Origin of the sequence: Bacteroides muris (ex Afrizal et al. 2022), from assembly GCF_004793475.1 — a bacterium.
In the GTDB taxonomy this organism is placed as follows: Bacteria; Bacteroidota; Bacteroidia; order Bacteroidales; family Bacteroidaceae; genus Bacteroides; species Bacteroides muris.
In genome coordinates this window covers 1-57,671 of the sequence record NZ_SRYZ01000006.1, presented here as the reverse complement: position 1 = coordinate 57,671, position 57,671 = coordinate 1, and the positions used below count along the sequence as shown (strand labels likewise).

At 43.4% G+C, this 57,671-nt stretch carries 48 protein-coding genes and 1 pseudogene (1 of these 49 running past the window's edge); 13 read left to right on the top strand and 36 right to left on the bottom strand.

Annotation, left to right across the window (positions count from 1 at the left end):
* The 3 genes in view from pgl to gnd are tightly spaced (at most 16 nt apart) and all read right to left on the bottom strand, a layout consistent with a single transcriptional unit that may run on beyond the window.
* Nucleotides 1-575 carry the 5' portion of a 6-phosphogluconolactonase gene (gene pgl / locus E5355_RS04530; RefSeq protein ID WP_136009356.1) on the bottom strand. The gene continues 172 nt to the left of window position 1, outside the view, so the window shows 575 of its 747 coding nt (coding positions 1-575); the start codon lies at nucleotides 573-575; the stop codon falls past the left edge of the window.
* A complete protein-coding gene (gene zwf, locus E5355_RS04525; protein ID WP_136009409.1) occupies nucleotides 572-2,068 on the bottom strand; it encodes a glucose-6-phosphate dehydrogenase in 1,497 nt (498 codons plus the stop codon). Before zwf ends, pgl begins: the two co-directional genes overlap by 4 nt.
* Before the next feature lie 16 nt (nucleotides 2,069-2,084).
* Nucleotides 2,085-3,560, bottom strand: a complete 1,476-nt coding sequence (gnd, locus tag E5355_RS04520; protein WP_136009355.1) for a decarboxylating NADP(+)-dependent phosphogluconate dehydrogenase — start codon at nucleotides 3,558-3,560, stop codon at nucleotides 2,085-2,087.
* Between the two features lie 128 nt (nucleotides 3,561-3,688).
* Here gnd and E5355_RS04515 point away from each other — a divergent pair, with 128 nt between their 5' ends.
* From E5355_RS04515 to E5355_RS04490, 6 genes are all read left to right on the top strand, one after another.
* Nucleotides 3,689-4,849: a dicarboxylate/amino acid:cation symporter gene (locus E5355_RS04515; protein WP_136009354.1), complete on the top strand. Its 1,161-nt coding sequence runs from the start codon at nucleotides 3,689-3,691 to the stop codon at nucleotides 4,847-4,849.
* A 75-nt stretch (nucleotides 4,850-4,924) separates the two neighbouring features.
* Nucleotides 4,925-6,001, top strand: coding sequence for a GDP-mannose 4,6-dehydratase (gene gmd / locus E5355_RS04510; protein ID WP_136009353.1), 1,077 nt, complete (start codon nucleotides 4,925-4,927; stop codon nucleotides 5,999-6,001).
* Nucleotides 6,002-6,027: 26 nt separating this feature from the next.
* Complete coding sequence (locus E5355_RS04505; protein ID WP_136009352.1) at nucleotides 6,028-7,104, top strand: GDP-L-fucose synthase family protein; 1,077 nt, start codon at nucleotides 6,028-6,030, stop codon at nucleotides 7,102-7,104.
* A 354-nt stretch (nucleotides 7,105-7,458) separates the two neighbouring features.
* Nucleotides 7,459-9,117: a long-chain fatty acid--CoA ligase gene (locus tag E5355_RS04500; RefSeq protein WP_136009351.1), complete on the top strand. Its 1,659-nt coding sequence runs from the start codon at nucleotides 7,459-7,461 to the stop codon at nucleotides 9,115-9,117.
* A 54-nt stretch (nucleotides 9,118-9,171) separates the two neighbouring features.
* Nucleotides 9,172-10,719, top strand: coding sequence for a sulfatase (locus E5355_RS04495; protein ID WP_136009350.1), 1,548 nt, complete (start codon nucleotides 9,172-9,174; stop codon nucleotides 10,717-10,719).
* A gap of 6 nt (nucleotides 10,720-10,725) precedes the next feature.
* A complete protein-coding gene (locus E5355_RS04490) occupies nucleotides 10,726-12,012 on the top strand; it encodes an LA_2272 family surface repeat-containing protein (protein WP_136009349.1) in 1,287 nt (428 codons plus the stop codon).
* Between the two features lie 70 nt (nucleotides 12,013-12,082).
* On the opposite strand, the gene E5355_RS04485 is transcribed toward E5355_RS04490, so the two are convergent.
* The 4 genes and pseudogenes from E5355_RS04485 to E5355_RS19335 all read right to left on the bottom strand — a co-directional run bounded on the left by E5355_RS04485 (nucleotide 12,083) and on the right by E5355_RS19335 (nucleotide 16,275).
* Nucleotides 12,083-14,071 carry a fructose-1,6-bisphosphatase gene (locus E5355_RS04485; protein ID WP_136009348.1) on the bottom strand — a complete coding sequence of 663 codons (1,989 nt, stop codon included), beginning with the start codon at nucleotides 14,069-14,071 and terminating at the stop codon, nucleotides 12,083-12,085.
* Nucleotides 14,072-14,125: 54 nt separating this feature from the next.
* Nucleotides 14,126-15,796 carry a putative transporter gene (locus E5355_RS04480; RefSeq protein ID WP_136009347.1) on the bottom strand — a complete coding sequence of 557 codons (1,671 nt, stop codon included), beginning with the start codon at nucleotides 15,794-15,796 and terminating at the stop codon, nucleotides 14,126-14,128.
* 106 nt (nucleotides 15,797-15,902) lie between these two features.
* A pseudogene (locus E5355_RS20300) lies at nucleotides 15,903-16,025 on the bottom strand (transposase); the annotation flags it as partial.
* 70 nt (nucleotides 16,026-16,095) lie between these two features.
* Nucleotides 16,096-16,275: a hypothetical protein gene (locus E5355_RS19335; protein WP_168354273.1), complete on the bottom strand. Its 180-nt coding sequence runs from the start codon at nucleotides 16,273-16,275 to the stop codon at nucleotides 16,096-16,098.
* 193 nt (nucleotides 16,276-16,468) lie between these two features.
* Here E5355_RS19335 and E5355_RS04470 point away from each other — a divergent pair, with 193 nt between their 5' ends.
* On the top strand, nucleotides 16,469-18,163 hold the full coding sequence (locus E5355_RS04470) for a B12-binding domain-containing radical SAM protein (RefSeq protein WP_136009346.1): 1,695 nt from the start codon (nucleotides 16,469-16,471) through the stop codon (nucleotides 18,161-18,163).
* 548 nt (nucleotides 18,164-18,711) lie between these two features.
* On the opposite strand, the gene tpx is transcribed toward E5355_RS04470, so the two are convergent.
* The 19 genes from tpx to E5355_RS04375 form a co-directional block, all read right to left on the bottom strand.
* A complete protein-coding gene (gene tpx / locus E5355_RS04465; RefSeq protein ID WP_136009345.1) occupies nucleotides 18,712-19,212 on the bottom strand; it encodes a thiol peroxidase in 501 nt (166 codons plus the stop codon).
* A gap of 107 nt (nucleotides 19,213-19,319) precedes the next feature.
* Nucleotides 19,320-19,913, bottom strand: coding sequence for a master DNA invertase Mpi family serine-type recombinase (locus tag E5355_RS04460; protein WP_136009344.1), 594 nt, complete (start codon nucleotides 19,911-19,913; stop codon nucleotides 19,320-19,322).
* Between the two features lie 229 nt (nucleotides 19,914-20,142).
* Nucleotides 20,143-21,384: a DegT/DnrJ/EryC1/StrS family aminotransferase gene (locus E5355_RS04455; RefSeq protein ID WP_136009343.1), complete on the bottom strand. Its 1,242-nt coding sequence runs from the start codon at nucleotides 21,382-21,384 to the stop codon at nucleotides 20,143-20,145.
* Between the two features lie 13 nt (nucleotides 21,385-21,397).
* Nucleotides 21,398-21,988: an acetyltransferase gene (locus E5355_RS04450; protein WP_136009342.1), complete on the bottom strand. Its 591-nt coding sequence runs from the start codon at nucleotides 21,986-21,988 to the stop codon at nucleotides 21,398-21,400.
* 9 nt (nucleotides 21,989-21,997) lie between these two features.
* Nucleotides 21,998-22,606: a sugar transferase gene (locus E5355_RS04445; protein WP_136009341.1), complete on the bottom strand. Its 609-nt coding sequence runs from the start codon at nucleotides 22,604-22,606 to the stop codon at nucleotides 21,998-22,000.
* A gap of 30 nt (nucleotides 22,607-22,636) precedes the next feature.
* A complete protein-coding gene (locus E5355_RS04440; RefSeq protein ID WP_136009340.1) occupies nucleotides 22,637-23,047 on the bottom strand; it encodes a hypothetical protein in 411 nt (136 codons plus the stop codon).
* Between the two features lie 5 nt (nucleotides 23,048-23,052).
* Nucleotides 23,053-23,427, bottom strand: a complete 375-nt coding sequence (locus E5355_RS04435) for a hypothetical protein (RefSeq protein ID WP_136009339.1) — start codon at nucleotides 23,425-23,427, stop codon at nucleotides 23,053-23,055.
* Between the two features lie 206 nt (nucleotides 23,428-23,633).
* Nucleotides 23,634-24,851, bottom strand: coding sequence for a glycosyltransferase family 4 protein (locus E5355_RS04430; RefSeq protein ID WP_136009338.1), 1,218 nt, complete (start codon nucleotides 24,849-24,851; stop codon nucleotides 23,634-23,636).
* A gap of 1 nt (nucleotide 24,852) precedes the next feature.
* The gene (locus tag E5355_RS04425; RefSeq protein ID WP_136009337.1) at nucleotides 24,853-26,724 is read right to left on the bottom strand and encodes an alginate lyase family protein; all 1,872 of its coding nucleotides are present in this window, start codon (nucleotides 26,722-26,724) and stop codon (nucleotides 24,853-24,855) included.
* Between the two features lie 13 nt (nucleotides 26,725-26,737).
* The gene (locus E5355_RS04420; protein ID WP_136009336.1) at nucleotides 26,738-28,861 is read right to left on the bottom strand and encodes a bi-domain-containing oxidoreductase; all 2,124 of its coding nucleotides are present in this window, start codon (nucleotides 28,859-28,861) and stop codon (nucleotides 26,738-26,740) included.
* A 69-nt stretch (nucleotides 28,862-28,930) separates the two neighbouring features.
* Nucleotides 28,931-29,968 (bottom strand): glycosyltransferase family 4 protein, encoded by a 1,038-nt coding sequence (locus E5355_RS04415; RefSeq protein ID WP_136009408.1) that lies wholly within the window; start codon nucleotides 29,966-29,968, stop codon nucleotides 28,931-28,933.
* Complete coding sequence (locus E5355_RS04410; protein WP_117588525.1) at nucleotides 29,958-31,100, bottom strand: glycosyltransferase; 1,143 nt, start codon at nucleotides 31,098-31,100, stop codon at nucleotides 29,958-29,960. Before E5355_RS04410 ends, E5355_RS04415 begins: the two co-directional genes overlap by 11 nt.
* A gap of 22 nt (nucleotides 31,101-31,122) precedes the next feature.
* The gene (gene wzx / locus E5355_RS04405; protein WP_136009335.1) at nucleotides 31,123-32,475 is read right to left on the bottom strand and encodes an O-unit flippase-like protein; all 1,353 of its coding nucleotides are present in this window, start codon (nucleotides 32,473-32,475) and stop codon (nucleotides 31,123-31,125) included.
* A gap of 16 nt (nucleotides 32,476-32,491) precedes the next feature.
* Complete coding sequence (locus E5355_RS04400) at nucleotides 32,492-33,934, bottom strand: hypothetical protein (protein ID WP_117588523.1); 1,443 nt, start codon at nucleotides 33,932-33,934, stop codon at nucleotides 32,492-32,494.
* The gene (locus E5355_RS04395) at nucleotides 33,918-34,562 is read right to left on the bottom strand and encodes a hypothetical protein (RefSeq protein WP_136009334.1); all 645 of its coding nucleotides are present in this window, start codon (nucleotides 34,560-34,562) and stop codon (nucleotides 33,918-33,920) included. The genes E5355_RS04400 and E5355_RS04395 overlap by 17 nt, the downstream gene beginning before the upstream one ends.
* Nucleotides 34,563-34,971: 409 nt before the next feature.
* Nucleotides 34,972-36,120, bottom strand: a complete 1,149-nt coding sequence (wecB, locus tag E5355_RS04390; protein WP_136009333.1) for a non-hydrolyzing UDP-N-acetylglucosamine 2-epimerase — start codon at nucleotides 36,118-36,120, stop codon at nucleotides 34,972-34,974.
* Between the two features lie 15 nt (nucleotides 36,121-36,135).
* Nucleotides 36,136-37,341, bottom strand: a complete 1,206-nt coding sequence (gene wecC / locus E5355_RS04385) for a UDP-N-acetyl-D-mannosamine dehydrogenase (RefSeq protein WP_117588520.1) — start codon at nucleotides 37,339-37,341, stop codon at nucleotides 36,136-36,138.
* Between the two features lie 50 nt (nucleotides 37,342-37,391).
* Entirely contained in the window at nucleotides 37,392-37,874 is a 483-nt protein-coding gene (locus tag E5355_RS04380) for a UpxZ family transcription anti-terminator antagonist (RefSeq protein WP_136009332.1), read from the bottom strand.
* Nucleotides 37,875-38,143: 269 nt separating this feature from the next.
* Nucleotides 38,144-38,680, bottom strand: coding sequence for a UpxY family transcription antiterminator (locus tag E5355_RS04375; protein ID WP_136009331.1), 537 nt, complete (start codon nucleotides 38,678-38,680; stop codon nucleotides 38,144-38,146).
* 734 nt (nucleotides 38,681-39,414) lie between these two features.
* Here E5355_RS04375 and E5355_RS19330 point away from each other — a divergent pair.
* The 4 genes from E5355_RS19330 (at nucleotide 39,415) to E5355_RS04360 (ending at nucleotide 42,256) form a co-directional block, all read left to right on the top strand.
* A complete protein-coding gene (locus tag E5355_RS19330; protein ID WP_168354272.1) occupies nucleotides 39,415-39,582 on the top strand; it encodes a hypothetical protein in 168 nt (55 codons plus the stop codon).
* 485 nt (nucleotides 39,583-40,067) lie between these two features.
* The gene (locus E5355_RS04370) at nucleotides 40,068-40,532 is read left to right on the top strand and encodes a DUF4494 domain-containing protein (RefSeq protein WP_136009330.1); all 465 of its coding nucleotides are present in this window, start codon (nucleotides 40,068-40,070) and stop codon (nucleotides 40,530-40,532) included.
* 62 nt (nucleotides 40,533-40,594) lie between these two features.
* Nucleotides 40,595-41,260, top strand: a complete 666-nt coding sequence (locus E5355_RS04365) for a YggS family pyridoxal phosphate-dependent enzyme (protein ID WP_136009329.1) — start codon at nucleotides 40,595-40,597, stop codon at nucleotides 41,258-41,260.
* Between the two features lie 18 nt (nucleotides 41,261-41,278).
* Nucleotides 41,279-42,256, top strand: coding sequence for a dihydroorotate dehydrogenase-like protein (locus tag E5355_RS04360; protein ID WP_136009328.1), 978 nt, complete (start codon nucleotides 41,279-41,281; stop codon nucleotides 42,254-42,256).
* A 93-nt stretch (nucleotides 42,257-42,349) separates the two neighbouring features.
* On the opposite strand, the gene E5355_RS04355 is transcribed toward E5355_RS04360, so the two are convergent.
* A complete protein-coding gene (locus tag E5355_RS04355) occupies nucleotides 42,350-44,254 on the bottom strand; it encodes a polysaccharide biosynthesis protein (RefSeq protein WP_136009327.1) in 1,905 nt (634 codons plus the stop codon).
* Between the two features lie 183 nt (nucleotides 44,255-44,437).
* Nucleotides 44,438-45,763 (bottom strand): PhoH family protein, encoded by a 1,326-nt coding sequence (locus E5355_RS04350; RefSeq protein ID WP_136009326.1) that lies wholly within the window; start codon nucleotides 45,761-45,763, stop codon nucleotides 44,438-44,440.
* 168 nt (nucleotides 45,764-45,931) lie between these two features.
* On the opposite strand from E5355_RS04350, the gene E5355_RS04345 reads away from it, so the two are divergent.
* The gene (locus tag E5355_RS04345) at nucleotides 45,932-47,185 is read left to right on the top strand and encodes a bifunctional folylpolyglutamate synthase/dihydrofolate synthase (protein WP_136009325.1); all 1,254 of its coding nucleotides are present in this window, start codon (nucleotides 45,932-45,934) and stop codon (nucleotides 47,183-47,185) included.
* On the opposite strand, the gene E5355_RS04340 is transcribed toward E5355_RS04345, so the two are convergent.
* The 7 genes from E5355_RS04340 to dnaN all read right to left on the bottom strand — a co-directional run bounded on the left by E5355_RS04340 (nucleotide 47,153) and on the right by dnaN (nucleotide 55,188).
* Nucleotides 47,153-47,527 (bottom strand): RidA family protein, encoded by a 375-nt coding sequence (locus E5355_RS04340; RefSeq protein WP_005831379.1) that lies wholly within the window; start codon nucleotides 47,525-47,527, stop codon nucleotides 47,153-47,155. The two genes, E5355_RS04345 and E5355_RS04340, sit on opposite strands and share 33 nt — an antisense overlap.
* A gap of 220 nt (nucleotides 47,528-47,747) precedes the next feature.
* Nucleotides 47,748-49,451, bottom strand: a complete 1,704-nt coding sequence (locus E5355_RS04335; protein ID WP_136009324.1) for a serine protease — start codon at nucleotides 49,449-49,451, stop codon at nucleotides 47,748-47,750.
* A 3-nt stretch (nucleotides 49,452-49,454) separates the two neighbouring features.
* Entirely contained in the window at nucleotides 49,455-50,195 is a 741-nt protein-coding gene (gene rlmB, locus E5355_RS04330) for a 23S rRNA (guanosine(2251)-2'-O)-methyltransferase RlmB (protein WP_136009323.1), read from the bottom strand.
* 26 nt (nucleotides 50,196-50,221) lie between these two features.
* Nucleotides 50,222-51,892, bottom strand: coding sequence for a DNA repair protein RecN (gene recN, locus E5355_RS04325; protein ID WP_136009322.1), 1,671 nt, complete (start codon nucleotides 51,890-51,892; stop codon nucleotides 50,222-50,224).
* A gap of 33 nt (nucleotides 51,893-51,925) precedes the next feature.
* Nucleotides 51,926-53,155 carry a bifunctional phosphopantothenoylcysteine decarboxylase/phosphopantothenate--cysteine ligase CoaBC gene (coaBC, locus tag E5355_RS04320; protein WP_136009321.1) on the bottom strand — a complete coding sequence of 410 codons (1,230 nt, stop codon included), beginning with the start codon at nucleotides 53,153-53,155 and terminating at the stop codon, nucleotides 51,926-51,928.
* Nucleotides 53,156-53,926: a 3'-5' exonuclease gene (locus E5355_RS04315; protein ID WP_136009320.1), complete on the bottom strand. Its 771-nt coding sequence runs from the start codon at nucleotides 53,924-53,926 to the stop codon at nucleotides 53,156-53,158.
* A gap of 137 nt (nucleotides 53,927-54,063) precedes the next feature.
* On the bottom strand, nucleotides 54,064-55,188 hold the full coding sequence (gene dnaN, locus E5355_RS04310; RefSeq protein WP_136009319.1) for a DNA polymerase III subunit beta: 1,125 nt from the start codon (nucleotides 55,186-55,188) through the stop codon (nucleotides 54,064-54,066).
* A gap of 165 nt (nucleotides 55,189-55,353) precedes the next feature.
* Between dnaN and E5355_RS04305 the strand changes: the two genes are divergently transcribed.
* Nucleotides 55,354-55,722, top strand: coding sequence for a DUF3127 domain-containing protein (locus tag E5355_RS04305; protein WP_136009318.1), 369 nt, complete (start codon nucleotides 55,354-55,356; stop codon nucleotides 55,720-55,722).
* A gap of 156 nt (nucleotides 55,723-55,878) precedes the next feature.
* Here the strand turns inward: E5355_RS04305 and E5355_RS04300 are convergent, their stop codons facing one another.
* Nucleotides 55,879-57,513, bottom strand: a complete 1,635-nt coding sequence (locus tag E5355_RS04300) for a DUF3352 domain-containing protein (RefSeq protein WP_136009317.1) — start codon at nucleotides 57,511-57,513, stop codon at nucleotides 55,879-55,881.
* Between the last annotated feature and the right edge of the window lie 158 nt (nucleotides 57,514-57,671).

Sequence of the window (57,671 nt, the reverse complement as noted above, 5' to 3'; positions counted from 1 at the left end):
ATAAAGAAAATAAGATGCTTCGCAGCAAACAAAAGGCAGCCGGTCATGGCTATGCGTTTCTGCCCATTATAAGGATTGACACTCACCTCATAAGGATGAAAGGAAGAAAGCAGATATTCCTGGCCCGGAAAGATAGAGGAAGTATGCCCGTCATCTCCTGCACCGAGCAAAACGACATCGAAGGCAGGGAATCCGCCCAAAAGCGGAACCGTACGGCAAACCAGTGTCGAATAGTTCTTTGCCTCAATCTCCGGGCAGTTCACTCCATAAATAGGGTGAACGTATTCATCGGGCATGCCCACTTCCTCCAACAGCAAACGGCGCATGGTACCATAATTGCTCTCATAATCCTCTGCCTGTACACACCGTTCATCCACCCAGTAAATCCGCATCCGCATCCAAGGAGTCGCCTCCTTGTACTCGTTAGCCCAAATGCTGAACATCAGCGAAGGAGTAGTTCCCCCGCTGAATGCAAAATAAAAGGTCTTTTCCGGCTCACGCTCCATCATCGCAATCAAATGTTCAATCAACGCATGTGCCGTAGCTGTAGCCGAATGGTAAACATAACTTTTCATAACTCGCAATACTCATCAGTATTAGTCAAATTCTTACACGGATTAGTCCACTCAGCACCATGTTCGCGCATCATCTCTTCACTCTCCAAAGGTCCCCAAGTACCTGCGGGATACCCATATAAAGGAGCATCCGTATGCTCTTTCCAATAACGCAACACGGAATCGAAAAAGCGCCATGAAGCCTCTACCGCGTCGCTGCGGGTAAAGAGTGTAGGGTCACCTTGTATGCAGTCCTCTATCAGACGGGCATAGGCATCACCAGTAGGCAGCCCGCCCAACTGGTCATAACTGAAGTCCATCATCACCTGCTTCACGTCAAATCCGGGTCCGGGAGTCTTCATGCCGAATTTCAATACAATGCCTTCATTGGGTTGCAGGCGCAGAATCAGCTTATTCGCACGAGGACAGTGTCCACCCTCGCAATGGAACATCTGATGAGGCGTTTCACGAAAATGTACAACAATTTCAGTCACCTTTGTCGGCATCTGTTTGCCGGTACGGATATAGAAAGGAACCCCCTTCCACCGCCAATTGTCGATACCGATTTTCATGGCAATATACGTTTCGGTACGCGAATCGGGTGTCACGTTCTTCTCTTCTCTATACCCGGCTTTCGAGCCCGAAGCCGTATATTGTCCACGGACAATGTGTTCCTCCAAATCCTCCTCTGTCAAGGGAGCCAATGACTCATAGACCTTCACCACCTCGTTGCGGAAATTATCTGCATTGAAAATGGCAGGCGGCTCCAATGCAGTAAGTGCCACAAGCTGTATGAGATGGTTTTGCACCATATCACGCAAGGCTCCGGCACCTTCATAAAATCCGCCCCGTCCTTCGATACCCAGATTCTCTACGGCTGTAATCTCCACATAGTCTATATAATTACGGTTCCATAACGGTTCGAAGATTCCGTTGGCAAAACGGAAGGCGAGAATGTTCTGCGCCGTTTCCTTACCCAGAAAATGGTCGATACGATAAATCTGATGTTCCTTGAAAACCGAAGCATAAATACGATTCAGCTTTCCGGCCGACTCCAAATCGTAACCGAACGGCTTTTCAACAATGATACGTGTATCAGGACGGTTTAGACCGGCAGCCTTCAAATGCAAGGGAATGACACCGTACAAGGAAGGTGGAGTAGCCAGATAAAACAGCAGGTTATCCGGCTTCTTCTCACCGGTAAACTCCTGTAAGCGTCCATCCAGCAGATGATAGCCTTCGACCTGGGCAGGATCTAATGCCAAGTAATGCAGATGACTGCAAAAATCCTTCATTCTATCTTCCACCTGCTCTTTGGAAGCTACGAACTTACCCAATTCACTCATTATATATTCTTGGTAGCGGGCATCCGTATACTCGGTACGCCCTATCCCCAAAATGGTGAATCCTTCCGGCAACCGCCCGCCATTATATAAAGTATAGAGTGCCGGCATCAGTTTGCGCTTCGTCAAGTCGCCCGAAGCGCCGAATATAACAATCACTAGTTTCTTCATCATCCGCTTCCCTTTCTCACACATTGTACGTACCCGATTTCGTGTCTCCTCCGTGTCCCGTCCAATTTTCATGGAAAAACTGTCCACGCAACTCGTCTGTCCTTTCAAAGGCATGTGCACCAAAATAGTCACGTTGCGCCTGAATCATATTGGCAGGCAACTTGACAGACACCAGGGAATAGAAATAATTCAAGGCAGACGAAAATGCAGGCACCGGAAGTTCCTCTTTCATGGATTGTGCCACCAGATGTTTCCAGCCGGAAAGCAACAGCTGCATTTCATTTTTGAAATAAGGAGCCAACAGCAGATGTTTGGGCTTGTCTTTTGCCTCGAAAGCCGTGGCTATGTCGTTCAGGAAAATACTACGGATGATGCAGCCGCCCCGCCACATGCGTGCGATGGATGCCAAATCGAGGTTCCAGGCAAAAGCGTCGGATGCACGCTGCAACACGGCGAATCCTTGGGCGTATGACACTAATTTGGAAGCATAGAGTGCGGAATAGATATCCTTCACCATCTCCGACTTGTTGTACACCGCCTGCGAGCGTCGGCATACAAATTGCTTGGAAGCCGTTTCGCGCAGACCTTTCTGTACCGATAAACTACGTTCGAACACAGCCGTAGCAATCAGCCCCAACGGCATGCCCAGCTCCATTGCATTAATGACAGACCACTTACCCGTACCTTTCTGTCCGGCGGTATCCAATATCTTGTCTATCAAGTAACCTCCCGATCTGTCCTTATGACGCAGTATATTGGCAGTAATTTCAATGAGATAGCTACGCAACTTACCCTCATTCCAATCAGCAAAGATTTCCGCCATCTGTCCATTGTCCAACCCCAGCAGATTCTTCATCACCCAATAAGCTTCGGCAATGAGCTGCATATCTCCATATTCGATACCGTTATGTATCATCTTGACAAAATGACCCGAACCGGCAGGACCAATCCACTGGCAACACGGAGTACCGTCAGATGCTTTTGCCGCAATACTCTGCAGGATAGGTTTCACCTCAGGCCAGGCACTTTCAGAGCCTCCAGGCATGATAGAAGCACCGTTCAGCGCTCCTTCCTCTCCACCGGAAACTCCGGTTCCCACAAAACGGAAGCCTTTCTTTTCGGCCAATGCCACACGCCGATTAGTGTCCTCATAATTGGAATTACCACCGTCAATCAGGATATCCCCTTCGGACAAATGGGGAAACAGCTGTTCCATCAGCTCATCCACTGCACTGCCGGCACGAACCATCATCATTATTTTGCGAGGTGTGGCAATGGAAGTTACGAATTCGGCTATGTCTGTATAGCCTTCAATGCTTTTCCCTTTGGCGCGGCCGTTCACAAAGCGTACCACTACTCCTTCTTCCACTCCCGGAACCGTACGATTATATACCGAAACATTCCATCCCCTATCTGCCATATTGAGAGCCAAATTCTCTCCCATCACGGCTAGACCGACAAGTCCAATGTCTGTTTTATTTAGATTTTCCATATTGATGCAAATTCTATTTTTCCATGGAAACAAAATGCTAATAGCATTTGTTCGTATGAATTACGAAAATAAAATAGTACTTTTGCCAGCGAAAGCCTATTTTTCAACCAGACAGAAAACCAATGCCTATGAAGAACTTCCACATCGGACTATTGCCACGCATCATCATTGCCATTATTTCAGGTATACTTTTTGGAAATTTCCTACCCGCTTCGCTGGTGCGGTTGTTCGTAACATTCAATGCTATTTTCAGTGAATTCCTGAACTTCTGCATTCCCCTCATCATTGTGGGACTGGTCACGATTGCCATTGCCGACATCGGCAAAGGGGCCGGGCGGATGCTGGTGATTACGGCGCTCATCGCTTACGGAGCCACCTTGTTCTCCGGTTTTCTCTCCTACTTCACCGGCATGACAGTATTCCCTTCCCTGATAGCCCCCGGAGTGCCGTTGGAAAAAATCAGCGAGTCGCAAGGTATCCTTCCCTATTTTTCAGTGGGCATCCCACCGTTGATGAATGTAATGACCGCACTCGTACTTGCCTTCACGCTGGGACTGGGCTTGGCACAACTGAAAAGTGAGGTGCTGAAAAATGCGGCGCGCGATTTTCGAGAAATTATCATCCGCACAATCAGTGCAGTGATATTACCACTGCTTCCCATCTATATTTTCGGTATTTTCCTCAACATGACACACAACGGGCAAGTATTCGGTATCCTGATGGTATTTATTAAGATAATCGGTGTAATCTTCCTGCTTCACATCTTCCTCCTGATATTCCAATATAGCATTGCGGCACTGTTTGTCCACAAAAACCCTCTCAAGCTATTGGGACGGATGATGCCTGCCTACTTCATGGCGCTGGGCACTCAATCCAGTGCCGCCACTATCCCCGTAACGCTGGAGCAGACCCGGAAAAACGGTGCCTCTGCCGACATCGCCGGATTCGTCATCCCACTTTGCGCCACAATCCATTTGTCGGGTAGTACATTGAAGATTGTGGCATGTGCCCTGGCACTGATGATAATGCAAGGCATGCCCCATGATTTCTCTCTATTTGCAGGCTTCATCTTCATGCTGGGCATCACTATGGTGGCCGCTCCGGGAGTACCGGGAGGTGCCATCATGGCATCACTGGGCATTCTGCAATCCATGCTGGGCTTTGACGAGTCGGCACAAGCACTGATGATTGCGCTATACATAGCGATGGACAGCTTCGGCACAGCCTGCAATGTTACAGGCGACGGAGCAATTGCATTGATTATCGACAAAGTGATGGGAAAGAAATAGTTTATATTTTGCCATCTCGTGAAAAATAGCGAATATTGCAGTCTGAAAAAGACATAATAACAAAAAGCATACATTATGAAGAAAGCTCTTATCTCCGGCATTACCGGGCAAGACGGTTCGTTCCTTGCCGAATTCCTCCTACAGAAAGGATATGAAGTGCACGGTATCCTGCGTCGCTCTTCCTCCTTCAACACCGGCCGCATTGAGCACCTCTACTTCGATGAATGGGTACGCGACATGAAACAGAAACGTACCATCAATCTGCACTATGGAGACATGACGGACTCCAGTTCTCTGATTCGCATCATCCAGAGTGTGCAACCGGACGAAATATATAATCTTGCCGCCCAAAGCCATGTCAAAGTATCCTTCGACGTGCCCGAATATACCGCCGAAACCGATGCTGTAGGTACCTTGCGCATGCTCGAAGCCGTACGCATCCTCGGTATGGAGAAGAAGACACGCATCTACCAGGCCTCCACTTCCGAGCTCTTTGGGAAAGTGCAGGAAGTGCCGCAAAGCGAAACGACCCCGTTCTATCCCCGCAGCCCCTATGGCGTAGCCAAACAGTATGGCTTTTGGATTACAAAAAACTATCGCGAAAGCTATGGCATGTTTGCCGTAAACGGCATACTCTTCAACCACGAGAGCGAACGTCGCGGTGAAACCTTTGTGACAAGAAAAATCACACTGGCGGCCGCCCGCATCGCTCAAGGTCTTCAAGACAAGCTGTATTTAGGCAATCTGGATGCCCGGCGCGACTGGGGGTATGCCAAAGACTACATAGAGTGCATGTGGCTCATCCTACAGCACGACACTCCCGAAGACTTCGTCATTGCCACCGGAGAGATGCACACCGTACGCGAATTTGCGACGCTTGCATTCCGGGAGGCAGGCATCACTCTACGCTGGGAAGAGCAGGGAGTGAACGAGAAAGGTATCGACACACAGACCGGCAAAGTCCTCGTGGAAGTCGACCCAAAATATTTCCGGCCTGCCGAAGTGGAACAGTTACTGGGAGACCCCACCAAAGCAAGAACATTGCTAGGATGGAACCCGAAGCGGACCAGTTTTGAAGAGTTGGTACGCATCATGGTAGAGCACGACATGAAATTCGTGAAAAAGTTGTATTTAAGAAGCAAAGAGCTTTGAATGGCCAAACAAATTTTCAGATAACAATGTTAGACAAAAATGCCAAAATATATGTAGCAGGCCACCGGGGGTTGGTAGGTTCTGCCATCTGGAAGAATCTTCAGGAGAAAGGATATACCAACCTCGTCGGCAAGACCCACAAAGAGCTCGATTTGCTCGACGGAGTTGCCGTACGCCGCTTCTTCGACGAGGAGCAGCCTGAATATGTATTCCTTGCCGCCGCCTTTGTGGGCGGCATCATGGCCAATAATATCTATCGTGCCGATTTTATCTACAAGAACCTGCAGATACAGCAGAATGTCATCGGCGAAAGTTTCCGTCACGGAGTGAAAAAGCTCCTCTTTCTGGGTAGTACCTGCATCTATCCCCGTGACACCGAACAGCCGATGAAGGAAGACGCACTCCTCACCTCTCCGCTGGAATACACCAACGAGCCCTATGCCATTGCCAAAATAGCCGGACTGAAAATGTGCGAAAGCTTCAATCTTCAGTACAGTACGAACTACATTGCCGTGATGCCCACCAACCTTTATGGCCCCAACGACAATTTCGACTTGGAACGCAGCCACGTACTCCCCGCCATGATACGCAAGATACACCTTGCCCACCACCTGAAACAAGGTGACTGGGATGCCGTACGCCACGACATGAACTTGCGTCCGGTGGAAGGCATCAACGGCGACAGCAGCAAAGAGGACATTCTGAATATTCTCCAGAAATACGGCATCAGCGAAGAAGAAGTGAAATTATGGGGTACTGGCACCCCCTTGCGCGAATTCCTCTGGAGCGAGGAGATGGCAGATGCCAGCGTCTTCGTCATGGAGCACGTCAACTTCAAGGATACCTTCAATCCGGACGACAAGGAAATCCGCAACTGCCACATCAATATTGGTACGGGAAAAGAAATCACCATCCGCCAATTGGCAGAGCTGATTGTAAACACCGTAGGCTATCAAGGCCGTTTGGCTTTCGATACCTCCAAACCAGATGGAACCATGCGCAAACTGACTGATCCCGGCAAACTACATGCATTGGGCTGGCATCATAAGATTGACATTGAAGAAGGCGTACAACGTATGTACAACTGGTATTTGAAGGGATGATTATCCCTTCGCCTTTTTTCTAAGAAAACTCATAAATCCCCTTTTTAAACGCATGGAGATTCTTTTACAAAAATTCAGACAATTCAACGGACTTGCCATATCACGGCCTTCTGAACCTAAATAACTCGGTAGGAAGGCCGTTTATCTCATTCCATAGCAGATACAAACAAAAAATCCGGTGTGTTTGTCCCAGTCCAGTCCTTTAACTACTAACAGAGCGAAGTAACAACTCTCTCTAACTTCTGCAAATGAAAAAGCCGTGTGCATAAAGAGCTATTTTCCTTATAAAAATTTGCTTTCTATATATAAACTCTTATATTTGCACAATCTTCAACTAAATGTGCAATTAATATCATGGAACAAAGTTTTATCACTTATATAGAGAATAGTATAAAGAATAATTGGGATTTAGATGCTCTGACCGATTACAAGGGAGCAACCCTGCAATATAAGGACGTAGCCCGGAAAATAGAAAAGTTGCATATTATTTTTGAGGCAAGCGGCATCAAGAAAGGCGATAAGATTGCCGTTTGTGGCCGCAACAGTTCCCACTGGGGGGTAACGTTCCTCGCAACATTGACCTACGGCGCGGTAATCGTCCCCATCCTTCACGAATTCAAGGCAGACAATATACACAACATCGTGAACCATTCCGAAGCCAAACTGCTTTTTGTAGGCGATCAGGTTTGGGAGAACCTCAATGAAAGTGCCATGCCGCTACTGGAGGGTATCATGATGATGACAGACTTCTACATCCTTGTCTCCCGTAGCGAAAAGTTGGACTATGCCCGAGAACATCTCAACGAGATGTTCGGCAGGAAATACCCCAAGAACTTCCGCAAGGAACATGTCGGTTACCACAAGGACCAGCCCGACGAACTGGCAGTCATCAACTATACATCCGGCACCACTAGTTATTCCAAAGGAGTGATGCTACCCTACCGCAGCTTGTGGTCAAATACCACTTTCGCTTTCGAAGTATTGCCGCTAAAATCCGGTGACAAGATTGTCTCCATGTTGCCAATGGCGCACATGTACGGACTTGCATTCGAGTTTCTGTATGAATTCGCCGTAGGTTGCCACATCTTCTTCCTCACCCGCATGCCCAGCCCAAAAATTATTTTCCAAGCTTTCACCGAAGTGAGGCCTAACCTGATTGTGGCTGTCCCGCTCATTATCGAAAAGATTATAAAGAAGAGTGTACTGCCCAAGCTGGAAACTCCTGCCATGAAACTGTTACTGAAAGTACCCATCATTAACGACAAGATAAAAGCGACCGTACGTGAACAAATGATACAGGCCTTTGGCGGTAACTTTGCAGAAATAATTGTAGGAGGAGCTGCCTTCAATCAGGAAGTGGAGCAGTTCCTAAAGATGATAGATTTCCCCTATACGGTAGGCTATGGAATGACGGAATGTGGTCCCATCATCTGTTACGAGGATTGGACTCGCTTCAAATCCGGTTCCTGCGGAAAGGCCGCACCGCGCATGGAAGTGAAAATTCTCTCACCCGACCCCGAAAATATTCCGGGAGAAATCGTCTGCCGTGGCCACAATGTAATGTTGGGTTACTACAAGAACGAAGAAGCCACCATGCAGGTACTTGACAAAGACGGCTGGCTGCACACCGGAGACCTTGCCCTAATGGATGCTGAAGGCAACATAACCATCAAGGGACGCAGCAAGAACATGCTCCTCGGCCCAAGCGGTCAGAATATCTACCCGGAAGAAATAGAAGACAAGCTGAACAATATGCCGTATGTGGCCGAAAGCATCATCGTGCAGCAAAATGAGAAACTTGTAGGTCTGGTGTACCCCGACTTCGATGATGCCTTTGCCCATGGTCTGAGCAATGACGACATCGAACGCGTCATGGAAGAAAATCGTGTGGCGCTGAATGCAGAACTGCCCACATACAGCCAAATATTCAAGATGAAAATCTATCCTGAAGAATTTGAAAAAACGCCGAAAAAATCTATCAAGCGCTTCTTATATCAGGAGGCCAAAGAATAACGTAAAAAGGCATTGAACAACAAGCTATCCAACCCTTTCTAAATTATTATCCAAATGGGAAACGAATTATTATTATCCGCCATGCTTCCAATATGCGGAATGGCGGGAGAAGCGTATGGCATGCCGTCTGGGGATGTTGTACCTGCTCCAGAAGAGCAACCGAACATCATTCTGTTCCTAGTGGACGACATGGGATGGCAAGACACCTCCCTCTCCTTTTGGACGCAGCGTACCAAGTACAACGATACGTACCATACTCCTAATATGGAACGAATGGCCACACAAGGCAAAATGTTTACGCAGGCCTATGCATGCAGCATCAGTTCACCTACGCGTGTCAGCCTTTTTACGGGAATGAATGCCGCTAGGCACCGAGTTACCAGTTGGACTCTCCGTAAGAACACTACCCATGAACAACCGGACTCGGTCATGATTTATCCGGAATGGAACGTTAACGGCATTTGTCAAGAGCCGGGCGTGGAACGGACTACACAAGTCACCTCCCTGGCCGAAGTGCTCAAAGCCCACGGCTATCATACCATTCATTGCGGAAAAGCCCACTTCGGTGCTGAAGGCACTCCCGGAGCTGACCCGTTGAAAATGGGGTTTGAGGTGAACATAGCCGGACATGCCGCCGGTTCACCTGCCAGTTACTATGGCCAGGAGAATTTCGGCAATAGAACAGACGGTAGAAGCCCCCTAGCTGCCGTACCCGGTCTGGAGAAATATTATGGCACCGACACTTTCCTAAGTGAAGCCCTTACCATAGAGGCCATGAAGGCACTGGATAATGCACAGCAGACTGACAAGCCGTTCTTTCTATACATGGCACACTATGCCATCCATACCCCTATACAACCTGACATGCGTTTTTACCAGAAATATCTGGACAAAGGCCTTTCTCCAGTAGAAGCTGCCTACGCCACTCTCATTGAGGGCATGGACAAAAGCCTGGGAGACATCATGGACTATCTGGACAAAAACAACCTGACGGAAAACACTATCCTCATCTTCATGTCCGACAATGGCGGCTTGGCGGCCCACACCCGTACCGGACAACTACATGTCCAGAACTATCCGCTCAACAGCGGCAAAGGCTCTGCCTACGAAGGAGGCATACGTGAACCGATGATTGTCCGCTGGCCGGGCATCGTGGCTCCCCAAACCCAATGCGACCATTATCTGATGATAGAGGACTTTTTCCCCACCATCCTTGAGATGGCAGGCGTCGACAACTATACAACTGTACAACAACGCGACGGTATCAGTTTTATGCCGCTGCTCACCGGAAAAGGTGAAATGAAAAAGCGTGATATCTACTGGCATTATCCCAATAGTTGGGGGCCTTCCGGTCCGGGCATTGGAGCCACTTGCTCCATCCGTTCGGGCGAGTGGAAACTGGTGTACTATTTCGGTGACGGTAGACGAGAACTTTTCAACATCCCCGCTGACATCAGTGAAAAGCATGATATGGCCCAAGAAAAGCCTGAAGTTGTCAAAGAGTTATCACGAAAACTAAGTAATTACCTCCGGTCTGTGAATGCGCAGCGCCCTCTGTTGCGTGCCACCCGCCAACCAGTTCCCTGGCCGGACGAAATATAAAAAAGTATGAAACGAAACCTTTCACTCCTCCTTATGTCCCTGCTTTTTGCAGGGACAACTCTTGCCCAAGAACATAATCCGGGCAGCGTACAGCCGGACACAATTCAAAAATCCTCTGAAAATACTTTCCGAAAACAACACTCTTCACGAACAGACCATAGTCCGGTAGGTATCAATATCTCCCTATGGAAAAACATCTCTACACAGCGGACTGATACCGTAGGAAGCACCTGCTTCAATCTTGGTGTGTTTTCCTCCATGAACCGTCTGAATGGCCTCGGCATGAATATTCTTGGCAGTGTAACCGGCAGAAATGTAAACGGTATGCAGATGGCAGGTCTGTCAAATATGGTGGGGGGAAGCATGCGAGGCATGCAGATAGCGGGAATTACCAACATCAATGGCAACAACCTTATCGGAGTATCCGTCTCGGGACTGGTAGGTATCACCGGAAATCATGCGCAAGGCGTCATCATTTCCGGTCTGGCAAACATCAGTGGGGACTATAATCGCGGTGCCTCCATAGGCGGCTTGTTGAATATCAGCGGAGAAGGTGCTTCCGGTATACACTTTGCCGGACTCGCCAGTATTTCCGGCGGAAATTTCAAAGGTTTTTCAGGAGCCGGCCTGCTAAGTGTAGTCGGTGAAGACTTGAATGGCATGCAAATGTCCGCCTTTGCCAACATCACTGCCGGAGATATGACCGGTGTTCAGGTTTCCGGCCTGGGCAATGTGGTGGGAGGTACAGCCCAAGGATTGCAAATAGGTGCTGCCAATATGGCTATACGTGCCCAAGGGCTTCAAATAGGGCTATTCAACTACTACAAAGAAAAATTAGACGGTTTCCAATTGGGATTAGTCAATGCCAATCCCCAAACGAAAGTTCAACTGATGTTGTTTGGTGGTAATGCCACCAAGCTGAATGTGGGTACCCGTTTCAAGAACCGGCTCTTCTATACCATCCTCGGTGGCGGTACCCATTATCTGGATTTTGGCGACAAGTTTTCCGCTGCCCTCTTCTACCGTGCCGGTCTTGAATTACCGCTCTACAAACAGCTGTTCATCAGCGGAGATTTGGGATACCAACATATAGAAACCTTCAAAAACAAAAACTACGGCATTCCGGCACGTCTCTATGCCCTCCAAGCACGTGTCAATCTAGAATACCACCTGACCGACCGCTTTGGCTTATTCCTCACTGGCGGTTATGGCGGCAGCCGCTACTACACCCAAGGGAAAACCTATGACAAAGGCATCATTGTGGAGGGCGGAGCAACGATACTGAAATTATAAGAGATAGGGATAAAGGGATAAGGATTAGGGGTAAACGATGAACAGCAAGCCCTCATCCTTAATCCCCCAATTATTGTTTCTCCTTAATCAGCCCCGTCCTATATGCCACCAGCAACTTCATCAAATCCTGAATCTGCGTAACAAGTTCACTCCCCTTGTCCGTATCCTTTACCATCATACGCTGCGAATTGAATTCGACAACCAGTGTTGTAGACTTTATGTCCTGCCCTTCTTCAATAGCTTTCTGACGACTTTGAAACGGTTCATGCTGTACCAGCTGTAAGCCGTGGGAATGATATACCAGCGTATATCCCGCAATTCCCGTTTCCGGCTGATAGGCTTTTGAGAAACCACCGTCAATCACCAGCAGCTTACCATCCGCTTTGATAGGTTTTTCGCCCTTAATGGTCTTTACCGGCACATGCCCGTTGATGATATGCGAGTGTGGTCCCGGCCTCACACCGAACTCTTCAAGAATGCGGTCACACACCGCTGCCTCATTGCGTAGGGTATAGTAATGTCCTTTCGTCTCTTTATGCAATGTTGTGTCGGCCACAAAATAGCGTTCAAAAGTAGCCATCTTATCTTTATCGAAGGAAGGGGCATCCGGTCCGCACCACATGTACCATACATAATCCAGTGCAAACTGTTTCTCTTCCGAACCATCCTCGTCAAAATAAGCGGTACGTATCAGCTGGTCGGTCTTTTGCAGCAACTTGTGTCCCCAATATTCCTTTTTGCCGATGTGAACATGCTTGAAACTTCCATCTGCATTCAGAGGCACGGAAGCGTGATAAAGTAGATTACTGTTACACACCAGATACATGCCGCCATACGTAAACAAGCAACGCATGTGCTTCTTCATTTTCTCACTGTTCATGAAAGAAGAATGAATCCGGTGCACCAATTCGCGCTCTTCGTCCGACAGCCGATACGGATCCGCCGGGTCTATGGTAGGAAAATTCACATCGCGCAACGGATACTCCTTGCCTTCGTATACAAACACGCCACGCTCGAAGTCCACCAGATGCAGCAGTTTCCGGTTCTCCATACCGAATTCAGGACGACGGCTGATGATTTCCGCTTCCAATTTCAACTGGATAACCGTAATCGCCTTGTGCATCTGTGTAATCAGCCGTAAGGTCTTCTCATTGTATTCCGCATCGGCAAAGTTCATTTTCGGTGCGAAAATGGTACAAGGGTCATCCGCATAGGTATCCATGGCAAACGTCGCAAGCGGCAACAGATTGATGCCATAACCATCCTCCAGCGTAGCCAAATTGGCATAACGCATCGACATACGGATTACGTTGGCAATACAGGCATCATTACCCGATGCGGCACCCATCCACAGAATATCGTGGTTACCCCATTGAATATCGAAATTATGATAATCGCAGAGAGTATCCATGATAATATGCGCACCCGGTCCGCGGTCGTATATATCGCCCACTATATGCAGCGAGTCGATGGTCAGACGCTGGATAAGGTTGCACATCGCCACAATAAAGTCATCCGCACGCTTCGTAGAGATAATGGTACTGATTATGACATTGATATAGGCATGTTTGTTGGGTTCAATGCTCGATTCGTGCAACAACTCTTGAATGATATATGAGAACTCTGCCGGAAGTGCCTTGCGTACTTTCGAACGGGTATATTTGGACGAAACGTTCTGGCATACTTTTACCAACTGGTTCAGAGTTATCAAATACCAGTCATCCAAGTCTTTTTCCTGCTCCTTGATAAGTTGCAACTTCTCTTCCGGATAATAAATTAACGTACAGATTTCCTTCTTCTCACTTTCGCGCAGTGTATGCCCGAATATTTCGTTCACCTTACGTTTCACTGCCCCCGATGCATTCTTCAGCACATGTTGAAAAGCCTCATACTCGCCATGAATATCCGTCAGAAAATGCTCTGTACCTTTCGGCAGATTCAGAATAGCCTCCAGATTGATGATTTCCGTACTGGCATCAGCAATGGTAGGAAAACTACGTGATAATAATTGCAAATAACGCAAGTCATTAACAATACTTTCCGGAGTTATATTTCCCATAGTTATTTAATTGATAGTTGATAATTGATAATGTCCTTCATTCCCCAGTATCCGTTATCCATTAATGAAAAACATGAGAAGCACTTGGGCTATGATTACCCGTAGAAACATGCACATCGGATAAACCGTAGCGTATGCCACTGACGGATTGTCTCCCGGAATGGTGTCGTTGGCGTAGTTTAGCGCCATGGGGTTTGCCATGCTTCCGCACAACATACCTGCCATTGTTCCGAAATCTATCTTCAGCCACTTGAAAGTGACGATACCCATAATCAATACCGGAACCACAGTCAATGCAAAGCCTGTGCCAATCCATAACAGTCCTTCCGGCCGGAATACCGTATCGAAGAAATGGGCACCCGCATCCAGTCCCAGGCAAGCCAGATAAAGAGACAATCCCAATGCACGGAGCATCAGGTTCGCACTGCGCGTAGTATAGGTCACCATGTGCATCCTCGGACCGAATGTCCCGATAAGAATACCTACGATGATAGGACCTCCTGCCAGTCCAAGCCGCACGGGAGCACTGATACCGGGAATGGAAATAGGAATTGCCCCCAAAGCCAAACCTATGACAATGCCGATAAATACCGCCACCAAGTTCGGTTCCTTCAAGCTTCTCACAGCATTTCCCAGCACCTTCTCCACATTTTGTATGGCAGCAGCTTCGCCCACTACGGTCAGGCGATCACCCAATTGCAAGGTCAACTCCGCCGTAGCCAGCAACTGCACGCCGCTACGATAAACCCGGCTAATATTGATACCGTAATGATTACGCAGATGAAGAGAGCCCAGCTTCTTGCCGTTCAGTTCCGGACGCGTCACCACGATACGTTGCGAAATCAACTGGCTATCTATAGCATTCCAGTCTATATCTTCCTTGTTCCAATCGGTATTCTCCTGCTCGCCGAAAAGCACGGTCAGGGCTGGCGTATTTTTCTCCGAGGTAATCACCAGCAGACGGTCACCTTCCTTTATAATCTTTTCCGAAATAGGTATACTCACATTCCCATCCCGCCACAAGCGGGAAATCACGAACTTCGGATAACTGTTCAGCCCGCCTATTTCCTTGATACTCTTGTTAAAGATGGCAGGATTGTGCACCTGGAACGCAACAATGTAAGGCTTGTTCACGTCATCCTTCTCTTTCAATTCCAAATCTTCCTTATGTGCCAGCGTCTTACGGATGAACAGTAGGGCTAGAATGACTCCTACCACCCCCAACGGATATGCTACCGCACACCCCAAAGCAGGCGTACTGGTCTCCAATCCCATCTGTTTCAATGTCTGCTGTGCCGCACCGAGTGCCGGTGTGTTTGTCGTGGCACCACAAAGTATGCCCACCATGTCCGGCAAGGATACTCCAAATCCATAGCTGCCCAATACAGTCAGCAGTGTGCCGATGAATACTACCCCTGCAGCAAGCATATTCAATTGTAGCCCTCCTTTACGGAAAGAGCTAAAAAAGCCCGGTCCCACCTGCAAACCCAAGGCATATACAAATATCACCAGCCCGAAGCTTTCCGCATAATTCAGCATCTGCGGGTCTATGGACAACCCGAAATGCCCGGCAATGATGCCGGCAAAGAATACAAACGTCACTCCCAATGAAATGCCACAAACATGTATCTTCCCCAATCCCAATCCGATAGCGGAAATCAGCGAGAGTACCACAACCGCCTGCAAGGCGGAGTGCTCAACAAATAAACTATATAGCCAATCCAATGTGCATTCTATTTTACTGTTTCAGGCTGCAAAGATAGTGCAAACGAAATGCAAAATAAAATGAACTCATTCATTTTTTATACGAAAGTACAGAGTCAGTAGCAAATCAGTGGGGATAATCATATAGATTTGCGATACGGAACAGAAAGAACTTCTTGTCGGCTACACCTCTTAAATTAGCGTAGAATAGTTTGATTTTAACATTGAATGACTCAGCCATGGCATCGGATAATCAATCAATGACGCGACTGGCTTTAGAGAAAGCCGTACGGACAATCTTACGCATTGAATCAGAAAGGTCAAGTGTGGATTTTGCATCCTCTGACCGGATAATCACGCACGAAGCTTTTCTCGTGGAAACCGTTCGGACAAAGCTGTCCGGGCTTGTAGCCGTCAACTCCGTCATCATGCTCTTCCAGCGTAACATCTAACGTCTCTTTGGTTTTGTCAAAGTAGACAAGACCAAAGTATTCAACCATTTCTTTGGGCAGCAAACATTCAGCCAACTCTCTATATGGGGTCTTATTGTTTACACCCTCTATTTACTAATAATTGTACATAAAGCACGGTATCAATGACAGATAATTTGTGGCAGGCTTAACCTTTTTATTCTGCTCAGTATAGAAATCTAGCAATTTATATGTAAATTTGCTCAACGAAATTCAATCAGACATGAAAATTCTTTGGATAGACCTCAACAGTTCATATGCACACTCTTCATTGGCACTCCCAGCACTGCATGCGCAAGTAGCCAAGAACAATTCTATTAAATGGGAGATTGTATCTGCCACCATCAATGAAAACATAGGAATGATTGTTGACGAAATATATCGACACCACCCCGACATCATTTCAGCAACAGCATGGTTGTTCAACCATGAACAGCTGCTGCACATCACAGCAAGATTAAAAGCATTGCTCCCCAATAGCTGTTTCGTTTTGGGTGGACCTGAATTCTTGGGAGACAATGAAGATTTTCTGCGTAAAAATCCTTTCGTCAACTGCGTGTTCAGAGGAGAAGGAGAAGAAGTATTCCCCCAATGGCTGGCTTGCTGGAACCAACCGGAAAAATGGGACGATATTCCGGGGCTTTGCTATATGAATCCTCAAAAGCAATATATAGACAACGGCATAGCCCGTGTCCTTGACTTTGCCCGGCTCGTGCCACCGGAAAAAAGCTGTTTCTTCAACTGGAGCAAACCATTCATACAACTGGAGACTACCCGGGGCTGTTTCAATACATGCGCATTCTGCGTCAGCGGCGGAGAAAAACCGGTGCGCACACTGTCCATTGAAAGTATCCGTGAACGTCTTCTGATTATCCGCAGCCATGGAATAAAAAACGTGCGTGTCCTCGACCGTACTTTTAATTATAATCCGCACCGTGCTAAAGAATTGCTCCAGCTTTTCCTGGAATTCTACCCGGATATATGCTTTCATTTGGAAATGCATCCTGCGCTATTGTCCGAAGAACTGAAAAGTGAATTGGAAAAGCTGCCTGAAGGATTGCTCCATCTCGAAGCCGGTATTCAAAGCTTGCGCGAACCGGTCCTCCAGAAAAGCCGTCGGATGGGAAGCCTGGAAGATTCACTGCAAGGTCTTCGTTTCCTATGTTCTCTACCCAATATGGAGACGCATGCCGACCTCATTGCCGGATTGCCTCTATACCGCCTATCCGAAATATTTGAGGATGTGCGTACACTTGCCGGATACAATGCCGGCGAAATACAGCTTGAATCCCTGAAGTTACTTCCCGGCACAGAAATGAGAAGAAGAGCTGAAGAACTAGGCATCCGATATTCCCCTCTTCCCCCTTATGAAGTTCTTCAAACAAATGAAATCAGTGTCAACGAGCTTCAGACAGCCCGGCAACTGTCACGTCTTCTGGACGGATTCTATAACACAACTGCTTGGCAAGCCATCACCCGTAAGCTGATTCTAGATGAGAACGACTTCCTACACCGTTTCCTGAAATTTTTAATCGATAAAAATCTTATAGACCAGCCCATGAGCTTGGAAAAACGAGGCCTTGTACTCTATGAATTCTGCAGTATACATTATCCGGCCCATCAAATCATGGTCACCATTGCTTGGATAGAAGCAGGCATGTCATTAAAGAAAAAACCAGCAGAGAAAATCAAGACCAAACGCCAGATACCGCCAAAATATTGGGAAGTCATTTATGGGAACTACAAAGAAAGCCTCCGCTTATGTTTTCTACCCATTGATGACAATACCCAAAATGGCTATTGGTTCGGTTTCGAGTCGGAAATACAAAAAGCAGAACCTGTATTCAAAGCCAAAGGAATAATGGAGAGGCATCAAAATACACAATCAATGCAGATTAACACAGATAAGAATTCTTGATATAAATATAAAAGATACAAGAAGCATTCTTTTTTTATTTTGATGACAGCCATTTTAGCATACATTTTAATATTTCCTTGTTACAATAGTTCGTTAGGTTTTGAATTAACAGATAGAATTAGGTCAAGCCCTCCCAATCCATTATATTAAGGGCTCCTACATCCTGAAAAAAATGAATCAGAACGAACTTGACCAATATTTAGATTTAATACAACGGTATCGTTAGCAGTTTGGTCGCAGGTTCGACTGGCTATCCTTTAATGCCAACTTAGCAACATCCCAGATAGGCAGTCGTAAGTGCTATGCCACAATATTTTCCTCATGCAATGATTTATTTCAATGTTAGGCATTGAACCGAATCCAGAAATAAATCGAAAACTATGGGAAGAGGAAATTAAATCTGCGGCAATCGTTGCATAAGTGTTAAGGAAATGTTTAACGAACTATTGATGATATATACACTTCAATTGATGCTTATAAAAAAGCGGTGGAGAGCATAAAAAATTCCGTCCACCGCTTTTTCATTGTTTATCCTAAATCCAATCTTTCTACTTTACAGCTGCAATAGCTTTATCATAGTCTGGTTCTTGTGTAATTTCAGGTACCAATTCCGTATAAGCAATCTTTCCATCCTTGCCGATAACCACTACCGAACGCGCCAACAGACCGGCAAGCGGTCCGTCCGCCATGCGTACCCCGTAATTTTCATCAAAATCGGAAAAACGGAAATCAGACAAAGGAATCACATTCTCAATACCTTCCGTTGTACAGAAACGCGCATGTGCGAAAGGCAAATCCTTGGAGATTGCCAGCACCACGGTATCAGACAGGCCGGCAGCCAGTTTATTGAACTTACGTACAGAAGTAGCGCACACACCAGTGTCAAGGCTGGGGAAAATATTCAAGATAACATTCTTCCCGTTCAGTTCCTTCAAAGAGAATGAAGACAAATCTGTTTTTACCAATTCGAAATCGGGGGCAACAGAGCCCACCTTTATAAATTCACCGATAACCTTTACCGGTTGTCCTTTAAATTTTGTTGTAGCCATAGTTTTATCAAATTATATGTATACACAACAAATTACATACAGAAAAAGTTCATCCGAAGCATGTCAAAAGGAATCCCGCCTATGACATTTTCGTCTAGCCGAATTGCTCAATATCGTCTCAGAAAACGAAACATCGTAGTCCGTGACACTCCCATCTGCCGGGCAAGTTCGGCACACGACTCTCCTCTTTGGTGCTCCCTCACAAGTTTCCTCTTGTTCGCATAGAGTATCTTCATTTTGGGCGTGTCTCCTTTCTTCCTGCCCAGATGCTTTCCCTCCTTCCTCCGTCGTTCCAGCGCTTCTTTGGTACGCATGGAAATCAGATTACGCTCTATCTCGGCCATCAGTCCAAAAGCAAAGCCCAGCACTTTGCTATTGATGTCATTCTGAAATACATACCCCTCTTTGGTACTGTACAACACCACTCCCCTTTTGATGCAAGAGTTAAGAATGGTCATTATCTCCAGCAGTGTCCGACTAAGCCGTGAGATCTCCGTTATAATCAAGGAGTCTCCCGGTTTCATCCGGTCCAACAAGCCCGCCAGTTTACGCTCTTTGCTACTCACTTTTCCGCTGACCGTCTCCGTGTACCATCTGTCGATGCTCAACCCTTTCTTTTCCGCGAAGCGTATAATTTCCTCGCGTTGATTCTCTAGAAACTGTTTTTCTGTACTTACTCTTAAATAAGCTACTACTGCCATAATTGATAAACGTTTATTGGTTATTATTCACCACCAAAGAACGGTTATTCAAGCAAGAGTGGCAACACACAACTATGACTCTATATCACAGAGAATCATATTATGAACATCCCCCGAAGTCAAGGAAGACTCTCGGTAAGCATCTCAAATATGCCTATAAACAAAGAAAACAGCCCCACTGAAGCTGTTTTCTAAAATTAGTTCATAAAAAATTGATACTATGTAGATTTCATCGTATACTCTTCTTCATTTCATCCACAATGTATCTCACATCCTCCTCCGTCACGTAAGGACCACTCGGCAAGCAAAGACCACACTTAAACAAACTCTCACTGACACCATTTACATAAGAAGGACTCTGAGCATAAACCGGTTGAAGATGCATAGGCTTCCATAAGGGACGGCTCTCGATACCGGCTCTGTCCAAGCAAATACGCATGGCTTCCACATTACGATTGGGTTCACAAGAAGTATGGGCGCTAACCGACTCATGCGTAACACCCGCAGCACCACCTACGGCACCTTTCACAGTCTCACGGTAGGCATCCTCCTCATCCCTCACATGCAGATTCTCGTCAAGCAGTACCGTGTTCAACCAATAATTGCTGTCATAACACTCCGAAGGATTCTCATGAAGCGTGATTCCCTCCACATCAGCCAACAGCTCACGATACAGACCGCACAGATGCTTATGGTGTGCTATGTGCTCATCCACCACCGTCATCTGGCCGCGACCGATACCGGCACAAATGTTACTCATCCGATAGTTATAGCCTATACGCTCGTGCTGGTAGTAGGGATAGGACTCACGGGCCTGGGTGGCATAGAACATAATCTCTTTCTTGACATCCTCATCTGGGCAAATCAAAGCACCGCCACCGCTGGTCGTTATCATCTTGTTGCCATTGAAGGAAAGCACGCCATATCTGCCAAAAGTTCCGAGGACTTGCCCGTCAAACTTGCTGCCAAAGCCTTCGGCGGCATCCTCTATAACCGGAATATCATATTTATCTGCCACCGACATGATTTGATCTATCTTGTAAGGCATTCCATATAAAGCCACCGGAACAATCGCTTTGGGTTTCCGACCCGTCTTATTGATACGGTCTTGAATCGCTGCCTCCAAAAGTACAGGATCCATATTCCAGGTATCCTCCTCGCTGTCCACAAATACGGGTGTAGCACCGAGATACGTCACTGGATGACTTGAGGCACAAAATGTAAAACTCTGTACTATCACTTCATCACCCTGCCCCACTCCACAGGCCAGCAGAGCCAGGTGCACCGCTGCCGTACCGGCACTCAATGCGACCACTTTCTTGTTCTGACCAACAAAATGTTCCAGTTCCTGCTCAAAGGCATTCACGTTCGGACCGAGTGGAACCACCCAATTTGTGTCAAAGGCTTCCTGTATGAAGCCCATCTCCTTGCCGCTCATATGAGCAAGGCAAAGATAAATTCTCTTATCCATAAAATTACGTGATTTACAAAACTATATTCTTGATAATCTTACACCTATTCCCTACAGCCAACACACCATCCGGAATATCCTTTGTAACAACGGAACCGGCACCTATAATACTCCACTTCCCTATCTTAACACCCGGAATAACAACACTGCCGGCACCAATCCATGTCCCCTCGCCAACTTGAACATTGCCACAAAGCGTACAATGGGGAGAAATATGCACATAATCAGCAATCAGACATTCATGATCCACCGAAGCACCGGTATTGATAATACAATGGCTGCCAATACAAGCATCCGACTGCACAATTGCTCCCTGCATAACTACCGAGCCTTCTCTTATCTCAGCTTCTTCAGATATAATTGCAGAAGAATGAAAAGCCTTGCCATATTCCACCTTCAACTCCTTGGCAATCTTCCTGCGAATGCCATTATTCCCGATACTGATTATCAATGGTCCGCAGACCTTCGACGGGCGTAATACGGGATAGTCAAAAAGATGATGGACTTTCTCATTATCATCAAATAATGCTTCAATCGGTTCATGATTAGCACGTAATATATCAATGATCACTTTGGCATGACCACTGGCACCATATAAATACATTTTCTGATATTAGTTATTTCCAGTAAAAACTTCCATCGTAGCCGAAGTATCAGAGCTGATACCTTCCCTTATAAATACCTTTCTTATCGTCATAAAAACAATTTTCAAATCAAGTAGAAAAGAACAATGATCTACATACCACACATCCAATTCAAATTTCTTAGACCAAGAAATGGTGTTGCGCCCATTTACCTGAGCCCAGCCCGTAATCCCCGGACGGACTTCATGACGACGGGCTTGCTCTTTACTATAAAGCGGTAAGTATTGAGGCAATAAAGGACGGGGACCTATCAAAGCCATATTTCCTTTCAAGACATTAAGTAATTGTGGAAGCTCATCAATCGAAGTAGAACGTACAAAACTTCCAACTTTTGTCAAACGTACGGCATCTGGCAACAAATTACCCTCCGCATCCCGTTCATCCGTCATGGTTTTAAACTTTATAACCCGAAAGATTTTTCCATCCTTTCCCGGACGCTCCTGAGTAAAGAATACTCCGGCACCCTTATTGGCAAAATACAACCAAAGGGCAACGAGAAACAGTATCGGCCAAATCAAAGCCAACACACAAAACACGAGGATGAAGTCAATCACCCTCTTAAAAAAATGAGAATACATGGTCAAAAAAATAAGATTGTGTGCGAAAGATTACCCCAAATTATCTGCTATATCATGAGATACTAAATCTTGTTTTTCGTCAACATAATCCTTCAATAAGGAGATTATATCATTGTCTTTGAGGGTAATCAAACCTTGTGGTCCTCGTTTGGGATAGATATATAAGAAAGTAATCTCTTCTCTTTGTTTATGAACTAAATAAATAAGTCTGAAACCATCTTTTTTACTTAGCTTCTGTCCGCTATTGGGCACTCTAAATTTGATAATAGTAAAATTATCTTCATTAAGCACCATGTCCCGATTTATGCGAATTTCCTCTATAGATTTATCCTTAAATGAGTTACATATATCTTTCACAACACTGCCATAACCTTCTTTGGGCTTAGAACAAAGCTTTGTTAGGGCATTTCGAAATGCCTGAATGGAATAAAAAACAAGCACAACAATTATAAGCTATTGATTAAACCAACCAAATCCCTATAATCATTATTTTGAGGAAGTGAAACAATAAATATTCTAATATCCTTCCCTATCTCCTGCAAATCATCAATGCCATTTTTAAAATTCTTCAAATCGGTTTTTATACCGGAATAAAAATGGGATGTTCGATAAGTTGTATATAATCCAATCAGATTCCGAATTAGCTTTTTATACATATCAGCTATCTGAGAATAGTCTTCTTTTGTTAATTGAGAGAAATTATCATGAATCAAATCATAAAGTTCAGCTATAGATTTATTCAAACTACGTATGTTTTTCTGAATATCTAAAATTATATCCAAATAAGTATCAATAGCCTTATCCATAGCCTTTTTATTCATTGCCGATTCCGTTTGAATAGCAACAATATTATCTTTAATGACTTCAACACAACACATTATATATCTTCCCTTTCTAATACCAATTAGATTTTGTTAAATAATTGATTTTGCAAATATAACAATAGACTATAAATAGTCAATATAAATACCGGCAAAACATTGATTATTTAACCTTTTGCTATATTATTGGTTATCAACAATGATTTTTATACAAAAGAAATCACTTCCTCTAAAAAAGAAACAAATTTATCCGCCAACAATTTCCTTGAGAAATTAGCTTCTGCAAATGCCCGAGCTCTTTGCCCACACTCTGCTCTGTATGTATCATCGTCCAATAAAGAAATCAAGCCTTCGGCAAAAGCATTTGCATCCTTGGGAGGAACAACAATCCCTAACTTATTTTCTTGAATCATATCAGCAAGCCAACCTGGATAATTGTTTAAGACAGCCAATCCTGAAGATATATAATCAAAAAACTTATTAGGTGAAGTTCCATAGTAAAAAGCCGGAACATCAGCTAATACCATCAAACCCAAATCTGCTGATGCAACAACTTTATTTAGTTCCTTCTTAGGCATCGGATTATAAAAACGACAATTATCCAATTGCTCTTTTCGAGCTCGTTCCATCAAATGCGGTTTCATTTTACCGTCTCCTATAAATGCCAACACAATATCCGTCCGTTGCTTTGCCTTCAGCACTGCAGCAGCATCCAACACTGCGTCCAAACCATTAGCAATTCCATGTGCACCAGTAAAAACCGCCACTTTATCTGTTTCGAAAATGCCCTCCAACGAAAGATTATCACGTGAAGATGGCTTGAATATCTCCAAATCACACCCGTTCGGAATCATCGAAATACGCTTGCCCGACTGGCTCCTTCTTTTAATTCCTTCACAAATTCCAGGAGAAAGACCAACACAAGCATCCGCGCAATGATAACTCAACCACTCCAAAATATTCATCCCCCACAATAAAAAAGGATTCTTCATACCTAAGGCCTTAGGTAATTCAGGCCACAAGTCACGAACTTCAAAAATAAATTTTTTCTTCCGGAACAACTTCATTACTATGCCTGGAATACCGGCTGTCAAAGGAGTAGAAGTTGCAAACAACAAATCATAATCTTCTTTCAATGCTATTTGAATACCCTTCCATCCAAACTTCACGAAAGTCCATGCCCTTTTGGCGATGCCATCCTTATTAGAGTAAGGCAAAGCTATCTGAATCACATCTATACCATCGACCATTCCTCTATGAACATTTTTCATCGTTGTGTTCGGCAAATCCAGCTTGGCCGTTTCACCACAAACCATGCAAACAGAATGGCCTCTGGAAATCAGATGTTTTGCCAATTCATAAGAACGTGTCCCCCCCGCTTGGGTGGGAATGGTAAAATGTTGATGGAAATAAAGCACTTTCATTTTATATAAATTGAAGGATTGTTTTTATCGAGCTATTTTTAGTCTGAAATTCGATTTGCCTACATTTAGTCGTTTGGCCATAATAATTAGAGCATAATTGTTCTGTATCAACAGTTTCACCGTTTGATTCCAAGCTAAGATTATCCTTATTTGTATGCCATAACTGACACATATTCATATTTTGAGGTTTACCATCTATACAATCTTCTATCTCCCACTTACATGTGTTTTTCCATTTTACAATCTTTCTATAATGTTTCATTCCCTTATTCAAATAAGTAAAACAAGAGACTTTTCCTTCGAATATATAGGCATCCTCTGTTTCTTTCAACGAACTCCACTCTGCTTGCGACCAATTATACCAAATAAATCGAGATCCTTTCAACATTTGATCATGTCCTTCAAGCATTATTGTATTATGAGATTCCGTACCCATAAAATATCGAAGTAACTTCTCTGTTGTATTGTATTTATAACTCCCCCCATCAAACAAATAATTTTCTCCCTGATACCAAATATCCAAATGCAGATTATCCGCATGCGCAGGTCGGTCCTTATATCTTCCACATCTGATAAAAGAAAAAGTATCCTTTTCACGAATACAATAATATCCTCCCTTATCAAAAGAAATGCAACCAAACTGTTTTTTTATTGGTGGATACATCTGTCGGTTTGCTTTCCACTCGCACAAATACCATTCTCTATCCTCATATTGCCGATCATACAAATGTTCGGAAGTAAGCAAATAATGTAACGCATCGAGTTGAGGGTGATAATCACGATAATCGCAATCATTAAGTTTAAAAAACAAAGCTCCATCATTTGAGCCATAATTAGGTAGCCAGCCAGTCAAATCATCCTGGCACTGATACAAAAAATTCACAGACTGATAAGCACGTTTATATACTTCATCACAAAACCGCTCCCCATTTCTGTCTGCCAGAGTAATGGCCCATGTCAAAAGCTGAACCACTACCCGATGATAATTCATACTGAATTGCAGATAAGTACCATCTTCTGCCACCTGGTATTTTATCTCCTGCTCAAACCATTTTTTCCCTTTCTTTTTCCACTCTCCAGATTCTGGAAATTGAGGAAATAACAGACCTATCAGATACAACGCCAACGTTTCCGTTATTGCATGATTATTACGCACTGCAATCCGGGAAAAATTTATATTTGCACGTACATGCTTCATTTGCCAATAAACAGACTGGATGATTAACCTAAAAACATCTTCCGTCAATTCAACCGAATCTTTATAATAATAAAGTGCGAATAACCAATTCAATACACGCAAAGATATTTCCTGACTACATTTATAATTAGGTCCACAATTAAGCGGGTTTTTATGAATCCAGTCCTCTATTTGAGAAAATACAAAAGACGCATGATTTTCACCAGACTTTTGATCATAGCGGATAATGTCATAGAGAAAAGAAAAACGGGACTTTTCCCATACATACTTTATATCCCCTGCTTCAGGCACAATATCCTCTACTGTCGTCCAGTGTACATTCGCGTTATATTTATAGTTCGTATCAGGGTTTGTCAGCCAGTCATAATCCGTTCCAAGGTTGTACCAAACGGCAGAAAAGAAGCAATATTCACCGCGCTTCATTCTATTGACTTTCTCTGAAAGTACCCTACTATCAGTATGGGTCAATTTCACGCTCTTTCTACTTGAAAAGAAAAAGGGTTTTGCGTGCTTTCTCCAATCCGCCAATGACAAATATTCTTTATCCTCCCAAGAAATAGGGTATGCTCTTTTCAACATTCCCCCTTTACGGCGTATTTCATACTGGATACGAAACAAAAAGTACTTTATTCCCATGTTATGAAATAACTGAAAATAAAGAAGAAATTTATTCATAAGGAACACAGAATTATTCAATCTCAATCCACTTGTTCTGCTTCAAGCTATCGATACAAGCAAACGATGCCTTGGCTGTATTTACAATAGAGTCAAATGGAATTAAAGCTTCTCCTCCGTTTTGTATTCTATCATTCAATAAAGCAAATTGGGTAGTATGTCCTTTATCCATGCCTTTTTTCATTTTAGAGAATCCTTTGCAACCATACCCTTTCAGTTCTCTCCAATTGTCAAGAACCAGCGTCTTTTCTTGTGTATAGATTTCTATTCTCTCTTTCGAATAAGACTTGCTACCATTAGCAAAATAGTTTATCACGGCATTCGCCCCATTCTCATATCTTAGCAAAATACTCGCATTATCCGTATTCTCTTCAGGATTTTCCCCCATTGCATTCATACATACGGCTACAACCTTACTGTCTGCGAAAAATGAGCACAAATCAATAAAATGGCAAGCCTCACCAATAATACGTCCTCCTCCTACTTTCAAATCATGCACCCATACTTCAGACGGTATAAATCCGGCATTCATAGTTGCCACAATATTTTTCACTCCGCTTCCGGCAAGCTGTTTCATTTTTACTGCGAAAGGAGAAAAACGTCGGTTGTATCCCACAGTCAATGTTACTCCATTCTTTTGTGCTTCCCGATAAGTTTCAGTAATCTCATTCAATTCCGTTTGATTCAAGCACAACGGCTTCTCTACAAATACATGTTTCTTTGCTCGTAATGCATCCAGCACCATTGAAGCATGAAGATTATGACGGGTTGTAATCATTACCAAATCCACAGCCTCATCTTTCAAGATTTCCTTGTAATCAGAAGTTGCTTTCATGGCACCGGCCTTTTGAGCCAGAACTTTAGCAGACAAACCTTGCGCACTCGCAATATACCGAATATGCGCTCCTGCTTTCGTCAAAGCAGGCAGCATCGTTGCCGATGTAAAGTTTCCGGCGCCAATAATGCCTATTTGTCCTTTTGTTGCTGAAAAGTCAGCAGAAGCAACCTCAACTATCGTATTTCGTTTTGCATCAACGGGATATTTCAAGATAGAAGCGATAGAACCATGTTTACGCATGTCCCCATATATCTTTTCATAATCCTTCAAATCCACTTCTTCAGTAATCAATGATTTCACATCAATATTTCCCATGGATATTGCCTGCAAAACAGTCTCGAAATTTCTTTTTTCTGTCCAGCGTACAAAAGGTAACGGATAATCTATTCCTTTATTTTCGTAATCTTCATCATAACGTCCCGGACCATAGGAACAAGAAACCTGGAATGACAACTCCTTTTTATAAAAATCATCCCTACGAATATCCAATCCTATCACACCCACAAGTACAATACGTCCTCTTTTCCTTGACATTTCAGCCGCTTGATGAATCACTTCATCTGTTTTGGCAGAAGCGGTAATCAATACAGCATCAGCCCCATGTGAAGCCGTTTCTTCAAGTACATATTTCACAGGGTTTGTTCCTTTTGCCGGATTTATGCCTATTACTCCTTTCGTGCGGGCCAACTCCACTTTTTCTTCATCAAAGTCAACTCCTATAACTTTACATCCGTTCGCCTTCAATAGCTGCGCCGTTATCAGTCCAATCAACCCTAACCCGATTACAACAACGGTTTCTCCCAGTTGCGGATTCAACAAACGAATACCCTGCAAACCTATAGACCCAATTACAGTAAAAGCAGCTTCTTCATCCGAAACATTTTCCGGTATTTTAGCTACCAAGTTTTTAGGTACACAAACATACTCGGCATGTTGTCCATTAGAGGCTACACGATCGCCCACCTTAAATTCTGTAACTCCATTTCCTACAGCAACCACTACACCGGAATTACAGTACCCTAAAGGCAACGGTTGTCCCAGTTTATTAAAAACCGCCTCCAATGTAGGTTGCAAACCATCTGTCTTTATCTTATCAAGTACTTGTTTTACTTTATCAGGCTGTTGACGAGCCTTGTCTATCAAATTTGCCTTTCCAAACTCGACAAGCATACGTTCTGTCCCTAAAGACACTAAAGAACAAGATGTTTTAACCAAGACATAACCTGATTTTACCTGAGGAACCGGAACTTCTTCAAGTACAGTCCTCCCTGATTTCATATCTTGAATTATTTGCTTCATGATTAATTTCCTTTATAACACCTTCTAATACTCAACAGAATCTATTTTAATGCAAAATCAATAATATTATTATACAGATTTGTATATATCCCATAATTGTGAAACCGTACTATCCACAAAAGAGACATTTCTAATTTGAGATTGATTATGATTCTTATAGAAAGCTAAAACTTTTTCCTCCAAATCTTCGTAATTCCTATTTTTAAATAAAATAGCTTCACTAGGCCTTTTGCAAACATCACTTGCTATAGCAGGAGTACCACAATACAGAGCTTCCTTTACAGAAATGCCTTCTATATCAGTATATGTAGGTCTGATAAACAAATCAGATAATTTCCAAACCTCAAATCCATTAGGCATTTCTTTTTGTACAACTAAAATATTATCGTCAATATTCATTTCTTTTATCAAAGAAAGGCATCTCTGATAATATTCCATATCTCCAATCATCGGTAAACAAAAAACAAGCCCTACATTAATACCTTTCTCTTTCAAAGATCTCACTAACTGTATCAATAAATCAAAACCATATATATCAATGCCATTTTCATAACGTAGCTTATAAGCATTTGCTGAAAATAAAAAAGAATGTTGCTTCCTAAAAAGTAGTATTTCATTACTTAATCCTAAATATTCGGATTGGGTCGGAGGCAAAAAAGCAGGAAGTATATGGAATTTATCATTTGAACATCGAAAGTACGAACATAACTTTACTGAATAATTATCATCATTTAAAATAACAAAAGCCGCATTTTGAAGAAAAAGCTGAATAATTTTTCTTTTAATATAAGAGGTTTCCCTTATCAGATTCTGATTATGTAATGTAACGCCAACCTTATGTCTTCCTCCTAACAGAAGAAATAAAGCAAATGCAGAAAGATTATTGGAATGTAAATGAATCACTTTCTTCTTTCTAAAAGGTAAAAGAAGAAACTCCATCCAAGGATAAGACACGCGTTTTACATAGGAAATATCAGGTACATGTTTCCCAAAATTACGCAATATTATAGAAGAATCCAATTTATGCAAATTATGAATCAATCTATATATATGAATGGAAACTCCACCAATTGGAGGAGGATATGTTCCCCAAAGTTCAACCTTCATCACTTACGATACTATTTACAAGATCAACCATATCAATACTATTATATAATTGATAAGATGATTGAGAATATCCCTCATAATCAGAATCAATTTTAAGTATTGCTTCACTAATTTCTTTTGCAGATAATGACCGCAAACAAACCCCTGCTTTGTTTTGATAAAAAGCCATATTCAATGCTGGTAAATCATTGGCAACCATTGGAATTCCAAATTTAGAATATTCATAAAGCTTATTCGGAGCACAATACAATACATTAATTGCATGATTAATAGGAACTCCATTTACTATATACACAAGTATTCCTATATGTGCCAATTTGGTTATTTCTAAATGCAAAGGAGGGGCTAAAAATGGCAAAAAAACTATTCTATCACTTTGATATTTATTTTTTAACTCATCATATAAAGAAGTTCCTCCCCCCATAAGAAACAAGACATAATCATTTGGCAATAAATTTACAGCCTCTATAAAATCATCAACTTTTCTTTCAGCAATAAAAATACCTTGATACAATATAATTTTCTTGTTCTTGTATTTTGCTACTATTTCCTGTATAGAAAGAGGCAATACTACCGATTCCTCCGATTGTTTATTATAAGGCTTATTGGGCAATATATAAGGTAATTTTTCTAAGTTATAAATAGCCTTAGTGATATGAGCCCTATTATACTCACAGCAAATAATTTTCTTCGACTTCTTTAAATTATCCTCAAAAGAAGAAAAAGGATTTAATAGTTTGTATGCCCATTTTTGTGATGGATTCTTAAATTCAAACAAATGAGATATCGTATTATAACGTTCTAATACACCAGAAAATAGACTGACTGTTTCAGAATGTAACAACCACAAAAATGTATTTTTGGAGCTATACTCAGTTTTCAATACTTTCAATACTTGCTTTCGATATTTCCACTGTTGAATTATTCGTTGCATTCCATTTCCACCATACAATGGTGTCTTATAGAATTTTACATGATTTTTTTCTATCAATGCCCTTTCAATGGCCACATTCGAACAACCACCGATATATACTATTTCATAATTTAATTCCGACAATATGTTACATATAGATATCACTGGTGGAAATAACTTGATATCATATATCATTGTTAATATTACTTTACTTTTCATCTCTTAAAACTATTTAAAACAATCAATATAACAATTCACAAGCATTTGAAATCTTTATGTTAGATTCTTTTATTGCATAACAAGGCCATTTCCAATTATTATAACATAACTGCACTACAAAATGAGCAATAAGAATTCCCCATATTCCCCAATCTGTATATTCCAATAGTACTATAGCTAATCCTACCCCACTTATTGCAGAAATCAAGTAAGGAAAAACATATGGAAGTTTATTAGAAGTAGAAATATATGAAACAAACAAAGATTGATTAGATTCCAAAAATACATATAAAGAAACAAACAACAACAATGAATTTCCCAACATTACATTAGGCTTTATATACTCAATTATAGGGATTCCTATAATAAAAAGTAATAATAACATCATTATATAACTGACAACATATATAAACCATGTTTTAAACAAGAGTCTATTTCTCAATTTTACATCTCTCGTAACTTGCGCTGCATTCAATTTTGGTAAATTAGTAGTAAAATAAATCAATGAAACTGATGAAATTATAGTCAAAATTTGTATTGCTAGTGCATAAGCAGCCGTTTCAGATAAATCAATATATAAAGAACATAAAATTGTATTAGACTGGATAATAAGATAACGTGAGATCATTACAATACCCTCTCTCCAAGAATTATGCCAGATAACATCCAAAATTCCAATGTCAAATACATTTTTTTGCTGCGTTCCAAAACTTTCCTTTTCAAATTTACTTAATGCAATTCCTAAATATATACGTAAGCATACGCCTGAAAGAAAAAAAGAAAAAGCTACTGCAAAAAGTCCATATCCCAAATACAAACCTATATAAGCAAAAATAATTTGCGTACATTTAGAAAGCAGCATTGCTTTATTAATACTAATAAAATCACCTATCCCTCGAAAAAAAGCGTGATAATAACCATACAATATATTTATGAATGACGCTATAGAAAAAATAATCCAAGAACATAACACCTGCCTATAAGGCAAAGTCTTACTAATTACAGTAACATAATAAGAGCCTACAGTTATTAATAAAATAAAAACAAATAAAGATAGAAATAAATACAACCTACGAGATGCTATCAATAATTTCAATAATAGTTCAGCATTCATTTCGGTATGGACTGCTGATACAATTCCGCTTTTCTTAAGAGAATCAGCGCCTGCATATGCATAAGTAACAAAACGAGCAATTTGAGGAGAGAAACCAAAATCAACCATTGTTACAAAAGTTCCAACACTCATAAAAACATACCATAATCCAAGCTCTTCCCCACTTAAATACTGCAAGATAATAGGTAATAAAAATATATTTATAGACAAAGAGCTTCCATAACCGATATAATTCCATAAAAGATTCTTATTGCAGTTCATAAAATACTCTTTTTAGCTATTTATCTCTAACATCTTCTATCCCTATAAACAACGATGATAATCCTATAGACATCAATGAAGAAGAATACCCCCAGAAAAAGACAAACCATAAACAGCCAAGAACAAGCCACGGTGATTTATTACAAACAAGGCAATGCCGGAATAATAAGGTTCCACTCAAGACTAGCCCCAACAAACCAAATTTTAGAAAAATAGTATTCACTGATTCATGCATTCTAATAAAATATTCATTATTGTATTCTTCTAAAGAAAAAGCCGCAGGATTATAACCACCATATGCATAACGATAGTCTTGATGCCCTCCTCCAAATCCTTTTCCAAATAATGCAAACGAAGGATGCTTCACAAATTCTAAATTAGTATTCAGCAATTCCTCAATACGTATTTTAGGCGAAAGGGGCAAATTGGTATACCAATCAACATCAACAACAGAAACTAAAGACAAAGCCTGAACCAATTTAGATGAAGATAAAGAGTCTCCATCAGTTTTCTTCTCAACAATATTCAATAAAAAAGGAAACAATAAAAATACAACTATACTTCCTAATATCAATTTTAACTTGGCTCTTTTATACCAAAATATTAAGCAAGTCATTAATATCAGAAAAAAAACTAACCAAGATTTACCACCTAAAGCATTAGAGTAAGCAAATTGCATAAAAAAAGTAATACATGACAAAAATATTAGCAATACAAAATGATTATTACTATATTTCTTATAAAAAAGAAAAAAGACTATAGTAGTAGAAAAGAAAAAAGACAAAGGCATTAACATTATTTCATTTGTACCATAAAATCCCTTAGCTCCAACTAATGAAACAAATAAAGCTGCCAATACCATAGCCACTAATACTGAAAATATTATTAATTCCAGTTTCTGCTTAAATTGAGGATAAATCAAAGATGAATACATGAAATATAATGCATACACATTAAATACCCCAAGAATCATTAAATCTTTTACAAAAAAGGAAAAATGAAATGTTTTTGATGTACTATCTGTAAACAAGGACAATACTCCCATTACAATTCCTAAAACCAGCGTTATAGATACAAAACTAAATAAAAAAGGAAATTTTTTAGAAATAGTTTTCCAAATAGAACCATTACCTAACATTTTAGGCAAAGGCCATAGAGATAATAATAAGAAAAAATAACCACTTATTAAAGGAAGCATTATTATTGATGGAACGAACTTCAATGATTCATCTACAAACATTGGAAACTCAAACGTGGTTGCCAATATGATAACTAATGTATAAAGATATAAATCAAGTCTGCGTTTCAATGCTAAAAATAATAATATACCGCTTTCACAAATAGCTATAATAGAAGCAACAACTAATATTTTTACCGTTAGTGCATGTAGCAAGTATAGCAAAAACACTAATACTACAATACGCCAATCCAATATTCCATTTTTATAACAAAATTTCATTCAATTGAGATGTTATTACTTGATCTGAATGTGCACTCAAAAAAGAAGTATAGACTTCTTCATTTACATTTAGAGCTATATTATCTAAAAGTATTTTCTTCATTAAATCATCAACCCCTTCAAAAAAGGAACAACAAGAAGGATATCTTTGTGCATAATACCTTACAATAGGAATATTTCTCCCTATAACTTTTTTCTTCGCAACCAAAGCATCCAACAAAACACCAGAAAATCGATATTTAAAATAATCTGGATAAAGGATTAAAACCCCTTTCGCCTTTCTATAATAATCTATATAATGCTCTTCTGCCAAAAAACCTGTCACTATATTTATAGATAATGGTAACTCATTAAATGAGTTCTGCGTTCTCAAAACAAGATGAATATTGTTTCTTTCTAAACAATGTTTTTGCTTCTCATACTCTATCAAATCATGAATGATATTTTCATCATTTGCATGTCCTAATGCTATATACATATTTGGTCCATTAGTATTTTGCATTTTTGATGTAAAAGAAAGATCTGGCAATGGATGTGATATTACAAAAATCCGGTTTGCGCTTACACCAATACTTACTAAATAGTCTTTTATAAAATCCGCAAATACTACATGGTTTACTTTATTCATATACGTTTTGAAAATCTTGCGCTTATATTTATTCAGTAAATGATCTGTATTATTATGATGGAACAAATATATGGGTTTACAAATAACTAAACGTAAGAAAGTAAAAGACAGTGTATCAAACGTAAAAAAAAACACCTTATCATAGCGTATTCTTAAACACAGAAATACTATTAATATCGAGTTTAAGAATTGACAAATATAATTTAGATAGGCATTTTTACTTTTAAAAAGGAAAGAGACATTATAACTTGTCACTTTATTGGAATGGTTCGCATAATAATCTTGATAATCTATGAGTTTTACTTCTGCTATTTTCTCATTTCGAAGTAATATTTCCAATAAATGTTTATTCAAGCAACAATGTCCCTTTGGGAATATCGTATCAGCGATTAAAAGCCTCATACAAAAATTATAAAAAAGAAGTTATTCTTCCGCAAGCCTTTCCGTCCCCATAAGGATTCACCGCCTTACTCATTCTTTCATAACGCGCTTCATCATCCAACAAAGCGGAAACTTCACCTACAATCTTATCATAATTTGTTCCCACCAACTTCACCGTACCAGCTTCCAATGCCTCCGGACGTTCCGTCGTATCACGCATCACAAGTACCGGCTTGCCAATCCCGGGAGCTTCTTCCTGAATACCACCACTGTCTGTCAGAACAATAGTAGATTTCTCCATCAGATAAACAAAAGAGAGATACTCCAAAGGCTCTATAAAAAACATATTTCCTAAATTGGATAAATCCTCACCAAATACTTCATGAATGGGTTTGCGAACATTGGGATTCAAATGCATCGGATAAACAAAGTCAACATCGGGATATCGTTTTGTAAGAGCCTGAATAGCCTTACACATAGACATGAATCCGTCACCGAAATTTTCACGACGATGACCTGTTATCAAAACTAATCTCTTTCCATCCTGCAAACGGTTAATGTCATAACCGGAAGTTCTCAAAACACCTTCCAATTCTTCATCAAGTTTCTTATCGCTCTTTATCTTATCTACAACCATGTAGAGTGCATCTATTACCGTATTTCCGGTCACAATAATAGAAGATTCCTTTACCCCTTCATCCAACAGATTCTGTCGGCTTAACGGTGTGGGAGAAAAATGATAAGTAGCAATGCGTCCTGTTATCAGCCGATTCATCTCCTCTGGCCAAGGACTATAAATATTATGAGTACGAAGTCCCGCCTCTACATGCCCCACCGGAATCTGCTGATAAAAAGCAGCCAATGCCGAAGCCGTAGAAGTGGTTGTATCACCATGAACCAAAACAACATCCGGCTGTGCCTCTTTCAAGACATCCCGCATCCCCGTCAAAACACGGGCTGTCACATCATATAAATCCTGCCCTTGTTTCATAATATTCAAATCATAGTCAGGAGTAATATCAAATATATGTAACACTTGATCAAGCATTTCGCGATGTTGACCGGTAACGCATACGATTGTCTTGAACTCCTCCGGATATTTCTGAAATTCTTTCACCAGGGGAGCCATCTTTATGGCTTCGGGACGAGTCCCGAAAACCAACATAATTTTCTTCATGCTATAGGGGATTAATTATTTCTTATAGATTCCGCAAAAATCAAGAATTACTTTCCGGTCATTATGTGGCAAAGATTTAAATACAGAATGAGCAACCAGAAAAACGACTATATCAGCCTTCTCATAGGCTTCTTTATAGTCCGTAAGTTTAAACACGTTGTGCTCCTGCACATTAGGTTCCACGACTAATATATCCGCATTATTACAGCTTTGCATCACTTTGGTAGTAATATACTTGGCAGGAGCTTCACGCAAATCATCAATATCGGGTTTAAAGGCCAGTCCCATCATGGCAATGATAGGTTTACGATGATATTCCAATTCAAACTTCAACATGGCATTCTGCACTTTCTCTGCACACCAGAATGCTTTATAGTTATTGATTTCGCGAGCGGTAGATATGATTTTAGATTCCATAGGAAATTCTGCCGTAATGAAATAAGGATCAACCGCTATACAATGTCCTCCAACACCACAACCTGGTTGAAGGATATTCACACGAGGATGTTTGTTCGCCAAGTTTATCAATTCCCAGACATTGATTCCTGCTTTGTCACAAATCAGAGAGAGTTCATTGGCAAAAGCTATCTGTACATCACGGGAGGAGTTTTCTGTCAGTTTACACATTTCTGCCGTTTTACAATTAGTGCGATGGAGTGTTCCTTGTACAAACCTACTATAAAACTCAATGGCCTTATCTGTAGAAGCTTCATTCAGACCGCCAATAACTCGATCATTATGAACTAACTCATAAATGACGTTCCCTGGAAGAACACGCTCCGGACAATAAGCAATATAAATTTTATCTCTCAATTCCGGACGTAATCCAAATATCAAATCACACATTTTATCAGTAGTACCTACCGGTGATGTAGATTCTATGACATACAAATCTCCCTCTTTCAACAAAGGTATTACGGCACGGGTAGCAGCTTCCACGTAAGAAATATCAGGCTCATGATTTCCCTTAAAAGGAGTAGGCACCACCATAAAATAGGCATCACTCACTTCCGGAGTTGTAGAAGCCTTCAACTGACCGGTAGTAACGACTTCTTGAAGAAGCTCCTGCATACCTGGCTCAATGATATGCAACTTACCCTGATTAGTCATTTCTACAACTTTGGGATTAATATCAACCCCGATAATCTGAATTCCGTGTTTAGCAGCAATAATCGCAGTAGGCAGGCCAATATAGCCCAACCCCATAAAACATGCTTTCATATCAATAAAAGTTATCTATTTTTTTATGATTTCCTTATCACACCCAAATCCTATTCCACTTCCTCAAACGGATACGGATTCTCCTCAATATTCCTCAACTCCTTCACTAACTCCACTTGCTCTGCTGTCATGACTTCCTTACCCCAACCATCTATAATAGCATGAGCTTCCTGAAGCAAAGATTCCTCATAAACCTCACCATACATATAAGCTAGCAAACGGACTTTGAGCAAAGAAGCCGGAAGCCGACTCAAAACCTGACAAGCACGATTCAAGGCAACCTGTTTCTTTTGCTCTTTATCTCCATCATCATAGATAGTGGCATTATACCCCATCAAAAGAGCCAGGCACAAATTCGCCTCCTCTTCAACATCGGAACCTTGAACGGGAAAAAGGGAATCGGACTGAACAAGCACCTCCTTGTTCAATCGACAAAACGTATCGGAATAGACGGGAGTACCGTCCATGCCAAGATACATCAACTCATGAGCAACACGTTGAAGCTCAAGAGCACGGGAAAGTAAAGAATTCATCTTTATATTAAGTTTTCTATTATTTGTGTGAATCAGGAATTGTTCATCACTTGCCTGTTGCTGCAATGTGGTAACAGCAATGCTCTGAAAGACAGAATCTTTCTGCTTTATACTTTTTTATCGATACTAAAGTGCCGCTTTATACGCGTTAAAGTACTGCTTTATTAGCATTAAAGTACTGCTTTATCGCAGATAAAGTAACGCTTTATTGCTGATGAAGAGTTTGCAAAGCTGCTATAAATTGATAATAAGCAAGTTGAATGTGATTATTAATCTTTTATGATTTTCAGATAGGATTTGGGAACCTTGACACTTGCCGTCAAAAGGTCTTTGATGCGGATTACAACATATGTTTTATTGGCTTCGACGGCAACCTCACCTTCAATGCCGCTAAGTTCTCCTTTGATAACCTTTACTTTATGCCCGACAGTAAGCATTTCGCTATCAAGGCTGACACCGTCAGGATTCAAATCCATCACGAACATAAAGTCCTCCATCTGCTTATCCGGCACCACCAGCATGGAATGCGTGGAAAGGTCCTTCATATAAAAAAGAGGGACATTATAAATGTTGGAAATATCGCAGGCCGTCTGTTTGGTGGAATGAACAAATACCAGATTACGAATTACCGGAACTTCACTACGTTTACGACGATACTTCAATTGAGAAACCACAAAGCGCGTAGGAAGGTAATAGTCAAGGTCCAAATGCTCTTCCGATTTAAGTCGGTCTAAAGATTTCCGGACTGTGAATTCTTGCTTATCACGGGTGCGAGCCGCAAACCAATACTTCTGTTGTTCAGCCACTTAGGATTTTTCTTTCGAATGAATTAGCTCAGTTGCGGGTGCGCTTCGCGGTTTGAACGAGACATTTTCCCACCCAAACCGTATTGTACACTTTTGCAATGATAATAGGCTATTAAAGAAGATATTAGACTCATAGAAGTGTCCAATAAACGTTCGTTTAATGAACGCCTGTTTTCAAGAAAAGAAGCAAAGACTTAAAAATTGAAAAGGAACAGAACTTTAATATTTAAAATATTAGGTGTATGCTATTGTAATTCAATATATTGAAATAAGATAAAAGCTGTTTTGAAAATATTTTTATTAAACATTTTGTTAGTTCAAAAAATACAGCTTATCTTTGCGTTCATTAAACGAACGTTTAAAAAACACCTCGCCATTCCCAATATATAATCTTACTCAAGCTTCACAAGTTCAATTTGCTGATTTCAGCCCATCGTCTGGAATATATTTTCCACGCCTTGAAGAAATCCATTTTGGTGTCAGTTATAAGCAATCTGTTCCATTTGCCATGCTGAGTCCTTCGCACACGAAAAATTCTTACCGGTACACCTTCGAACGTGGGTCAAACATGATGCAGTTGCATTTGAGCTTTCTGCTATACTTCTGCAACCTGAGCTTCTTGCCGAATTTTATAAGCACATGGGACGTAAGGTCGCCGTGTTCGGCATCGTGTTTTGTCTTGCCGTTCTTGCCTACCTTATCATGCCGAGCCAACGACATCTGACGTGGCGGCTATGGATAAACCGGACAATCTCCTTATTCGTAAACCAACTGTCTGCCAATACATAGCTGAACTTTATACCCCGGTGTACAGCCCGCTTTACCATCTCTCCGACGATGGCGAAGTCAAGAAGAATCTGAGAGACACCATCGGTGACAGCCGCACAGAGACAAGTCTTTGATATCCGAGAGAAAAAGGAATAATTTTGTGTACCGGCATCGGCTCTGAGTAATTTTATGCCTCTACCTCTGAGAATCTGTACTTACGAAACATAAATTAATATCATGTCATGCAGGATATTAACAACGTGTGATACAAAAAACAAATATCGTGTCGGCAGGATATTAACTTCCTGCAAACACGATATTTACTTCTCAAATCCGACTCTCCTTTCCACAGATGCCAATTTATACTTCGGCAACAGTCACAAATCTTAAAAAAGGTGCAACACAAAGACTTAAAATATAACAAGTGTTACAAACACAGATTTTATACCCATACGTATCATCCCCGACTCTCCCAGCGAAAAAAACTATGTCTCAGCATAATCAAGCTAATGCTTGTTTCTGCGCTTGACTTTTTATATCTTTGCGTTGCTTTTTGCGGGTGCAAGCACGCATAAAGCAACTTAACTAACAATAAATCAATAATTAAAAACAGAAAATTATGGCAATGCATACATGGTTTGAATGTAAGATCCGTTACGAGAAAACAATGGAAAATGGAATGAATAAGAAGGTAACAGAACCATATCTGGTGGATGCCCTCAGCTTTACGGAAGCGGAAGCACGTATCATCGAAGAGATGACACCGTTCATTTCGGGAGAATTTACCGTATCGGACATCAAACGCGCCAACTATAGCGAATTGTTCCCCAGCGAGGAGGAAGCTGCCGACCGCTGGTTTAAATGTAAACTGGTATTCATCACACTGGATGAGAAAAGCGGTGCGGAAAAGAAAACCTCTACCCAGGTATTGGTGCAGGCAGCCGACCTGCGTGATGCAGTGAAAAAACTGGATGAGGGCATGAAGGGCACAATGGCCGACTACCAGATAGCATCTGTAGCGGAAACTGCCCTGATGGATGTATATCCGTATAGTGCAGAGCCCGACGACAAACCGGAAGTGTAACTCGCAATGTGCCAATGTGCTAATATACACATTGGCACATTGCCGCATTAACCCCCAAAACGATGATTGCAGAGAATTTAAAACAAATACTGAGCGAACTGCCTGAAAAGGTACGGTTGGTGGCTGTTTCCAAATTTCACCCCAATGAGGCGATAGAAGAAGCGTATCGTGCCGGCCAGCGTGTGTTCGGAGAAAGCAAAGTGCAGGAAATGACCGCCAAATACGAAAGTCTGCCCAAAGACATAGAATGGCATTTCATCGGGCATCTGCAAACAAACAAGATAAAATATATTGTTCCTTACGTAGCGCTGATTCATGGCATAGACTCCTACAAGCTGTTGGCCGAAGTGGACAAGCAGGCTGTCAAAGCCGGAAAAACCGTCAACTGCCTTCTGCAGTTGCACATTGCACGGGAAGAGACCAAATTTGGATTCAGCTTTGACGAATGCCGGGAAATGCTGGCGGCCGGTGAGTGGAGAGAGCTCAAGCATATCCGGATATGCGGATTGATGGGCATGGCCACAAATACGGACAATGACGAACAAATCAGAACAGAGTTTTGTTCTTTAAGCAGCTTCTTCAATGAAGTGAAAGCCAAATGGTTTGCTGATGCAGAATCATTCCGGGAACTGTCCATGGGGATGTCTCACGACTACCACGAGGCCATTGCAACCGGAAGCACCTTGATACGCGTAGGAAGCAAAATTTTTGGAGAAAGAAACTATTAACCATAAAAGATCATTATCATGGCAACATTAGAAACTACTTTTGCAGGGTTGAAACTCAAAAACCCCATTATTGTCAGCAGCTCCGGACTAACAGACAGTGCCGCCAAGAACCAAAAACTATCTGAAGCCGGCGCAGGTGCCATTGTGCTAAAATCACTCTTTGAAGAGCAAATCATGATGGAGGCTGACTGGATGGGAGACCCGAACATGTACCCCGAAGGCAGTGACTATCTTGTAGGATATATCCGCGAACATAAGCTGGGTGAATATCTGAACTTGATTAAGGAAAGCAAAAAGGTTTGCAATATCCCCATCATAGCCAGCATCAACTGCTATCAGAATGCTGACTGGGTGGAATTTGCCGCAAAAATAGAGGAGGCCGGTGCAGATGCACTGGAAATCAATATTCTTGCCCTGCAGACGGATGTACAGTATACGTACGGAACCTTCGAGCAGCGCCACATCGACATTCTGAGCCACATCAAGAAGACGGTCAAGATACCTGTCATCATGAAACTGGGCGACAACCTGACCAACCCAATAGCCCTGATAGACCAGCTGTACGCCAACGGTGCCGCTGCAGTAGTGCTGTTCAACCGTTTCTATCAGCCGGACATCAATATTGAGAAAATGATACAAGTATCAGGCAATGTATTCAGCAATGAATCTGATTTGTCCAAAGCCCTGCGCTGGATAGGCATCGCTTCGGCAGCCGTAAACAAGCTCGATTATGCAGCTTCCGGTGGCATCCACTCACCCGAAGGTGTGGTCAAAGCAATATTGGCAGGTGCTTCGGCTGTAGAGATATGCAGTGTGCTTTATCAGAATTCGGCAACCCTCATCGAGGAGTATGTCCGTTTCCTCAACGCGTGGATGGACTGCAAAGGCATGGAAACCATCGGCCAATTCAAAGGTATTCTGAACGTAAACGACCCGAAGGGAGTCAATACCTTCGAGCGTACCCAGTTCCTAAAGTACTTCTCTTCACATGAATGAGGCAAAAGGGTGACAAGAAGACAATAAAAATGAAAGGGTGATAACACTACAACGATGTTATCACCCTTTCATTTTATACTATATCTTATCTTTCTATTCCTTCTTATCCAGTACCTCAAAGCATGAATTCTTGCTCACGAACTCCGGAACAATATTCTTCATAGCAGCAACAATTTTCATCTGGTCATAAGTATAACTTACATCAATCAACTTCTGGATACGCTCCTTCACCTCGTCATAGTCATACTCACGTACCGTGGCAATCATTATCTTTTCATGATGGGTGGGTTTTGTGAGCTCCTTCACATTGAGGAGTTCCTCATAAAGCTTTTCACCGTGGCGGAGACCGGTAAACTCAATCTTCACATCTGTGCGACCGGAAAGGCTAATCATACGCTTGGCAAGGTCTACAATCTTCACCGGCTTACCCATGTCAAAGATATAGATTTCACCGCCGTTGCCCATACTGCCGGCCTCAAGAACAAGACGGCAAGCCTCGGGAATGGTCATGAAGTAACGGATTATCTCAGGATGGGTCACCGTCACCGGACCACCACGCTGAATCTGGTCGCGGAAACGGGGAATGACAGAACCGTTGGAACCCAGAACATTACCGAAACGCGTAGTGATGAACTGAGTGGCACGGCCTCCCTCCTTCTGCAACTTCTTCGCAAGAGACTGCACATAAATCTCGCAGATACGCTTGGAACAACCCATCACGTTGGTAGGGTTGACAGCCTTGTCCGTAGAAATCATCACAAACTTCTCTGCACCGTATTTCACAGCAAGATCGGCCATGGTGCGCGTACCGAATACGTTCACCTGGATGGACTCGGAAACGTTGTCCTCCATCATCGGAACATGCTTGTAGGCGGCCGCATGGAAAATATACTGGGGCTTGAACTCCCTGAAGATGTCCTCCATACGCGTAGCATTGGAGATGTCGGCTATGATGGTCTCGGTATCGATGTCGCGCCAACGATCCTGAAGTTCCAGACGGATGTCGTGCAGAGGAGTCTCGGCCTGGTCTACTAAAATAAGCTTATAGGGATTGAACGAAGCCACCTGACGCATGATTTCGCTGCCGATGGAACCGGCGGCGCCCGTAATCATCACACGCTTGCCCTCCAGATGAGAGGCAACCTTATGGATATCTATCTCAATGGGATTGCGCTGAAGCAGGTCCTCAATCTGGATTTCCTTCAGCTGCGTGGGGCTCAGCGCCTGGCCGTTCCACTCGCTCAAAGGGGGTGCGGTCATCAGTTTGATGTTGTGCACCAGCAGGCGGTCAGCCATGTCGGACTTCTTCAGTTCCTCCATCTTGGCAGGAGAAATGATGATGGTCTGCACATCACGGTCGTTCAGCACATCAATCAGCGTATCATCGTTGGGGAACACCTTGACACCCATCATCACCTTATTGATAAGCTCAGGTTCGTCCGCAATGAATCCGCGCAGGCGATAATGGTTGCGCAGATTGACGCGCAATGCCTTGGCAATGTTGACCCCGGCTTCCTTGGCACCGTAAATAAACACGTTGGCACTGTGAGTACCGTCGAAGTTCAGCGCCTCGAAAACAGTTTTGACAACTACACGAGAACATGCCATCATGGCAAAATTGATGATATAGGACATGAACAGCACACTGATTGGAGCCAAGCGGAATTCCAAATAGCTTGCCGTCAAGACACTCATTATCATCAACAGCGCATAAGAAACCGTCAATGCCACAAAAATGCGCAAAATATCCACAAAGGAAGAAAAGCGCAATACATTAGAATACGTGCGGAAAACGCGAAAGAAAATAAGATTGACAACTACCGTCCACAGAACAGTCTTGTCAATGGTAGAAGGTTCCAAAAAGATACTTCGGAAATCATATCGGAGAGCATAGGCCAATATGCAGGATATGACGATAATAAACACATCAATTAATAGAATAGTCCATATCGGAAGCACTTTTGCGGAAAGATACCGATGAAAAAATGTTTGCTTCATTTCATTTGACAGTTTTGTTTTAGATTCAGCAAAGATACACTATTTTAATCAAAACAGACAATAAATCGATAAAAAAATGTTATAACAATATTTATCGTCCATAAAGAAATCATCCCGCCTCCCCCCGTTTTAGCAGTCGGAAAGCGGGATAAAAATAGTTTTATCTCGAAAAATACGGATTCGTTACATTAAGTTACTTGCCAATTCGCTCAACTGGCTACGTTCTCCTTTCACCAGATTAACATGAGCAAACAAATTCTGTTCTCTCATACGGTCTATCATATAGACAAGCCCGTTGGACTGACTGTCCAGATAGGGTTGGTCTATCTGCTGAATATCACCGGTAAACACCATTTTTGTGCCTTCGCCAGCACGAGTGATGATAGTCTTAATCTCATGTGGGGTCAGATTCTGGGCTTCATCAATAATACAGTACGTCTCGCTCAAGCTGCGCCCGCGGATAAAGGCTAATGCCTCGATAACCAATTGTTCACTTTTTTGCATATCCTCCAAACGTTTCACTTCGGAGGAATTGGTAGCGAACTGATGCTTGATTACATTCAAATTATCGAACAAAGGCTGCATGTAAGGAGCCACTTTCTCATTGGCATCACCGGGAAGGAATCCAAGGTCCTTATTGGATAGAGCCACGATGGGACGTGCCAGAAGAATCTGCTTGTAGTCGGTAAGTTTACCCAATGCGGCGGCCAGTGCCAGCAGGGTCTTGCCGGTTCCCGCCTTACCGGTCAGGGCAACCAGCTTGATGTTCGGGTCGTTCAGCACCTCAAAAGCAAAACTCTGCTCGGCATTGCGCGGTTCAATCCCATAGTTCTTAGTCTTGTTGACCCGGCAAATCGAATGGGTAAAGGGATTATAACGTGCAAGCACACTGCTGCGGTCACTCTTCAACACAAAGCATTCATTGGGACGAATGATGTCCTTAAAATCGAACTCGTTAATGTCCAGTCCCTCTTTGGAGGAGTAAATGCGGTCTATCAGCGCAGGTTCAATGCCCTCGAACACTTCATTCGACTTTTCGAATATATCCACATTGATTACCTTATCATTAATGTAGTCCTCACACAGCAGACCGATGGAACGCGCTTTCATGCGCAGATTCACGTCTTTCGTAACAAGGATGGTTTTCATTTGGGGCTTTTGAGTGGAAAGCCAGTCCGCCACCGACAGAATCTGATGGTCGGGAATGCGTTCGGGAAAGGAATCACGTACCCGAGGAGAGTCCACCATGCCTGCCACCACAAACAGGCGGCCCAAACCCTCTCCCAATGGCGCTCCTTTGGTGAACAGATTGTCATCAGTAATCAAATCAAGCTCACGGACAAACTCACGGGCATTGAAATTAATCTGTTCATTGCCTTTCTTGAATTTGTCCAATTCTTCAAGGACTACGATGGGAAGATAAATGTCGTTCTCTTGAAAATTTTTCAGACAGTTATAATCGTGAAGAATCACATTCGTATCAATCACAAAATTTTTTTTAGCTCCCATACACGTTAGATTTAAATTGTTAATACCTTTGCACAAACTTAAGACAAGCTACCCTGCAAGCGATTTCAAGCAAGCTTGATTGCTTTCGGTTTGCATTATCTTTGTTGCTTTTAAAGATAACAAATTAATAGGGAGAAAGGATTGCTTCTCCGTTAAATATTATAAAAGATGGATTATCAGGACACTTTAACTTACTTATATAACAGTACACCCATGTTTCAGCAAGTGGGCGGCTCAGCATACAAGGAAGGGTTGGAAAACACACTGACTCTGGACGCACACTTCGGACATCCCCACCGCAGCTTCAGGAGCATTCATGTGGCCGGAACCAATGGAAAGGGGTCTTGCTCGCATACACTTGCCGCCATACTGCAAGAGGCGGGATATAGGGTCGGACTATATACCTCGCCCCATCTGGTGGATTTCCGGGAACGCATCCGGATTAACGGACAGCCTATACCCGAGGAGTATGTCATCCGTTTTGTAGAGCAGGAACGTGGCTTCTTCGAGCCCCTCCATCCCTCCTTCTTTGAACTGACCACTGCCATGGCCTTCCGCTACTTTGCCGATGAGAAGGTGGATGTAGCCGTAATCGAGGTGGGACTAGGCGGACGACTGGACTGTACCAATATCATCCGTCCGGATGTATGCATCATCACCAACATCAGTTTTGACCATACTCAATTCCTGGGGAGTACCCTGGCAAAAATCGCAGGAGAGAAGGCAGGAATCATTAAAAGCAATATCCCCGTTGTAATCGGTGAGACCACTCCCGAAACGAGACCGGTGTTTCTGGAAAAAGCACAGACAACGGGCGCTCCCATCTACTTTGCCGAGGAAAATGACCGTGAGGACTATCCCGGAATAGAATACGAACTGAAAGGGCTCTACCAACAGAAAAATGCCCGGACTGTACTTACCTCCCTCCCGCTGCTGAAAGAAGCCGGCTACCGGCTGGACGGACAAGCGGTGCGTAGCGGCTTTGCCCATGTAACGGAACTGACGGGCTTGATGGGACGCTGGCAAAAACTGCACGAATCGCCCACCCTGATTTGTGACACCGGGCACAATGTAGGAGGCATCACCTACATTACAGAACAACTGAAACAGCAGGCTTACCGCCAGCTGCACATCGTCATAGGCATGGTGAATGACAAGGATATACGGGGGGTACTGGCCTTGCTGCCCCGAGAAGCGACCTACTACTTCACCAAAGCCAGCGTGAAGCGGGCACTGCCCGAAAACAAACTGCAGGAGCTTGCCGAAGCAGCAGGTCTGGAAGGGCATTGCTATCCTGACGTACCCACCGCCGTGCGGGCCGCACAAGAAAAAAGCCTCCCGGAAGACTTCATCTTCGTGGGAGGCAGCAGTTTTATTGTGGCCGACTTGTTAGCGAACCGCAATGCACTCAATCTCTACTAAGGCGTCTTTGGGCAATGCCTTCACAGCAACAGCCGAACGTGCCGGAAAAGCACCGTCAAAATAGGTGGCATATACCTTATTCATATCAGCAAACAAGGACATGTCTGCCAGGAAAACGGTAGTCTTCACAATATTCGCCATACCTAACCCTGCCTCTTCCAGGATATGCTTTATATTCTCCAAAGATTGGCGGGCCTGCGCCTCCGCACCTTCAGCCATCACTCCGGTAGCTGCGTCAATGGGCAACTGACCTGATACAAATACCATTCCACCGGCCTCAATAGCCTGACTATAAGGGCCTATGGCACCCGGTGCCTTTTGGCTGCAAATCACTTTCTTCATAATTGTCAAAGTTTATTTTTATTAATAATCGAATCTACTTTCCTTTTTTGAAACAAAAAAAACGAAGCATATGCAGTATTCCGGAAATCCACGCATTTTATAGATAGAATAACGCAATTTCACTCATAACCTATTATACCTAGACTTAACTCATTTAACTTGGGGAGTTCCCCAAAACAGAGGCTCTGCTTTAGCAGAGCCTTTATTCTATCTCCTCCTTTTACTTGCAATGCTTCTCAATCAAGGCATCCACATTGGGGTCTCCCAATTCCTTTGCCTTGGCAAAGCTGGCACAAGCTTCCTTGTCCTTCTTCATCTGCAGCTGGGCAATGCCCATCAGACGATAGCCCTCAGCATATTGGGGATCTTTCTCCAAGGCAACCTTCAACACATTCAACGCCTCTTCGTAGCGTCCCACGCGAAGATTCACCACTGCCAGTTCGGCACGGTAAGTCAAATCCTCCGGATTCAACTCGATAGCCTTCGCCATATCATCAAGCGCACGCTGATACTGCTTGGCCTTCAAGGCAGCCTGCTCACGGTAATAGTAGAACATGTCGTTCACCTTACCGTTCACGGCATTGTAATAGGCGTCATAATCCAGCATGGCATTGCGCGCCTGGCCTGCATTCATACGGGCTTGTGCACGCTCCAGTAAGTAAGGGGCGGCTTCCTCCGTATAGGGCTGAGTAAAACGGGTCACACAGCTGTCCATCAGAGCCAGTACCTCTTCGGCAGGCGCCTGCATCAGTTCTTTGGTCTTGGCAGCGCTGAAAAAGGTAGCCGGAGATACCAGAACAGTCTTGTTCACTTTATCATAGCTGGCAAACGCCGACGGATAGTCCTGCTTAGCAAACTGGATGTCACCCTCCAACTGGACATAAACCGGAAGTTCGTCAATGGCTATTGCTTTCCGTACTTCGTCCAGAGCCTTGTCGAGCGACCAGTCCTTATAGGTCTTTTCGGGCTTACCCAATACATAATTATAGATTATCTTAGCCCGGTTGTAATATACATCATCCTTCTTTGCGGCAACTTCCAAAGCCTTGTCTACGTCTGTGGCAACCTTATCCATGGAATCATCTTCACGGGACATGAACAGATGCTGGGAAGCACGGCGCAGATAACCGTCGGCACTGGCAGGATATTGTGCAATGAAATCGTTCAGAACCTCCATATACTTCTCCGGAGACAATTGGGAAGAAGCCATGTAAAGGAACACCAAAGCCTGTTCTTCGGTATCGGGCAACGCCTTCTTGATACCGATACCCTTCAATGACATATCTCCATAAGACAATGCGGATATATTCTGCGACATGGCAAAATTGGCATCGATGGCATAGCAGATGGTAGCCGTATCTTGTCCAGAGGACTTCTGCGCCAGACCGAAGACTTGCCCGTCCATAGTCATCAGCGGACAACTCACCATCTTGTCCTTCAGACGCATATCAAGCGTATAATAGGAATAATTACCGGAAATCTTATCAGCCTCCTTTACTTTCCCGGCAGTGAAGGAACGGTCCTTCTGGGTGGAATAAGGTAGCAGATATACATCCGCACCGACAGCCGGAGCCACAGCAGCCAAAGTGAGTGCCGTGACTTTCTTTCCAGAAATACCGACACGGAACTTGACAACATCGTACATGTCATCGGCTCCCATAATGGCCTCCACCGGCATCTGAGCCCCGTCCGAGCCCACCACAACGGCACGTTGGGCGCCTTTGAACAAGGTATAGTCAGAAAGTGCAACACCATCTTCAGTGACAAAAAAACCGTTTCCGGTATTCAGTATTTTATCGTTCCGGTCGTAGGTCACCACCGAGAAAACGGCACGTTTGGCTTTGTCTACCCACTTCGGGGCTTGCGCCACACTCCACTGAGCCAATAAACAGAGAGTGAGCATTAACAGCAGTTTCTTTTTCATATCTTAGTTGGTTCTTTGTTTCACCGCTTCATAAATCAAAATACCGGCCGCAACGGAAACATTGAGGGACTCGATAGTTCCCAACATAGGAATCTTCACCCACTCGTCACACAACGCCAGGTTGTCATAGGACACCCCTTTGTCTTCGGCACCCATAATGATGCACATCGGACCGGTATAGTCGGCTTTGGTATAGTCATAATCGCCCTTCTCTGTGGCCGCCACAATATGAAAGCCACTGTTCTTGAGGAATTGCAAGGTCTCTTTCAGGCTGTGTTCGCGGCAAACGGGCAGGGTGTGCAAAGCTCCTGCCGAGGTTTTCATGGCATCTGCGTTGACAGACACACTGTTCCGTGCAGGGATAATCACGGCATCTACCGCCGCGCACTCGCAAGTACGGGCAATGGCACCGAAATTACGGACATCCGTGATGCCATCAAGCATCACAAACAGAGGATTCTTGCCTTGCTCGAAAAGGAAGGGTACCAGATCTTCCGTCTTCTGGTAAGTAACTGAAGAGATGAAAGCAATTACTCCCTGGTGATTCTTACGCGTCACGCGGTTGATGCGTTCCAACGGAACGCGCTGTACCGGTATCAAAGTCCCTTTCAAGACAGCAAACAACTCTTTTGACAAATCACTCTGAATGTCCTTCTTTACCAATATCTTGTCTATCTCTTTTCCTGCCTGAATGGCTTCAATCACGGCACGGATGCCGAAAATCATTTCACTGTTATCAACCATGTAGTTATTTACTATTTAACAATTTACTATTTACTATTTGCTACTTCCATCAACGCCCTAGCATTATTCAATGCTGCTTCGGTCAACTTAGCGCCACTCAACATGTGGGCTATTTCTTCCACCCGTTCGTCGTCGGTCAAACGACGGATATGGCTGTTTGTTTCCGTCTCGTTGTCCTGCTTGTACACCTTGTAATGGGCGCGTCCGCGGGCAGCAATCTGAGGCAGATGGGTGATGCTGATTACCTGGCGGTCCTGCTCACCCATCTCCTGCATGATATCTGCCATGCGGTCAGCTATCTCGCCGGAAACTCCGGTATCTATTTCGTCGAATACAATGGTGGGGAGCTTGACAGCACCAGCTATCATTGCTTTAATGGAGAGCATGACGCGGGCTATTTCACCACCCGAAGCTACAGAGGAGATGCTTTGCAATGCCCCGTTCTTATTCGCAGAGAACAAGAAGTTCACAGTATCCGCCCCATGTATGCCCGGCTCCTTGCGGACACCTATCTCTACTTGAAAACGGACATTGGGCATGCCCAACGGAATCAGCCGCGCAGCCATCTGCTTCTCCACTTCGCAAGCAGCGGCAATACGCGCCTTGGTGAGGACGACAGCCTGCTTTTTCACCTTATTATATAAAGCGTCACAACGCGCTTTCAGCTCCTCAATGCGCTCGTCGGACGAAGTAATGGCGGAGAGTTTCGCGGTATACTCATCCGTCAGCGTCAGAAGTTCGCCGACAGTAGCAACGCGATGCTTCTGTTGGAGCGTATAAATCAGATTCAGACGTTCGTTTACTTCCTCCAGACGTTCGGGGTTGAATTCTATTTCATCCTCCTTACCCGACACTTCCTGCGAAATATCCTTCAGCTCGATATAAGTGCTTTCCATGCGTTCGGCAAGTTCTCCGGCAACCGGATAAACCCTCTGCAAGCCGAGCATTGTATTCAAGCATTCCTTCAACCCGGACAACAAGCCGCCTTCATCCGAGTAGAGCGTCTGCCCTACCCGATAGAGTCCGGCCTTTATCTCTTCCGCATGGCTCAGCGTATCTGCCTCTTGCTCCAGCTCCTCTTGCTCACCGACAGACAAGTGTGCCTCTTCCAACTGTTCCAGTTGGAAACGAATATAGTCTTCGTCTGACTTGTCTTGGTTGGCACGGGCAACAAGGGCTTCCAAATCCTGCTGTGCCTCCTTCCACTCTCCGAAGATATTCTGATAAGCAGACAAGGCCTCTTCATTATGCGACAGGATGTCTAGTACATTCAACTGAAATCCCTCCTTGTTCAGCAAAAGGTTCTGATGCTGGGAATGCACGTCAATCAGTAACTCTCCCAATTCCTTCATCTGAGCCAATGAAGCAGGTGTATCATTGATGAATGCCCTGCTCTTGCCCGAAGCGGACACCTCGCGACGCAAGATGCATTCTTCCTCGTACTCCAGCTCATTCTCCTCAAAAAAGAGCTGCATACTGTAAGCGGAAATATCAAAACGGGCCTCGATGATGCACTTAGATGCTCCCACACGAATGGCCTTCACGTCGGCACGCTGCCCCAGTAGCAGACCGATGGCACCTAGAATAATGGATTTTCCAGCACCGGTCTCACCCGTTATCACCGAGAAACCGCTACTGAAGCTGATATCGAGCTTTTCAATAAGTGCATAATTCTGTATGTAAAGCGAACGCAACATAAGGATATTTACGATTGGAAAATTTACTATTTACTATTTCAAAGTCAATTCCTTCACCAGACGGTCCACGATGTCGGCAGCCACTTCAGCCTTGGACTTCAATGGGTAGTCCGTCTTTCCATGGCAATCTATAATACTGATTTTATTGGTATCGCAACGAAAACCAGCCCCCTTGTCGTTCAAGGAGTTCAGCACGATGAAGTCCAGATTCTTGCGGTTGAGCTTGTCTTCCGCATTCATCTGCTCGTTATGAGTCTCAAGGGCAAAGCCTACGAGAAGACGTCGACGGGACGCCGTATCGTTCTTCAGATTACCTAAGAAAGCAGCTATGTCACGGGTAGGCTTCAAGTTCAAACTCATCTCCCCGGTCTTTTCGCGTTTGATTTTCTCATCAGCAACTTGTTCGGGAGTATAGTCTGCCACAGCAGCTGTCAAGATGGCGACATCGGCATGGACGAAGGCTGCGGATGCAGCATCGAACATCTCCCGCGCCGACTCTACCACATGGTATTGGTACATCGGAAAGTAAGTGGTCTGCTGTACCGGACCGGTAATCAGTATCACCTTGGCTCCCCTTGCAGCGCATTCGTCTGCCAAGGCAAATCCCATCTTACCGGAAGAATAGTTGCCGATGAAGCGCACCGGGTCTATCTTCTCATAAGTAGGCCCTGCGGTTATCATCACTGTCTTACCCATCAGGTCTCCCTCTTTGGCAGCAAAGTACATCTCCAGATGGCAGATGATATTCTCCGGCTCCTCCATACGGCCTTTCCCCACCAGATGGCTGGCGAGTTCTCCCGTAGCGGGTTCTATAATATGGTTTCCATAAGAGCGGAGTATATCCAGATTCTTTTGGGTGGAAGGATGGGCGTACATATCCAAGTCCATGGCAGGTGCCACAAATACCGGAGCTTTGGCAGAGAGATAAGTAGTAATCAGCATATTGTCTGCCACACCATTTGCCATCTTACCAATGGTAGAAGCCGTTGCCGGAGCAATCAGCATGGCATCTGCCCACAACCCCAAGTCCACATGGCTGTTCCAGGTGCCATCGCGCTGTGCAAAGAACTCACTGATGACCGGTTTACCGGTGAGGGCAGAGAGCGTGATGGGGGTAATGAATTCCTTACCGGCAGATGTAATGACCACCTGCACCTCTGCACCACGCTTAATCAGTCCGCGAATAATATAGCATGCTTTATAGGCGGCAATGCTGCCCGTAATGCCTAATACTATTTTCTTCCCTTTCAGTATATTTGCCATTTATTTCTGAGTTATTTCACGCAGACGTATTCTAGTCAGCGTAGCTTTGGTATTCAAAGTAAAATCACTGTTCAAAATCCAGCTGTAATAGCCGGGATCACGTTTCAGAACATCGGATACCGACATACCCTTATACTTGCCGAAATTGAATACTTCCACCCCTTTTTCATCGTAGACCATACGGCCCGCAAAGTCCACATTCTTGTTGAAGCTGGAATAGTCGGCAAGGAAAGCCACGTCATTCTGCAACTCCGGATAACGGTCCAACTGCGACATCAGCACCTCGTAAGTGGCACGTGTGTCGGCCTCTGCCGTATGAGCATCTTCCAGATTCTTGCCACAATAGAATTTATAGGCGGCAGACAACGTGCGTTGCTCCATCTTGTGGAAAATGACCTGCACGTCCACAAACTTGCGGCGGCTCATGTCAATGTCCACACCGGCACGAAGGAACTCTTCCGCCAGAACAGGGATATCAAAACGGTTGGAGTTGAAGCCAGCCAAGTCGCATCCTTCAATGTCATTGGCAATATTGCGCGCCACTTCCTTGAATGTGGGGCAGTCAGCTATATCGGCATCGTAGATGCCATGAACGGCAGATGCTTCGGCAGGAATGGGCATTTCGGGATTGATACGCATGGTTTTGGACTCCTCATTCCCGTTGGGATATACCTTTAGGTAACAGATTTCGACAATTCGGTCTGAATTGATATTGGTACCCGTAGTCTCCAAATCAAAAAAGACTATCGGATTTTTCAGATTCAATTTCATTGTTTTTTCGTTTTATAAGCTCTGGCTATGAGCTATAAATTATAAGTTTGAATTACAAGCCACGAGCTACAAGTACCGTGCGGCATAATTGCGCAGCCACTTGTAGCTCGTAACTCATAATCCGATTGTAATATTCATCAGTCATTCAGCATCATCGGCATCAGCAACATCAGCAAGTCTTCGTTCTCTTCCTGCTCTACCGGGATGATGACACCTGCACGTGAAGGATCTGCCAGTTCGATAACAATTTCATCGGCAGAAATATTATTCAGAATGTCAATCAGGAAAGTGGACTTGAAACCGATGCTCATCAGATTGCCCGCATACTGGCAAACCAGTGTTTCTTCAGCCGATGTAGAGAAGTCGATGTCCTGTGCAGAGATGACAATCTGGTTCTCCTTCATGCGCAACTTGATAAGGCTGCTTGCCTGCGAAGAGAAGATGGACACACGACGCAAAGCACCAAGCAGTTGCAGGCGATCTACCGTCACCTTATAAGGATTGTTCTGCGGAATCACAGAATTGTAGTTAGGATATCTCCCTTCAATAAGGCGGCACACCATGCGGTAGCTTTCGAGTGTGAACACAGCGTTGCGTTCGTCGAACTCAATAGTCACCATGCCTTGTTCCTTCGGTAGCAGGTTCTTCATCAGCGAAGCCGGCTTCTTGGGCAGGATAAAGGCGGCACGCTCGTTGCCCTTGGCAGCCAGTGTCTTGCAACGCACCAGCTTATGACCGTCTGATGCAACCATCGTGATATCCTCCGTTGTGATATCGAAATAGATACCGTTCATCACGGGACGAAGTTCGTCATCAGCCGTGGCAAACACAGCACGGTTGATACCACCCAGCAACACTTGTGCATCCATTTCCACACGTACGGCATTGTCACCCAACATGGCAGACTGCGGAAACTCGTCTGCATTCTGACCCATCAAGCTGTATTTACCGTTCTGATACTGTACCGTGATTTCAAGGGAATCCGTATTGATTTCAAAAGTCAACGGTTGTTCGGGAATTTCCTTCAAAGCGTCCAAAAGAGTTTTGGCTGTGACGGCAAAACGGCCGTCCATATCACTTTCATTCACTTCCACTGTAGTGACCATCGTCGTTTCACTATCAGAAACAGTGGCAGACAAGGTTCCGTCTTGCAGCTCAAAGAGGAAACAATCCAAAATAGGCAGCGCATTCTTCGAATTAATCACGCGGCTGATAGCCTGTAAATGACTGGAAAGCGCAGTACTCGAAACGATAAATTTCATATCTTCTGTATATTTAAGTTTTTTATTTTGCTAGTGTCTCAAACAGACGGACAAAGTTAAAAAAAGAATTCCCTACAACAAAGAAATACAAAGAAAAAACAGCCGAATATTCGTCTCATATTCCTAAAAAATCGTAACTTCGCCGCATCATTTAAAAAGAGAACAATGGAATTTACAGGAAAAATCATCGCTATACTCCAGCCCAGAGGCGGAGTTTCTAGGTCAGGTAACGAATGGAAATCACAAGAATATGTGATTGAAGATCATGGCCAATATCCGCGTAAAATGTGTTTTGACGTTTTTGGAGCGGACAAAATCGAACAGTTTAATATTCAGATGGGCGAAGAGTTGACAGTATCTTTTGATGTAGACGCACGCCAATGGCAAGACCGTTGGTTCAATAGTATTCGTGCATGGAAAGTAGAACGTGTAAGCACTGCCGCACCCACACCGGGCGCTCCCGTTCCGCCGCCGGCTCCCACTGCTGCACCGGAATTCCTCGCAGGAGATGCAAAGGATGACCTGCCATTCTAAGAATAATGTCATAATTCACCACAGATTGCACAAATTAACGCAGATTGCTTTAGAATTAATAAAGAAATGTGCTAATCTGTGAATTCTGTGGTGAATGCGTATTTTGACTTCCCTTGTGCTTATTATCTCTCAACACTCTATAGTATATCTGACTAATCACCCTTTATAAAGCAATACTATATTCGGATAAACCACTCCTTCTGTACAAGTGAACTGTATTGCAAGCATGAAGTTACGAAAGAAGTTGGATTGGCGGAAGAAAAAGTTCGGTATCAGACGTACATACGTTTCCGGCTGACTCAGCATCATCTCCATATCCGCCATCATCACAAAATTATATATGGGTGAAAGGCTGCCGATACCCTCTTCGTACATCGGCGTTCCGTCTAGCACATCTCCGCTCTCCACCGCCTCAATATAGGCCGAAAGGCTCAGTGCATCGGGAGCCAGCAACAGGTTACCCCGATAGAAGCAGGCAAAGGTATAAAGGGCAGACTCTGTGATACCCGTCAACTGGGTGAGCAGCGTATTACGGGGCAGCACATATTTAAGGAATCTCCTTGCTTTGGGATACAACGAATTATTTGAAACCACCTTCGGCATAAACGGAGCATCCTCTTCCTTGGGAGTACTGTAAAGCAGAGACTGCAAGCCACGTTCTGCCGCCAACTCATCCTTGAGAGGAATACACATCACGGCGCAAGGCAGCTTACACAACATGTCTTTCGGCTGAAACAAGCAAGACATCACACTTTCGCCCGCATGCTCATTCAAGTAAGCAATCCACTCTTCGTCGTGCTGCTTGATATAATTTGAATAGGTGGCCTTAGCATACTCCTGACTAGCAGTGAAACCAAACCAGGTATTTCTGTCAGACATTGCCCATCGATTGTAAAAGAAAGTGGAAGAAGGAAGCAGAGCCCCGGAAAATCCGTCCTCCACCGGCTGTTGCACCCGCAAGGCATTGATAAACGTCTGTGTGGAATCCGCCCCATGGCTGATGCCAGAGCAATAGATGGCATCTTCATTGAACTTCATGTCAAACTCTGCCCAACTGCCCAGTCGCGTCTGCGAACGGATACCGTCCGTAGGTTTCCCCATATCCACTCCTTTCATACGTACATAGACTGTGGCAGCCACATTGTTGTGCTTCCCCGCATGCATAACACGGAAAGAGGAGAGGTGCATCAGGGACTTTTTGCTCCGCCGCACATCAATCACATGCTCTATCAAACGCTTCTGAAAACTTACAACCAAGAAATCGGGAGTGAAGTAGGCAGCCAGGAAACGACCGTCTGCCATAGGATAGATACGTATCTCCTCTCCCTTATAATCGAAATACTTGGAAGGAAACGAACTGGAGCAGTATTTCCCCACAAAAGACTCTACCAACTCATAATCACCTGAACCCAAACTGCAATACAACACTTGGTTCATTGGTGTATCCGGCTCGTGAAAGCTAATCAGCATCTTGTTCATCTGTTTACTCAGTCCATGTGGAGTATCCTCCACCAAAGTATACAAATACTTCTTCAAGTAAACGAAAAGCTCCGATACATATAGAAAATGATTGTCTTTGCTGCAATTCAGTTCATTGATATCTTTCACGAAATCTGCCATACGGTCGGTTTCGAGTATGGCTATGGCATCTTGCGGCACCAAAGTATAAAGATTGAAATCCTGCTGTTTCTCCACTGAATTCAACCGCAGGAAAGAATACACGCCAAAACCGGCACATAGCAGTACTATGGACACAACGACAGCTATCTGTATGAGGAGTCGGAGTTTCATGGCATTTATTCGTCAACTTTTGGCAAAAATAGTAACTATTCAGCGAATCGAATACAATCAGGTTGGTCAGCAACAATTTTAGAATAATCCTCTGATTATCATTAAAATAACAGTGATTCTATTTGTGAATGTCAGATAAAATCGCTATCTTTGTATCT

Coding starts and splice junctions, on each gene's coding strand:
- zwf (WP_136009409.1), bottom strand. CDS start 2,068: ATGAAGAAACTAGTGATTGTTATATTCGGCGCTTCGGGCGACTTGACG.
- gnd (WP_136009355.1), bottom strand. CDS start 3,560: ATGGAAAATCTAAATAAAACAGACATTGGACTTGTCGGTCTAGCCGTG.
- E5355_RS04515 (WP_136009354.1), top strand. CDS start 3,689: ATGAAGAACTTCCACATCGGACTATTGCCACGCATCATCATTGCCATT.
- gmd (WP_136009353.1), top strand. CDS start 4,925: ATGAAGAAAGCTCTTATCTCCGGCATTACCGGGCAAGACGGTTCGTTC.
- E5355_RS04505 (WP_136009352.1), top strand. CDS start 6,028: ATGTTAGACAAAAATGCCAAAATATATGTAGCAGGCCACCGGGGGTTG.
- E5355_RS04500 (WP_136009351.1), top strand. CDS start 7,459: ATGGAACAAAGTTTTATCACTTATATAGAGAATAGTATAAAGAATAAT.
- E5355_RS04495 (WP_136009350.1), top strand. CDS start 9,172: ATGGGAAACGAATTATTATTATCCGCCATGCTTCCAATATGCGGAATG.
- E5355_RS04490 (WP_136009349.1), top strand. CDS start 10,726: ATGAAACGAAACCTTTCACTCCTCCTTATGTCCCTGCTTTTTGCAGGG.
- E5355_RS04485 (WP_136009348.1), bottom strand. CDS start 14,071: ATGGGAAATATAACTCCGGAAAGTATTGTTAATGACTTGCGTTATTTG.
- E5355_RS19335 (WP_168354273.1), bottom strand. CDS start 16,275: ATGGTTGAATACTTTGGTCTTGTCTACTTTGACAAAACCAAAGAGACG.
- E5355_RS04470 (WP_136009346.1), top strand. CDS start 16,469: ATGAAAATTCTTTGGATAGACCTCAACAGTTCATATGCACACTCTTCA.
- tpx (WP_136009345.1), bottom strand. CDS start 19,212: ATGGCTACAACAAAATTTAAAGGACAACCGGTAAAGGTTATCGGTGAA.
- E5355_RS04460 (WP_136009344.1), bottom strand. CDS start 19,913: ATGGCAGTAGTAGCTTATTTAAGAGTAAGTACAGAAAAACAGTTTCTA.
- E5355_RS04455 (WP_136009343.1), bottom strand. CDS start 21,384: ATGGATAAGAGAATTTATCTTTGCCTTGCTCATATGAGCGGCAAGGAG.
- E5355_RS04450 (WP_136009342.1), bottom strand. CDS start 21,988: ATGTATTTATATGGTGCCAGTGGTCATGCCAAAGTGATCATTGATATA.
- E5355_RS04445 (WP_136009341.1), bottom strand. CDS start 22,606: ATGTATTCTCATTTTTTTAAGAGGGTGATTGACTTCATCCTCGTGTTT.
- E5355_RS04435 (WP_136009339.1), bottom strand. CDS start 23,427: ATGAATAAAAAGGCTATGGATAAGGCTATTGATACTTATTTGGATATA.
- E5355_RS04430 (WP_136009338.1), bottom strand. CDS start 24,851: ATGAAAGTGCTTTATTTCCATCAACATTTTACCATTCCCACCCAAGCG.
- E5355_RS04425 (WP_136009337.1), bottom strand. CDS start 26,724: ATGAATAAATTTCTTCTTTATTTTCAGTTATTTCATAACATGGGAATA.
- E5355_RS04420 (WP_136009336.1), bottom strand. CDS start 28,861: ATGAAGCAAATAATTCAAGATATGAAATCAGGGAGGACTGTACTTGAA.
- E5355_RS04415 (WP_136009408.1), bottom strand. CDS start 29,968: ATGAAGGTTGAACTTTGGGGAACATATCCTCCTCCAATTGGTGGAGTT.
- E5355_RS04410 (WP_117588525.1), bottom strand. CDS start 31,100: ATGAAAAGTAAAGTAATATTAACAATGATATATGATATCAAGTTATTT.
- wzx (WP_136009335.1), bottom strand. CDS start 32,475: ATGAACTGCAATAAGAATCTTTTATGGAATTATATCGGTTATGGAAGC.
- E5355_RS04400 (WP_117588523.1), bottom strand. CDS start 33,934: ATGAAATTTTGTTATAAAAATGGAATATTGGATTGGCGTATTGTAGTA.
- E5355_RS04395 (WP_136009334.1), bottom strand. CDS start 34,562: ATGAATAAAGTAAACCATGTAGTATTTGCGGATTTTATAAAAGACTAT.
- wecB (WP_136009333.1), bottom strand. CDS start 36,120: ATGAAGAAAATTATGTTGGTTTTCGGGACTCGTCCCGAAGCCATAAAG.
- wecC (WP_117588520.1), bottom strand. CDS start 37,341: ATGAAAGCATGTTTTATGGGGTTGGGCTATATTGGCCTGCCTACTGCG.
- E5355_RS04380 (WP_136009332.1), bottom strand. CDS start 37,874: ATGAATTCTTTACTTTCCCGTGCTCTTGAGCTTCAACGTGTTGCTCAT.
- E5355_RS19330 (WP_168354272.1), top strand. CDS start 39,415: ATGGATAAACCGGACAATCTCCTTATTCGTAAACCAACTGTCTGCCAA.
- E5355_RS04370 (WP_136009330.1), top strand. CDS start 40,068: ATGGCAATGCATACATGGTTTGAATGTAAGATCCGTTACGAGAAAACA.
- E5355_RS04365 (WP_136009329.1), top strand. CDS start 40,595: ATGATTGCAGAGAATTTAAAACAAATACTGAGCGAACTGCCTGAAAAG.
- E5355_RS04360 (WP_136009328.1), top strand. CDS start 41,279: ATGGCAACATTAGAAACTACTTTTGCAGGGTTGAAACTCAAAAACCCC.
- E5355_RS04355 (WP_136009327.1), bottom strand. CDS start 44,254: ATGAAGCAAACATTTTTTCATCGGTATCTTTCCGCAAAAGTGCTTCCG.
- E5355_RS04350 (WP_136009326.1), bottom strand. CDS start 45,763: ATGGGAGCTAAAAAAAATTTTGTGATTGATACGAATGTGATTCTTCAC.
- E5355_RS04345 (WP_136009325.1), top strand. CDS start 45,932: ATGGATTATCAGGACACTTTAACTTACTTATATAACAGTACACCCATG.
- E5355_RS04340 (WP_005831379.1), bottom strand. CDS start 47,527: ATGAAGAAAGTGATTTGCAGCCAAAAGGCACCGGGTGCCATAGGCCCT.
- E5355_RS04335 (WP_136009324.1), bottom strand. CDS start 49,451: ATGAAAAAGAAACTGCTGTTAATGCTCACTCTCTGTTTATTGGCTCAG.
- rlmB (WP_136009323.1), bottom strand. CDS start 50,195: ATGGTTGATAACAGTGAAATGATTTTCGGCATCCGTGCCGTGATTGAA.
- recN (WP_136009322.1), bottom strand. CDS start 51,892: ATGTTGCGTTCGCTTTACATACAGAATTATGCACTTATTGAAAAGCTC.
- coaBC (WP_136009321.1), bottom strand. CDS start 53,155: ATGGCAAATATACTGAAAGGGAAGAAAATAGTATTAGGCATTACGGGC.
- E5355_RS04315 (WP_136009320.1), bottom strand. CDS start 53,926: ATGAAATTGAATCTGAAAAATCCGATAGTCTTTTTTGATTTGGAGACT.
- dnaN (WP_136009319.1), bottom strand. CDS start 55,188: ATGAAATTTATCGTTTCGAGTACTGCGCTTTCCAGTCATTTACAGGCT.
- E5355_RS04305 (WP_136009318.1), top strand. CDS start 55,354: ATGGAATTTACAGGAAAAATCATCGCTATACTCCAGCCCAGAGGCGGA.
- E5355_RS04300 (WP_136009317.1), bottom strand. CDS start 57,513: ATGAAACTCCGACTCCTCATACAGATAGCTGTCGTTGTGTCCATAGTA.